This is a genomic window from Galbibacter sp., assembly GCF_048266365.1.
In the GTDB taxonomy this organism is placed as follows: Bacteria; Bacteroidota; Bacteroidia; order Flavobacteriales; family Flavobacteriaceae; genus Galbibacter.
The window spans coordinates 288357-346027 of record NZ_JBLWZP010000002.1 but is presented as its reverse complement, the minus strand read 5'-3'; the positions used below and the strand labels follow the sequence as shown (position 1 = coordinate 346027).

General features: G+C 38.1%; 48 protein-coding genes and 1 tRNA gene (1 of these 49 only partly in view). 20 read left to right on the top strand and 29 right to left on the bottom strand.

All coding sequences use genetic code 11. From position 1 onward, the window contains the following. Positions 1–141: 141 nt before the first annotated feature. From ACN0TV_RS04500 to ACN0TV_RS04485, 4 genes are all read right to left on the bottom strand, one after another. Positions 142–1035: a LysR substrate-binding domain-containing protein gene (locus ACN0TV_RS04500; RefSeq protein WP_417360543.1), complete on the bottom strand. Its 894-nt coding sequence runs from the start codon at positions 1033–1035 to the stop codon at positions 142–144. Between the two features lie 308 nt (positions 1036–1343). Further along, positions 1344–2102, bottom strand: a complete 759-nt coding sequence (locus ACN0TV_RS04495; protein ID WP_417360541.1) for an SDR family NAD(P)-dependent oxidoreductase — start codon at positions 2100–2102, stop codon at positions 1344–1346. A gap of 37 nt (positions 2103–2139) precedes the next feature. Beyond that, positions 2140–2907, bottom strand: a complete 768-nt coding sequence (locus tag ACN0TV_RS04490; RefSeq protein WP_417360539.1) for a glucose 1-dehydrogenase — start codon at positions 2905–2907, stop codon at positions 2140–2142. A 24-nt stretch (positions 2908–2931) separates the two neighbouring features. Next, the gene (locus ACN0TV_RS04485; RefSeq protein WP_417360537.1) at positions 2932–3522 is read right to left on the bottom strand and encodes an NADPH-dependent F420 reductase; all 591 of its coding nucleotides are present in this window, start codon (positions 3520–3522) and stop codon (positions 2932–2934) included. A gap of 128 nt (positions 3523–3650) precedes the next feature. Between ACN0TV_RS04485 and ACN0TV_RS04480 the strand changes: the two genes are divergently transcribed. Continuing rightward, entirely contained in the window at positions 3651–4034 is a 384-nt protein-coding gene (locus tag ACN0TV_RS04480; protein WP_417360535.1) for a winged helix-turn-helix transcriptional regulator, read from the top strand. A gap of 323 nt (positions 4035–4357) precedes the next feature. On the opposite strand, the gene ACN0TV_RS04475 is transcribed toward ACN0TV_RS04480, so the two are convergent. From ACN0TV_RS04475 to ACN0TV_RS04465, 3 genes are all read right to left on the bottom strand, one after another. Further along, positions 4358–5029, bottom strand: coding sequence for an ATP-binding cassette domain-containing protein (locus tag ACN0TV_RS04475; RefSeq protein ID WP_417360533.1), 672 nt, complete (start codon positions 5027–5029; stop codon positions 4358–4360). 538 nt (positions 5030–5567) lie between these two features. Continuing rightward, positions 5568–6293 (bottom strand): DoxX family protein, encoded by a 726-nt coding sequence (locus ACN0TV_RS04470; protein ID WP_417360531.1) that lies wholly within the window; start codon positions 6291–6293, stop codon positions 5568–5570. Between the two features lie 253 nt (positions 6294–6546). Continuing rightward, positions 6547–6634 (bottom strand) — tRNA-Ser (locus tag ACN0TV_RS04465). Positions 6635–6842: 208 nt separating this feature from the next. Here ACN0TV_RS04465 and ACN0TV_RS04460 point away from each other — a divergent pair. Next, entirely contained in the window at positions 6843–7478 is a 636-nt protein-coding gene (locus ACN0TV_RS04460) for an NAD(P)H-dependent oxidoreductase (RefSeq protein WP_417360529.1), read from the top strand. A 75-nt stretch (positions 7479–7553) separates the two neighbouring features. Then, the gene (locus ACN0TV_RS04455; RefSeq protein WP_417360527.1) at positions 7554–8762 is read left to right on the top strand and encodes a DegT/DnrJ/EryC1/StrS family aminotransferase; all 1209 of its coding nucleotides are present in this window, start codon (positions 7554–7556) and stop codon (positions 8760–8762) included. Between the two features lie 26 nt (positions 8763–8788). Here ACN0TV_RS04455 and ribB read toward each other — a convergent pair whose 3' ends face one another. From ribB to ACN0TV_RS04400, 11 genes are all read right to left on the bottom strand, one after another. Next, the gene (ribB, locus tag ACN0TV_RS04450) at positions 8789–9940 is read right to left on the bottom strand and encodes a 3,4-dihydroxy-2-butanone-4-phosphate synthase (RefSeq protein WP_417360525.1); all 1152 of its coding nucleotides are present in this window, start codon (positions 9938–9940) and stop codon (positions 8789–8791) included. Between the two features lie 23 nt (positions 9941–9963). After that, on the bottom strand, positions 9964–11415 hold the full coding sequence (locus tag ACN0TV_RS04445; RefSeq protein ID WP_417360523.1) for an LptF/LptG family permease: 1452 nt from the start codon (positions 11413–11415) through the stop codon (positions 9964–9966). Positions 11416–11487: 72 nt separating this feature from the next. Continuing rightward, entirely contained in the window at positions 11488–12135 is a 648-nt protein-coding gene (locus ACN0TV_RS04440; RefSeq protein ID WP_417360522.1) for a LolA family protein, read from the bottom strand. Positions 12136–12161: 26 nt separating this feature from the next. Then, the gene (locus ACN0TV_RS04435) at positions 12162–14594 is read right to left on the bottom strand and encodes a DNA translocase FtsK (protein WP_417360520.1); all 2433 of its coding nucleotides are present in this window, start codon (positions 14592–14594) and stop codon (positions 12162–12164) included. 61 nt (positions 14595–14655) lie between these two features. Then, positions 14656–15015, bottom strand: coding sequence for a diacylglycerol kinase (locus ACN0TV_RS04430; RefSeq protein ID WP_417360518.1), 360 nt, complete (start codon positions 15013–15015; stop codon positions 14656–14658). Further along, positions 15012–15515: a thiol peroxidase gene (gene tpx / locus ACN0TV_RS04425; protein ID WP_417360516.1), complete on the bottom strand. Its 504-nt coding sequence runs from the start codon at positions 15513–15515 to the stop codon at positions 15012–15014. The genes ACN0TV_RS04430 and tpx overlap by 4 nt, the downstream gene beginning before the upstream one ends. A 185-nt stretch (positions 15516–15700) precedes the next feature. Continuing rightward, positions 15701–15961 carry a DUF6952 family protein gene (locus ACN0TV_RS04420; RefSeq protein WP_417360514.1) on the bottom strand — a complete coding sequence of 87 codons (261 nt, stop codon included), beginning with the start codon at positions 15959–15961 and terminating at the stop codon, positions 15701–15703. Then, positions 15942–16256, bottom strand: coding sequence for a thioredoxin family protein (locus ACN0TV_RS04415; RefSeq protein ID WP_417360948.1), 315 nt, complete (start codon positions 16254–16256; stop codon positions 15942–15944). Before ACN0TV_RS04415 ends, ACN0TV_RS04420 begins: the two co-directional genes overlap by 20 nt. A 12-nt stretch (positions 16257–16268) precedes the next feature. Next, positions 16269–16907 (bottom strand): peroxiredoxin, encoded by a 639-nt coding sequence (locus ACN0TV_RS04410; RefSeq protein ID WP_417360512.1) that lies wholly within the window; start codon positions 16905–16907, stop codon positions 16269–16271. A gap of 207 nt (positions 16908–17114) precedes the next feature. Further along, positions 17115–18569: a Na+/H+ antiporter NhaC gene (nhaC, locus tag ACN0TV_RS04405; RefSeq protein WP_417360510.1), complete on the bottom strand. Its 1455-nt coding sequence runs from the start codon at positions 18567–18569 to the stop codon at positions 17115–17117. 269 nt (positions 18570–18838) lie between these two features. Continuing rightward, entirely contained in the window at positions 18839–20041 is a 1203-nt protein-coding gene (locus tag ACN0TV_RS04400) for a PLP-dependent transferase (protein WP_417360508.1), read from the bottom strand. Between the two features lie 146 nt (positions 20042–20187). On the opposite strand from ACN0TV_RS04400, the gene ACN0TV_RS04395 reads away from it, so the two are divergent. After that, the gene (locus ACN0TV_RS04395) at positions 20188–20658 is read left to right on the top strand and encodes an Lrp/AsnC family transcriptional regulator (protein WP_417360506.1); all 471 of its coding nucleotides are present in this window, start codon (positions 20188–20190) and stop codon (positions 20656–20658) included. Positions 20659–20676: 18 nt separating this feature from the next. On the opposite strand, the gene ACN0TV_RS04390 is transcribed toward ACN0TV_RS04395, so the two are convergent. Beyond that, the gene (locus tag ACN0TV_RS04390; RefSeq protein WP_417360504.1) at positions 20677–21396 is read right to left on the bottom strand and encodes a 16S rRNA (uracil(1498)-N(3))-methyltransferase; all 720 of its coding nucleotides are present in this window, start codon (positions 21394–21396) and stop codon (positions 20677–20679) included. A gap of 74 nt (positions 21397–21470) precedes the next feature. After that, positions 21471–22493, bottom strand: a complete 1023-nt coding sequence (tsaD, locus tag ACN0TV_RS04385) for a tRNA (adenosine(37)-N6)-threonylcarbamoyltransferase complex transferase subunit TsaD (protein ID WP_417360502.1) — start codon at positions 22491–22493, stop codon at positions 21471–21473. A gap of 97 nt (positions 22494–22590) precedes the next feature. On the opposite strand from tsaD, the gene ACN0TV_RS04380 reads away from it, so the two are divergent. The 4 genes from ACN0TV_RS04380 to ACN0TV_RS04365 all read left to right on the top strand — a co-directional run bounded on the left by ACN0TV_RS04380 (position 22591) and on the right by ACN0TV_RS04365 (position 30385). After that, positions 22591–27030, top strand: coding sequence for a translocation/assembly module TamB domain-containing protein (locus ACN0TV_RS04380; protein ID WP_417360500.1), 4440 nt, complete (start codon positions 22591–22593; stop codon positions 27028–27030). A 275-nt stretch (positions 27031–27305) separates the two neighbouring features. After that, positions 27306–28292, top strand: a complete 987-nt coding sequence (pfkA, locus tag ACN0TV_RS04375; protein WP_417360498.1) for a 6-phosphofructokinase — start codon at positions 27306–27308, stop codon at positions 28290–28292. A gap of 41 nt (positions 28293–28333) precedes the next feature. Next, positions 28334–29335, top strand: a complete 1002-nt coding sequence (gap, locus tag ACN0TV_RS04370; protein WP_417360496.1) for a type I glyceraldehyde-3-phosphate dehydrogenase — start codon at positions 28334–28336, stop codon at positions 29333–29335. 189 nt (positions 29336–29524) lie between these two features. Then, complete coding sequence (locus ACN0TV_RS04365) at positions 29525–30385, top strand: N-acetylglucosamine kinase (protein ID WP_417360494.1); 861 nt, start codon at positions 29525–29527, stop codon at positions 30383–30385. Positions 30386–30587: 202 nt separating this feature from the next. Here ACN0TV_RS04365 and ACN0TV_RS04360 read toward each other — a convergent pair whose 3' ends face one another. From ACN0TV_RS04360 to ACN0TV_RS04350, 3 genes are all read right to left on the bottom strand, one after another. Then, positions 30588–32144 carry a glycoside hydrolase family 10 protein gene (locus tag ACN0TV_RS04360; protein WP_417360492.1) on the bottom strand — a complete coding sequence of 519 codons (1557 nt, stop codon included), beginning with the start codon at positions 32142–32144 and terminating at the stop codon, positions 30588–30590. Between the two features lie 101 nt (positions 32145–32245). Beyond that, complete coding sequence (locus tag ACN0TV_RS04355) at positions 32246–33958, bottom strand: RagB/SusD family nutrient uptake outer membrane protein (RefSeq protein WP_417360490.1); 1713 nt, start codon at positions 33956–33958, stop codon at positions 32246–32248. Positions 33959–33968: 10 nt separating this feature from the next. Further along, positions 33969–37196 (bottom strand): SusC/RagA family TonB-linked outer membrane protein, encoded by a 3228-nt coding sequence (locus ACN0TV_RS04350; protein ID WP_417360488.1) that lies wholly within the window; start codon positions 37194–37196, stop codon positions 33969–33971. Positions 37197–37469: 273 nt separating this feature from the next. Here ACN0TV_RS04350 and ACN0TV_RS04345 point away from each other — a divergent pair, with 273 nt between their 5' ends. Further along, positions 37470–38219: a DeoR/GlpR family DNA-binding transcription regulator gene (locus ACN0TV_RS04345; protein WP_417360486.1), complete on the top strand. Its 750-nt coding sequence runs from the start codon at positions 37470–37472 to the stop codon at positions 38217–38219. An 83-nt stretch (positions 38220–38302) separates the two neighbouring features. On the opposite strand, the gene ACN0TV_RS04340 is transcribed toward ACN0TV_RS04345, so the two are convergent. Together ACN0TV_RS04340 and ACN0TV_RS04335 are read right to left on the bottom strand one after the other, a co-directional pair. Next, on the bottom strand, positions 38303–38683 hold the full coding sequence (locus ACN0TV_RS04340; protein WP_417360484.1) for a Rid family detoxifying hydrolase: 381 nt from the start codon (positions 38681–38683) through the stop codon (positions 38303–38305). A gap of 76 nt (positions 38684–38759) precedes the next feature. Beyond that, the gene (locus ACN0TV_RS04335) at positions 38760–41462 is read right to left on the bottom strand and encodes a putative LPS assembly protein LptD (RefSeq protein ID WP_417360482.1); all 2703 of its coding nucleotides are present in this window, start codon (positions 41460–41462) and stop codon (positions 38760–38762) included. Between the two features lie 136 nt (positions 41463–41598). On the opposite strand from ACN0TV_RS04335, the gene ACN0TV_RS04330 reads away from it, so the two are divergent. The 8 genes from ACN0TV_RS04330 to bshA all read left to right on the top strand — a co-directional run bounded on the left by ACN0TV_RS04330 (position 41599) and on the right by bshA (position 51244). Further along, positions 41599–42723, top strand: coding sequence for an N-acetylmuramoyl-L-alanine amidase family protein (locus ACN0TV_RS04330; RefSeq protein WP_417360480.1), 1125 nt, complete (start codon positions 41599–41601; stop codon positions 42721–42723). Positions 42724–42778: 55 nt separating this feature from the next. Then, complete coding sequence (locus ACN0TV_RS04325) at positions 42779–43744, top strand: MlaD family protein (protein WP_417360478.1); 966 nt, start codon at positions 42779–42781, stop codon at positions 43742–43744. A gap of 13 nt (positions 43745–43757) precedes the next feature. Beyond that, on the top strand, positions 43758–45083 hold the full coding sequence (locus ACN0TV_RS04320; protein WP_417360476.1) for a 4Fe-4S dicluster domain-containing protein: 1326 nt from the start codon (positions 43758–43760) through the stop codon (positions 45081–45083). 29 nt (positions 45084–45112) lie between these two features. Continuing rightward, positions 45113–45559 carry an HAD family acid phosphatase gene (locus ACN0TV_RS04315; RefSeq protein WP_417360474.1) on the top strand — a complete coding sequence of 149 codons (447 nt, stop codon included), beginning with the start codon at positions 45113–45115 and terminating at the stop codon, positions 45557–45559. A gap of 93 nt (positions 45560–45652) precedes the next feature. Beyond that, entirely contained in the window at positions 45653–46444 is a 792-nt protein-coding gene (locus tag ACN0TV_RS04310) for a (Fe-S)-binding protein (RefSeq protein WP_417360472.1), read from the top strand. Between the two features lie 47 nt (positions 46445–46491). Beyond that, positions 46492–46977: an ABC transporter ATPase gene (locus ACN0TV_RS04305; protein WP_417360470.1), complete on the top strand. Its 486-nt coding sequence runs from the start codon at positions 46492–46494 to the stop codon at positions 46975–46977. A 102-nt stretch (positions 46978–47079) separates the two neighbouring features. Next, a complete protein-coding gene (locus ACN0TV_RS04300; protein ID WP_417360468.1) occupies positions 47080–50007 on the top strand; it encodes a glycoside hydrolase family 3 N-terminal domain-containing protein in 2928 nt (975 codons plus the stop codon). Positions 50008–50101: 94 nt separating this feature from the next. Further along, positions 50102–51244 carry an N-acetyl-alpha-D-glucosaminyl L-malate synthase BshA gene (gene bshA, locus ACN0TV_RS04295; RefSeq protein ID WP_417360466.1) on the top strand — a complete coding sequence of 381 codons (1143 nt, stop codon included), beginning with the start codon at positions 50102–50104 and terminating at the stop codon, positions 51242–51244. Positions 51245–51279: 35 nt separating this feature from the next. On the opposite strand, the gene ACN0TV_RS04290 is transcribed toward bshA, so the two are convergent. Next, positions 51280–51984 (bottom strand): NUDIX hydrolase, encoded by a 705-nt coding sequence (locus tag ACN0TV_RS04290; RefSeq protein ID WP_417360464.1) that lies wholly within the window; start codon positions 51982–51984, stop codon positions 51280–51282. Positions 51985–52055: 71 nt separating this feature from the next. Between ACN0TV_RS04290 and galK the strand changes: the two genes are divergently transcribed. Further along, positions 52056–53225 carry a galactokinase gene (gene galK, locus ACN0TV_RS04285; protein ID WP_417360462.1) on the top strand — a complete coding sequence of 390 codons (1170 nt, stop codon included), beginning with the start codon at positions 52056–52058 and terminating at the stop codon, positions 53223–53225. A gap of 25 nt (positions 53226–53250) precedes the next feature. Further along, a complete protein-coding gene (locus ACN0TV_RS04280; protein WP_417360460.1) occupies positions 53251–54282 on the top strand; it encodes a UDP-glucose--hexose-1-phosphate uridylyltransferase in 1032 nt (343 codons plus the stop codon). A gap of 4 nt (positions 54283–54286) precedes the next feature. On the opposite strand, the gene ACN0TV_RS04275 is transcribed toward ACN0TV_RS04280, so the two are convergent. Next, positions 54287–54730 (bottom strand): hypothetical protein, encoded by a 444-nt coding sequence (locus tag ACN0TV_RS04275; protein ID WP_417360458.1) that lies wholly within the window; start codon positions 54728–54730, stop codon positions 54287–54289. Between the two features lie 209 nt (positions 54731–54939). On the opposite strand from ACN0TV_RS04275, the gene trxB reads away from it, so the two are divergent. Continuing rightward, positions 54940–55908, top strand: coding sequence for a thioredoxin-disulfide reductase (gene trxB / locus ACN0TV_RS04270; RefSeq protein WP_417360456.1), 969 nt, complete (start codon positions 54940–54942; stop codon positions 55906–55908). Between the two features lie 88 nt (positions 55909–55996). Here the strand turns inward: trxB and ACN0TV_RS04265 are convergent, their stop codons facing one another. Next, the gene (locus ACN0TV_RS04265; RefSeq protein ID WP_417360454.1) at positions 55997–56725 is read right to left on the bottom strand and encodes a head GIN domain-containing protein; all 729 of its coding nucleotides are present in this window, start codon (positions 56723–56725) and stop codon (positions 55997–55999) included. A gap of 24 nt (positions 56726–56749) precedes the next feature. After that, positions 56750–57671, bottom strand: partial view of a hypothetical protein gene (locus tag ACN0TV_RS04260; protein ID WP_417360453.1) — the 3' portion only. Its footprint extends 152 nt past the window's final position; only the last 922 of its 1074 coding nucleotides appear in the window; the start codon falls outside the window, past its right edge — the gene reads right to left on this strand; its stop codon occupies positions 56750–56752.

Sequence of the window (57671 nt, the reverse complement as noted above, 5' to 3'; positions counted from 1 at the left end):
CGAATCGCCAATAGCTATTTTTAATTTAGTATAACCTTAAGTTATAGGTATTTATGAAGTCTTGAGTGTTAAAATAATGTTTGAGTATTGATAATGAGGTGTCTAAAGAAATTATATTCCAATCCACCTCCTTGTGTATAATTAAATTTTATGATTACGAGTTAGAAATTGAATCAATAAATCAGGTAGACCTCCTAATGGACCAAGAGGGCTGATAAAGTAAAAATGACGTAGAAATTGTAATTCTTTGATCTCAATTATTTTAAGGGTATTGTTCTTTAGTTCCTCAAAGATGGCGTGCAAGGAGATAAAGGCCATGCAGTTGGAATGTTGAAGGTATAATTTGATAGCCTCCGTACTTCCTAATTGCATTTCTACTTGTAGGTCTGAGAGTCGAATACCTTTTTGTTTTAGGGTATCCGCGATGACCTCTAAAGTTCCTGAGCCAGGTTCTCTTAGCAGTAGTTGTATGTTTTTCAAGTCCTCAGGACTGATTTCATCATCTTTTACCAATTGATTTTTACTACTGCAGACAAGAACGATCTCATCTTTTAAAAATGGTGTGTAATGAATTTCGCGCCTTTTGGATTTACTTTCTATAATTCCAAGTTCGATATCCTTATTCATCAGTGCCTGTTCTATTTGTTCTGAATTACCATTGAGCAATTCTACTTTTACATCTTGATGCGTGCTGTGAAATTGTGCGAGTAATGGTGGTAGAATATACTGGGTGATAGAGGTACTAGAGCCCACATGTAATGTTCCTTTCTGAGTTTTGTTGAATTGGTTTAGATCAAACTCAATTTGACGGTATATCTCTTGTAATTGCTCCGTATGTTTAAGCAAGGTTTTTCCGGCAGGTGAAAGGAAGATCTTATTCCCTTTTCTGGTAAATAGGGCAAGATTGAACTGCTCTTCCAATTCCTTAATGTGTTTGGTTACTGCAGGTTGTGAGATGAATAATTCTTCAGCAGCCTTGGTAAAACTGAGCCTTTTTGCAACCGTGTAAAAAACTTGTAAACGAAAATTGAACATATACAATACTACGAATATTTTTAGAATGGGGATTCATTATTTTGTGATTTATCCTAGTGATAGAACGTTAGAATTGTTACAAAATCCATCGCGTTTTACCTCTGATAAGGACCAAATGAAATGTGTAAGATGAGTGATTTAAAATCTGGTTTTACAAAGTTAGAATTGGGTAGGTAAATGGCAGGTAATTTAAGCATAAAAAATCCCTACTTGTTTTAAGAAGCAGAGATTTGAAAAAATAAATTGGTATAGAAATTATTGTTTTAATTAGTAGTGATTGGGACTTTGGTTTCAATTATTTTTTCGGTTTAAAAACCATACATACCACCCGAGACTCCAATTTGCTCCCCTGTTATCCAGGCAGCATCATCGGAGGCTAGGAATACAGCGACTTTCGCAATATCTTCGGGTTGTCCTCTTCGTCCTAGTGGTGTGTTGGCAATAAATTGGGTTTCATATGCACTACCAGTGGTAACCCCAGCTGCCGTTGCACCCTCTGTTTCTGTGGCTCCTGGTAATATTGAGTTCACACGTATATTTTTTGAGCCTAGTTCTTTCGACATTGAAATAGTCACTGCGTCAAGGGCTGCTTTTGTTGCAGAATACAGCGAGGCTTGCGGAAGTGGAGTTTTACTCGATCCCGAGCTAATATTAATGATATTGCCACCTCTGTCACCAAAAAGCTCGGTAGATTTTTGAATCGTGTGTAATGCGCCTAATACATTGACATTAAAGTGTTTGTGAAAAGACTCGTCGGTGATCTGTTCCAAGGGTGTATATCCTTGATAGGCCGCGTTATTTACTAAAATGTCTAGTGGCCCGAATACCTCTTTTGCTTGTTCAAAAAGTCTTGTAACTTCTTCTCGTTTTGAAACATCAGCCTTTATTGAAATAGCAGTTCCTCCATTATCTGTTATGGATTTCACTACTTTATTCGCTGCCGCTTCACTTGAAGCATAATTTACGACTACTTTTGCACCTTCTTCTGCAAAGTGCTTCGCAATGGACGCACCAATACCTTTTGATGCTCCAGTGATTATGGCTACTTTATTTGCTAACTTACTCATGATTTTTAGTTTTTAATTGTTGTTGTTCCTATCGTAATTATTTAGGTTGTAAATAGGTCAAGCCGCCATCGACAAGAAGCTCAGCACCTAACATAAATGCTGAATCATCAGAGGCTAAAAACACTGCGGCTCTTCCGATTTCAGATGGTTGGCCAATTCTACCAATTGGCATTACGTCTGACCAGTATTTTTTTACAGCTTCAAGCTGCTCTTCTGGAACAAACTTGTCGAATACCGGTGTGTCAGTTGTACCCGGAGATATCACATTTACTCTGATTTTTCTACCTAAAAGGTCATTTGAGAATCCTTTTGCAAAATGAATTACCGCTGCTTTGGTAGCACCGTAAAGTGTAAAGGATGGGTACGCTCTATGCGCAGCATTGGATCCAAGGAGAACAATGGAGCCTCCGTCATTCATATAAGCTAGTCCTTTGTTGACAGTGAAATAAATACTTTTAAGGTTTAAGTCTATTGTCTTATCGAAGTCTGCTTCACCAACTTCTGCTACTGTGCCGAATGCTGCACCTGTAACGGCGCCGCCAGCATTGGCTACAATCACGTCTATTTTACCGAACTTCTCATACGTTGCTTTGAACACCCTTCCTAGGTCGTCAAGATTGGTGACATCAGCTTTTATGGCTATAAAATCATCACCAAGTTCCGCTACCGCTTTATCTAAAGTTTTCTGATTTCTGCCCACAATTGCTCCGACGGCACCTTCTTTTTTGAATTCTTTAGCGATACCAAAACCGATACCACTATTTCCGCCTGTTATTACTGCTACCTTTTTGTTTAATTTACTCATTATTTCTAGTTATTTATATGTTGATTATAATTTTATAAGGTTTAATGCTGGTAAAGATCCACCGGGGAATCGTTGTAATTTTCCACCTTCATGTAGACTACCTAAATCGACACCTGCGAATCCGATTCTATTTATGATACCTGACACCTGTGCTTTTGCATTACTGTCATTCCCAGAATAAAAAATAACTCTCTTTCCGCCGTCTTTTTGAGGATCTGCAGCTAAAACCTGGGCATATAAAGTATTAAAGGCTTTAACTACTTTGGTGCTTTTCGCGAAATCACCTATAACTTCACTGGATGTTTTTGATCCGGGTTTTGCTAGTACAAACTCCTCACCATCCCAATTGGTAGCGTCTATTATAATTTTATCTTCTAGTGAGATGTTTTTGATTGCATCGGCAACTTGCTCCCATCGTACAGATAGAAAAACTACGTCTGATTCTGCTGCATCTAGTACAGAACCAGCGGTGACCTTTCCTCCGATTTGTTTTGCTTTTTCTTCAAGTGTATCAGCCCCACGACTGTTGCTAATTACTAATTCGTAGCCTGCATCGGCTGCGTGTTTTGCGAATGCCGTGCCGATAGACCCGGCACCAATTACTCCTATTTTCATGTTTAAAGTTTTAATGTTGAACAATATTTATTACATTTGTTTCACAAAGATACTATCAATAGTTTCTTTATGAAACTGGCTAACAGTATTAGTAGTTACTTTGAGGTAACCAAAAAATCAAAAATATTATGAGAGATCAAAGATTTTATGCCGCCGAATGCCCTATGACTAGGGCGATGATATCATTGGGGAGTAAATGGAAACCCATAATCATTCACACCATTCATACGAGAAAATTACGATTTGGACAATTGGATGCTATTATTCCGTGTATTACAAGAAAAGTGCTAACACAGCAATTAAAAGAGTTGGTAGAAGACGGAATTATAAGTAGAGAGGAGTTTGCTGAAATCCCGCCACGTGTTGAATATGCACTTACTGAAAAAGGGCTTTCTTTATTGCCTATCTTAAAATCGGTATGTGAGTGGAACATGAAATATGAGAACACTACAGCCTGCGAATTAAAAAAAGCAGAGCAAAAAGAGAACAAAGCATTTAAGGAGACGGTTTAAGACTTTTCCCTTCCGGTCCTCTCGAACTTTTAAAGGATGTTTGGTTAAAAAAGTCTGTGATATCCGCAGCTAATAGGTTTGGTTGCTCCATCGCAGCGAAGTGCCCCCTACATTCATTTAGGTCCAATTTTGGATGTTAAAGCCTTTTTCAATATAAGATCGAGGGGGTGTAGGTATTTCCCTTGGGAACTTTGCATAACCAACAGGTACTTGAACAAAATCATCCTTTTTGAAAATATGTGGATTCTTACGTATTACGCATTGTAATTGAAGGAATATTAAATAGATATGAGGTGAATTGGTAGTGTGTTTGAAGAGTGATCTTAATCTTTAAACGCAGTTCTTGAAAAATACCCTAAATCAAATAATTCACGTTTATCCTTTAATTCCTTTAAATAGCCATCCCGTAAAAAAACAATGCTATCCGATATATTTAAAATCCTTTCGTGGTCATGATCTGTGATAATAATGCCTTTTGATGATTTGATCGTTTGAATGCATTCCGCAATGTAATCTCTCACAATGGGACTAACACCATTAAAGGGCTCGTCGAGTAAAATAAATTCCGCTTCAGAATTGATAAGTAATAAGATTTCAACAATTCTCCTTTCACCTGCGGACATATCTTGATTCATTTTACCCAGTAGCGGTTTTACATATTTGTTTTTAAGGAGCAATTCCCCGCTTTCTTTTGATAGAAATAGATGTATTAGCTTTTTAATTGAAATATTATTAGGCAAGTAATTGTCTTGGGGTAAATATTTAATCAAAGTTTGTCCAGTAGACAGATTATTTACCTTTTTGTTGTTTATCCTAACAAATTTATATTCAGCTGATTCTGATCCAAAAATAATTTTAAGTAGTGTAGATTTACCAGAACCATTACGACCAATTAAACCTTTTACTTCTCCTTTTCTACAAGAAATATAAACATCACTCAGTAGAACTTTTCCCTGGTATGATTTTGTAACGCTGTCCACATGGAGAATACTCATATTAGCATTAGAATTAGGAGGTTAATTATACCAACAAGAATTGTTGAACTCCAAAGTATGCGGTTATTTAAGCCCAAATTATAGTAATAGTAATACTGATCTTTGTTTTTAATTTCATAAAAGAAATAATGTGAAAAAGGTAAGATAATTAAAAAGCTTTTTCCGATTACCTTGGGATCTCCTCCAAATAGTATCCCAATTAGAATGGAAATTGCATATGATATAAAGAATATCTTGCTTTGAAATAAAAGTATGTTCTTTAATGTCTTCAAAATAAATATTTTAGGACTTCATTGATATAGATGCTAGAGAAGTCAATAATATGGATGCCTTTTGAGAGCTTAAATTCAAATTTATGGATTTTATTGAAATTGATACGGTAATTAAGATTTTAATCCATAGTTGAGAATTAAATAAATATGTTGACTGGAGAAGTGGGAGTGAAATCTTGTGAATTATCCATATACGCTACTGGACTAAGAGACTCCTTTGGGCTGCCCATCCAATAGTAATATGCCGACTTTACTCAATAACTTTGTCAATCATTGGCTTTTTTTGCTTTTTCAAATTCTGCTAAACATTCGTCTAATGGTTTCCCGTTAACATGAACACATTCACAAAATACGTTTCCAGCATCTTCTAATTCCGTTTTTGCATATTGTCTTTTACATTGAGACAATGAGTTTCTAGGCAGAATTTCTCGCCCGACAAAGAACATAATAATTACGAGCCCAAAAACAACAACCACACTTGTAAAAAATAGAAATGGAAATCTATTACTGTATTTTTCTGGTTGTTTTAAAATCCCGAAATCTGGCACCATTTTAAAAGGTAAAATGTATTTCAACTTGTCATAATTCCATACAAGAATATACAAGTTAGCAAAGAGCATTAACGGTGCAGAAATTGCGGAGCCTTCAAACCTTACTGCAAAAGAAAGGATACAAATATTGACTATTATGGGTAGATAGAGTAGGGCCCCTAAAGTTACTGTTCGCGGTATTAGCAATAGGATTGCAGCAAGGACTTGAGCAATCCCAATGAACGTATAATAATAGCCGGTATGATAAAGTGCAGTCAGGTATGTTCCCATTGGATGAATCTCGGATAAACCACTGGCGAATCGTTCGTCCATAATTTTAACCATTCCTGCAAGAACGAATCCTAAAGCTAAAGTCAGACGACAAAAGATAGAGAAATACCAATACCATCTGTTTCTTTTTATTTCTAAATAATACTTATCAAATTTGGTTAGATTATTCAAATGGTAATTAATTTTAAGATTAAGAATGACCGATGTGTCCGTGAGGTCTCCATTATATAAAAATAACAATTTCTCGATAGGTTTAAGTCCAATAAATTAAGTATTATTAAACTGTAATTTCCTAAAGATTATTTTACAATATGGTAGTGGATACTGATAGACCGCAATTAAAGGAGATCAATTGAAATAACATGGAATAAAAAAACCTGCAAATCTCAGATCTGCAGGTTTGTTAAGTCTTTTAAAGGACTTTTGGCGGAGAAAGAGGGATTCGAACCCCCGGAGGTGTGACCCTCAACAGTTTTCAAGACTGCCGCATTCGACCACTCTGCCATTTCTCCTTAGCGGGTGCAAATATAGAAAGCTTTTTTGAATACAAAAAGCAGAAAGCGTATTTTTTTTTGATCATAATTGTTATGTCTTGGTTTTGAGTAGGATATATTTTAATTATGTTTTAGAAGCAGTCTAAAGCTTTTGTAATTGCTTTGTAACTGTTGATGGGCGAGATTTGTCATTGAAATCTCGTATTTTTGTTTAAAAACCTAACCTATGGAAATTATTCATGCTTTAGAATGGCGTTATGCAGTTAAAAAATTTGATGCTAGTAAGTTCTTGAGCGATCAAAAGGTCGCTATGCTAAAAAAAGCATTCAACTTAACAGCCACCTCTTATGGTCTACAGCCTATAAAGTTGTTAGTTATCTCGGATAAGGAACTTCAAAAGAAACTTAGGGAATCGGCTTTTAACCAGGCTCAGATTGAGGATGCCTCTCATGTTTTGATTTTTTGCATAGAACGGGGGGTGGACGCAGAGTATATTAGAAACTACTTTAATCGTGTTAAGGAGATTAGAAATACACCGGAAAACATACTAGAACCCTTTCAAAATTTCTTAATAGAAGATTTTGAAAAGAAGTCAGAGGAAGATATTTATAATTGGGCCACAAACCAGGCCTATCTAGCTATGGGTAATATGTTGACAGTTTGTGCAATGGGTGGAATTGATGCCTGCCCCATGGAAGGCTTTTTAACGTCGGATTATGATAAGGTACTCGATTTGAAATCTAAAAATTTGCGCTCTGTTTTGATTATGCCTGTTGGCTATCGGGCGCAAGATGATTTTATGGCAGAATTAAAGAAAGTCCGCAAACCACTAAATGATAGTGTTATAGATTTTAATTCATGAGTTTGTGTTTTATTACTTTCGAATTGAGGCTTCTTTTAATAACTTTGTTGTATCAACTTTAAAAATGTAAACTATATGCCAGGATTTGAACTTTTTGGAGATTTAGAGAGAGCCGAAGTGAATGATGTATTGGAAAGCGGTGTACTAATGCGTTACGGCTTTGATGGTGCTCGTAATGGACACTGGAAGGCAGTTGAGTTGGAAAAAGCAATATCCAAGCGTATGGGTTCTAAATACGCCCAGTTGGTTAGTAGTGGAACTTCTGCTTTGACGGTAGCCTTGGCAAGTGCAAATGTTGGAGCAGGGGATGAAGTTATTATTCCTACTTTTACTTTTGTGGCAAGTTTTGAGTCGATCATTGCTCTTGGAGCAGTACCAATTCTCGTAGATATCGATGATACACTGACAATGGATCCTGTAAAAGTTGAACAAGCTATTACCTCACGAACAAAGGTGATTATGCCTGTGCATATGTGCGGTTCAATGGCGCGATTAAAAGAATTAAAAGCACTTTGCGACACACATAATCTTTTGCTTCTTGAAGATGCTTGTCAAGCCATTGGGGGAAGTTACGATGGAAAACCATTAGGAAGCTATGGTGATCTGGGGTGTTTTTCCTTTGATTATGTAAAAACCATAACATGCGGAGAAGGTGGTGCCTTGATCACTAATAACGATAAATACGCTAGGCATGCAGATCATTTTTCTGATCATGGGCACGACCATCTCGGAAAGGATAGAGGGGCGGACACTCACCCATTCTTGGGATATAACTATCGCATATCAGAACTCAATGCTGCAGTTGGTCTAGCTCAAATCAAACGTCTTGATGAGTTCTTAGCTATCCAAAAGAAAAACTATAGCGTTCTTCGGTCTTCAATAGAAAACTTGCCTGGGGTTCAAATTCGAACTGTACCTGATAAAGGGGTTGAAAATTACTCGTTTTTAAGCTTTTTTATGCCAGATGAGGACGCCGCTAGAGGAGTTCATAAGAAACTTGGAGAAAATGGTGTAGACGGATGTTTCTATTGGTTTGATAACAATTGGCACTACATTAAGAAATGGGACCATCTAAAGGATCTAAAAAGTCTTGGTAAATTACCTGAAGAACTCAGACGAGGCCTGCCGGATTATCACCAAATGGATACGAGCCAGTCAGATCATTGGTTAGGACGTACGATCTCTGTATTGATCAAACTCGGTTGGAGTGAACAAGAGGTAGAGGATCGTGCTAAAAGGATGGCTGATACTATTAAAAGTATAACTGCTGAACTTGCAAACTAATACTTAATTTAATTAGTAATCAAGTATTAATAATTTACATATTCCACGATTTCTAATCCGTAACCGATGATTCCAACTCTTTTAGTTTGTGACGAATTGGACATTAGGCGGATTTTAGAAATCCCCAGGTCATGAAGAATCTGAGCGCCAATACCAAAGTCCTTATTATCCATAGGCATTTTAGGTGCTCTTAATTCACCAGCTTTTTGTAAGTCTTTTAATGCGCCTAGTCTATTGAGTAGGTTTAGAGAATTGGTGTGTTTGTTTATAAACACAATAGCACCTTTTTCTTCTTGATTCAAAAGCTGGAACATATTATTTAACTTTTCGTCTATGCTACTGGTAAGGGTTCCTAGTATATCATTGTTGACCAAAGTCGAGTTGATCCGCGTTAGTACGGAGTCCTGCTTTGTCCAACTTCCTTTTGTCAATGCAATATGAACTTGATTGTTCGTGGTTTGTTTATAGGCTCTTAGTCGAAAGGTTCCAAATCTGGTTTGTATATCAAAGTCTTCTTTTTTCTCGATAAGACTATCATGTTGCATTCTATAAGCTACTAAGTCTTCGATGGATACAATTTTAAGATTGAACTGCTTGGCAACTCTACTGAGTTCAGGAAGTCTAGCCATAGTACCATCCTCATTCATAATCTCACAAATCACACCTGCAGGATTTAAGCCTGCTAATCGGGCAAAATCAATTGCAGCTTCGGTATGACCGGTTCTTCTTAATACACCGCCCTCTTTGGCTACCAAAGGAAATATATGTCCTGGTCTCGCCAATTCAAATTGCTTGGTGTTGGGGTCGATGAGTGCCTGAATTGTTTTGGCGCGATCCCCTGCAGATATACCTGTAGTAACCCCATTTCCACGTAGGTCCACAGAAACAGTAAATGCTGTCTCCATATGATCCGTGTTGTTAGTTACCATAGGGTGTAAGTCCAGTTCTTTACAACGCCTTTCGGTAAGCGGTGTACATATAAGTCCACGACCATGTCGTGCCATAAAGTTAACGACCTCCGGGGTCACCTTATCTCCAGCGGCTACAAAGTCTCCTTCATTCTCTCTATTTTCATCGTCAACTACGATTATAACTTTTCCCATTTTGATGTCAGCAATAGCTTCTTCTATGGTGTCAAGTCGAATCTCAGCATTAGAGGTGATAGTATCGGTACTCATTTTAATTTTTTTTTCAAAGATACTTAATTTGAAGCATCTGATTTCTTCTTTGGGTTTAATTTTCTAAAGAAGTCACCTATTACAGTGAGTAAACCACCAGAATCAAATAATGCTTTGTCTGCAGTTGCTCTTCTAGTTAGGAAAATCCCTAAAGGTAGCATAATTACCGTGGCAACCCAAGCTCCCAGGACAGGGGAAAGGCTCCCGTCTTCTGCGTAGTTTTTAGTGAAAATATTTATAAAATGGTAAATCAAAAACAAGCCGATTGCCAAGACCATTGGAAGTCCGAGTCCTCCTTTTCGGATGATAGCACCCAATGGCGCTCCTACAAAAAACAGGATGAAACAAGCAAATGCTAGTGCGTACTTTTGGTGTAGCGAAAGCACGTGATGATTGTAGAGTTTTATGCGACGGTTTAAGTCCCATTTTTTACCCTCTAGAGTTGATTTGGTGTTCTTAACCGTGTTAAGAGCCATATCGATCATTTGACTTTGTCTGTAGTCTTGATAAAGGGTAATGGTGCTATCAATATTTTTATGTAGCATCGTTCTTTTTTCTTCTTTTTCAGCTTCTGTTAATTCTTCATCACCTTTAGGAGTTTGTTCTTTAACTTTTTTGTCAATACGGGGTTTGGATTGAATGTTGGATGCTCCTGTTCTCTTATATATGTTCTCTCCGAAATTGGTGAATATTTTGTCATTGTCCCTTGCCAATGAATCTATTGCATAGTCTAACTCAGAGACATTGAGCATCTTAAAGGTATTTTTAACCTTTTCCTCCTCTAAATCTATATTATTAAGCTCGGAGAGATCCATAAATATGGTGTACGCCTCAAAGTGAGCCTTTGCAAAGGGGTAATTATCTCGTTTGTCCCTACTTTTAGCTTCCATGTCCTGGTAATAATTACCATCGAGAAGTTTGAGCTGTAGAATGTTTGAATTTTCGGAGCCGATAAGTTCACCCTCTACTGATTTGATGACCTTTCTATTTAATCCACCATTAGATAATTGATGAATAATAACATTTTTCAATAAGTTGTCGTTTGGCCCGTGTTTTTCGTCCACCTTCATACTGAAATCTTCACCGATGGTACTAAAAGAACCCTCGCTAATGGCCATAGCAGGCTTCATTTGAGCAATATTCCTTCTGAGGTTATAAGATTTGTACTCCGCAGCAGGAATGACATTATTGGCAAAGAAAAAGGTTCCGAAGCTAAGAAATGCGATAAAAACAATAAGACTACGCATGGCTCTAGAAAGGGATATGCCTGAGGCTTTCATGGCAGCGAATTCATAATTCTCTGCTAGGGCTCCAAAGGTCATAATGGAAGCCAAAAGTACCGTTAAAGGCAAAACATTAGGAACCAAGTTTGGAGAATAATAGAAGAGGAATTTACCCACGATTTCTAAATCGATATCCTTACCGGCAAATTCGTCTATAAAAAACCAAATGGCCTGGAAAATAAATATAAACATCAGTATGACAAAGGAACTGATGAAATTATATAAAAATCGTGATAATATATACCGGTCTAAAATTCTCAAAGTCTAGTTTCTAATAATGTAATACCCTAATCCTTCATATTTGTCTTCATCAAAGCTAAACATCGAATCCGGAAGGGGTTCGTTTGTTTTTAGACTGCTCACGGTAATGGTAGTTTTAGTACCGTTATCACCTACTTCAATTAGATTGTAAATGTGCTTTGTGCTAGCGTCCACACCCAAAAGTATTTCTTTGGTTCCTGAATTGCTATCTATAGGTAATAATTTAACATATTGTATTTGTCTTCCATTCACATTTTGAAGAATATCCATTTGATAGTTGTACCCCTCAGTGTAAAAGGTGAGCATGTCTGATGGTGTAATAGCACCTTCTTCTGCATTTTCATTGGATTCAATTACTACCTCTTCATTTTCCGGGATAATAGTATATGTCTTGGTGCCGTCAAATATTTTTGTAGCACCTAAATAGTTGAACACATAATTGTCACCTTTCAGGGTTACATCACCTTTAGTTTCTTGGTGAATGTTCTCTTTACTATTGTCTAATGCGTATTTGAAGGCAATATAGATGTTATCATAACTTTTTACCTTATTGTATACTTGATCCAATAATGTCTTGGCCTTCGGATCGTTTTGTGCATTAATGTTAAAACTAAAGCATAGTAGGGTAAAGGCTAAAATTAGATTTTTCATGTTTTGTCTTTAAAATTTTAATTTTTTCATTCGTTACTCAAGAGCATATCCAAGGCAACCATGTCTGGAACTAAGACTTGTCTGGCTTTACTTCCCTCAAATGGTCCCACAATCCCCGCTGCTTCCAATTGATCAATAATTCTACCAGCTCGGTTGTATCCAAGCTTTAGTTTACGTTGCAAAAGAGAAGCAGAACCCTGTTGTGCAATTACGATAACCTCTGCGGCTTCTCTAAACAAGGCATCTCTGTCAGATACATCAATATCAAGACTTGTGCCAGAATCCTCCCCGACATATTCTGGTAGTTCATATGCCGATGGGTAAGCTCTTTGGCTACCGATAAAATCGGTGATCTTTTCTACCTCGGGAGTATCCACAAAAGCACATTGAATTCTTGTGAGGTCATTCCCTTGAGTATATAGCATATCTCCGCGACCGATGAGTTGATCTGCACCTGGGGAGTCAAGAATAGTTCTCGAATCAATCTTTGAGGTAACTCTAAAGGCAACCCTGGCAGGGAAGTTAGCTTTAATAATCCCTGTAATTACATTTACAGAAGGACGCTGAGTGGCAATGATGAGATGTATTCCAATAGCTCGCGCTAATTGGGCTAGCCTTGCAATAGGAGTTTCAACTTCTTTTCCTGCAGTCATAATTAAATCTGCGAACTCATCGATCACCAAAACGATGTATGGTAAGAATTCATGGCCGTCATTCGGGTTTAATTTTCTAGCCTTGAATTTTGTATTGTATTCTTTAATATTCCTCACCATGGCGTTTTTTAAGCGCTCATAGCGGTTGTCCATTTCAATACACAATGAGTTTAAGGTGTTAATAACCTTGGTATTATCTGTAATGATCGCTTCTTCACTATCAGGTAGTTTAGCCAGATAATGGCGTTCTATTTTATTGAACAGTGTTAGCTCTACTTTTTTAGGGTCAACCAGTACAAACTTCACTTCTGCTGGATGCTTTTTGTACAATAATGAGGTCAAAATAGCATTAAGCCCTACAGACTTACCTTGTCCAGTTGCACCTGCCATAAGTAAGTGTGGCATTTTAGCTAAGTCTACGACAAAGGTTTCATTGCTAATATTTTTCCCAAAGGCGATCGGTAGTTCCATTTCCGCACTTTGAAACTTTTTGGAAGCGATCACCGAACGCATCGAAACAATGGTAGCATTTTTATTTGGGACCTCTATACCTATGGTTCCTCTACCTGGAATTGGAGCGATAATCCGAATTCCTAAAGCTGCGAGTGATAAGGCGATGTCGTCCTCAAGGTTTTTTATTTTGGAGATACGAACACCTGCTGCGGGAACAATTTCATATAAGGTAACTGTGGGGCCAATAGTCGCCTTAATTTGAGAAATTTCAATTTTGTAGTTCTTAAGGGTATCTACAATTTTATTTTTGTTTTCTTCAAGCTCTTCCTGATTGATAGTGATACTACCTGCCCCGTAATCATTGAGTAACTCTAGAGTAGGGAATTTGTAATTGCTCAGTGCTAACTTTGGATCGAACTCTCCGAAGTCTTTTACCAAGCGATCAGAAAGAATATCGATTTCTTCATTTTCCTCCTGGGTTGTTTCAACCTCTATTTGTAAACCGGGATCCTCGTCTTGCTCGGGCTGATGTGTAGTGGTAAAAGAAGTGTTTTTGGTCTTGCTGCTAGAGGGCGCAATAGTATCATCATCCGTGGCTAGTTTTACTTCGAATGAGTTTTCTATAGCAATGTCGTTTTGCTCATCTTTAGTTACAGCCTTTGGCGCAGGTTCTTTCTGAGATATTATGGACGGCTCCACTAAATCCGTAGCTGGGTTAGCCTCGGCTTTTTGTTTGTTTGAAGCAAAGGCGGCTTTAAATTCTTTTTGTGTGCTCTGAAACAGTGATTGTATTTTTTCGGGTGTTACTCCTAATCGATTTACCAAGTAGACAACTAGTGCAAAAAGCAATACTAATCCAATACCGATTTTTCCGATATAGGCTCTTAAGAAATCGTTCATTTCAAAACCGATAACCCCTCCTAAGATTGGTGCGGTCTCCGCAAAGAACCCGAAGAATATGGCGATCCAGATACTAGCTAAGATCCCCCAGAACCATCTGTTGTTTAATTTTTTTAATGGAAGTCCGACGAATAAAAATAAACCAGTCTGAAATATGAGTATAGGGAAAATAAATGCTGCAATTCCAAAACCTTTTCTTATGAAAAAGTCACTTACTGAAGCACCAAATTTATTCAACCAATTTTCTGCCTCCACTTGTTTGTCCCAAAATTCTTTTAATAGACTTTGATCTTGTTGCCAAGTAGCAAAATAAGAGATAAATGCAATGAGAAATGCAACACTCAATAGCATTAAAAGAGTTCCAAAAATAATTTTTTGTTGATTGGAAATCTGAAATTTAGGGCGTGTTTTAGCTGAAGTTGTATTGTTTTTTTTATTTCGTTTTCTGGCCATTGGCATTCCTCTGTTTATCGCAAAAGTACTAATTACAAACGTACAGTTTCTATTTATATTTTTAAAATATTTTCGGAAAGTAAATTATAGCGCCAATTACCATGGCTACAATAGCTACAATAAAGACAGCTCCTGCTGCAAGGTCTTTTATTTTGCCAATTCTTTGGTGATGTTCAGGGTGTATAAAATCTGCTATTTCTTCAATAGCAGTATTCATCCCTTCGGCCCCCATTACCGCAGCTATGGTGAGTAGTTGAATAGCCCATTCCGTTGAAGATATTTGAAAGTAAAATCCCGCTACCGTAATCAATACTGCAATAACAGCCTGGGTTTGTATACTGGCTTCATTTTTAAAAAGCAGATACGCCCCCTTAAAGGCGTATCCAATGCTTCTTATTCTATTTATTATAAAGCTTTTCAATCCTGTAGAGCCTCTAAGGCTGCTTTATAGTTAGGTTCTTCCGAGACTTCTGATACTTGCTCCGTGTAGCGTAGCTTTTGATTTTCATCAAGAACTACAACGGCACGACTTAACAATCCTTGTAGCGGGCCATCCACGAGTTCTACTCCATAATCTTTCCCAAAACTCTGATCTCTGAAATCAGATAAAGAAACGACATTGTTGAGTCCTTCCGCACCGCAAAATCTCGCTTGTGCAAATGGAAGGTCTCTAGAGATGCATAATACTTTAGTGTTTTCTAAAGCAGCAGCAGCTTCATTGAACTTCCTCACACTAGCAGCACAGGTGCCAGTATCTACACTTGGAAAGATGTTTAGAATTACTTTAGATCCTTTAAAATCATCAAGAGATACTGTAGCTAGGTCTCCGTTAACTAGGTTGAACCCAGGTGCCGTGCCGCCAACTTCAGGTAGATTTTTTAAAGTATTCATCTTGTTTCCATGTAATGTAATTGCGCTCATTTGTAATTTTTTTATATTAATTTTCCTTTTATCACTTGTAAATCGTCCGTGTTCTAGATGTATACGATTTAAACTAACCTAGAGTATAAAGATAGCAAATATTTAAAGGATTTAAAACACAAAAAGCTACCAATTTGGTAGCTTTTCATGATCTTTTCATAGCAATTTTTTCCCAGTAATGAGATCTACTTATCGATAGAGCCTAATACCCTTTTCATAAAAGTATTAATAGCTTCTTTTTGATTTAATCCTTCGTCCTTCATCAACTTTTGAACCTCAAGAGCTCCGTACATGTTCGATATTAATTCTCCGATAACATCGAGTTCCTCATCTTTAAGAGAAGAGACTTCAGTGATTGCTTCAAGAGTTTCAATAGCTTCATTAACGTAATCCTCATCGTTGGATTCGATAAAGCTTGATATTTGTCTAATTATAGGTAGCTTCATCAATAAAAGATTTTAATACATCAGTTTTATTGGTCTGAATCTGGTTTAAAACTTCACCTTTCTTGAAGGCTGCAAAGGTAGGTAAGTTGTCTACATTAGCGAGCTTTCTTGATTCAGGAAACTTTTCAGCATCTACAATCACAAAGGTTGCGTTTTCATTTTCCTGAGCAAATTTTTTAAATTTTGGTTTCATGATACGGCAATTCCCGCACCATCCGGCTGAGTACTGGACCAATACAGTGTCATTCTCAGCTACCAAATCCGATAAATTGTCTTTGTCTAATTCTACTATCATCATGAATACTTTTTAATTAGCACTTAAATAAGCAGCAACACCATTTCTGTCGGCGTTCATTGCTTCTTTACCTTCCTCCCAGTTGGCAGGACAAACTTCTCCATTCTTTTGAACGTGAGTGTATGCATCAATTAAGCGAATAAACTCACCTACATTTCTACCTACAGGCATGTGGTTTACACTCTCGTGGAAAACAGTTCCTTCTTCATCAATTAAAAATGTAGCTCTAAAGGTTACATTGTCTCCTTCATATACATAAGAATCAGTTTCTTCGTTGTAAGTTTCAGACGAAAGATCAAGTATACGAAGCATGTTTGCAAGGTTTCTGTTTGAATCCGCTAATATAGGATAGGTAACTCCTTCGATTCCTCCATTATCTTTATGAGTATTCAACCATGCAAAATGAACCTCAGCAGTATCACAAGACGCACCAATTACTAAGGTGTTTCTTTTTTCAAATTCTCCTAAAGCCGCTTGGAATGCGTGTAATTCAGTCGGGCAAACAAAAGTAAAGTCTTTTGGATACCAGAAAAGAATAACTTTTTTGTTGTTTTTAACTGCTTCATCCAAAACGTTGATTTTGAATGTGTCTCCCATTTCATTCATTGCGTCAACTGCAATACTTGGAAATTTTTTACCTACTAATGCCATAATTATACTAGTTTATATTTTTTCGTTTTATTGTACTGCAAAGCTACGAAGTAAAGGGAGCTATTTATCTCCTTTTAAATTGTATAAATTTATCTGTTAATAGGATTTATTAATCGCGACAGTAAAGTGGTGATTTCTTTGTGTTATAGCTAAGTTTAGCGCAAAAAAGATGCTGATTCAGCAAGTTCTTTGCCTATAAATTTAGAATTACTTTTTTTCAGTTAATTGCTTTATTTTAATTTGAAACGCTGCGAAGAGCAATGTTGTAAAAGGGCTCAGATAATTGAAGAAAGCATAGCCGAAATATGCAGTGGTATCGACCCCTAATACGCCACTTTGATATGCTCCACAGGTGTTCCATGGTACTAGTACAGAGGTGACCGTTCCTGAGTCCTCAAGTGTTCTACTGAGGTTTTGAGGTGCGAGGTTTTTATCCTTGTAGGCTTGTGCATACATTTTTCCTGGCACAACAATAGCCAAGTATTGGTCTGATGCGGTAAGGTTTAATGCTAGACAGCTAGCAACTGTACTGGCAAAAAGACCAAAGACTGAATCAAAAGCATTTAGTAGTGTTTTGCTAATTCTAGCTAAGGCCCCTATGGCATCCATGATACCCCCAAAGACCATAGCACAAAGTATAAGCCAGATGGTACCGAGCATTCCCGACATTCCGCCAGCGGTAAACAGGCCGTTTAGAATTTCATTGGAAGTTGTAATCTTAGTTTCAATAGTGATAGCATTCATCAGTCCTTGATAAGCATTTATAACATTAAGATCTTGAGACTGAGTAAGTCCTTTTACTACATCAGGTTGAAATATTAAAGCGAATAAAGCACCTAATAAAGTTCCTATCAGTAGTGCCATAAGGGGAGGAGCCTTCTTTAAGATTAAAAAGATAACCACTACGGGTACAATGAAAAGCCAAGGTGTTATCACAAAAGATTCCTCAATTGCCGATAATAAAGATGCGGTATCAGGTATAGTAGAAGTATCTAAGTTTAGTCCGATAATTGTGAACAATATCAATGTGACTATCATTGTTGGAACCGTTGTATAGGCCATGTATCGAATATGGGTAAATAAATCTGTTCCAGCCATGGCTGGAGCTAAATTTGTTGTGTCACTTAGAGGTGACATCTTATCGCCAAAATAAGCACCAGATATCACGGCTCCTGCGGTCATGCCTGGAGATATGCCCAAGGCGCCCCCAATACCTACTAAAGCAATACCCACGGTAGCAGAAGTGGTCCAGCTACTACCTGTTGCAACCGAAATGATTGCACAAATGATTACGCATGCAGCAAGAAAGTAGGTTGGACTAAGTATTTGAAGTCCGTAATAGATCATTGCCGGAATAACACCACTAATGAGCCAGGTACCCGCAAGTGCTCCAACAAAAAGTAATATTAGGATGGCACCAGAAGTCGATTTAATATTGTTGGCTACCTCTTCAATCATTCGTTCAAAGCTAACTTTATTACAAACACCTACTATGGCTGCAATGGCCCCTCCAATAAGTAATATAAATTGATTGGAACCGGAAAGGGCTTCATCCCCATAAACAAATACGTTGAATGCTAGAAGTGCAACTAAAAGAATAACTGGGAGCAGTGCTTCCCAAATAGAGAGTTCTCTATTTTGAATGATTTTTTCGTCTTCCATTAATCGAGTGGTACTAAAGTGATATTAAATATGCGGAAAAATACAAAGTTTTTATAGAATTGGAACTATGACTTAAGGAAAGTTGGATTTTAACTTGGGATTAAGCAGGTGTTTTTCTCCATTTTATCCAAGTAACTGTCTCGTATTGAGGCCGGAAATTGAATGGTGTGGTAGCAGGTGGCTTTTTTGAAAAAACCACCTTTACATTTAAAGTACTACCACGAACCCTATAGTATTTCTCACACCTGATTAAGGTGCTCGATGTATATTTATTTTAGGATTTCTAATTTTCGCATACAGTCCATCATATGCTCGTAACTTCTGTTGATGTCGTTATCTAAACCTATGGAGAATCGAATAAGCCCATCACTTAGGCCCATCTGACGTTGCTCTTCTTCTGGGATCTCGGAAGAGGTTGAGCTTCCGGAGGCGCTAAATAAAGTTTTGTAAAATCCTAAGCTTACAGCGAGGTATCCAAGGTTTTCTCTTTGCATCATTTCCATGAGTTGGTTAGCTTTTTCTAGATTACCGACATCTAAGGTTAATAATCCTCCAAAGCCGTATTCTGGATTCATCTGTGCCTTGAATGTCTGATGACCTGGATGAGAGCTTAAGCCTGGATAGACGACTTTAAGACCTGCTTTTTCAAAATTTTCTGCCAAGAATAATGCATTTTCACTATGCTTTTTAATTCTAATATGAAGTGTTCTTAAGTTTTTTAAAATGGAGGAAGCCCTGAGGCTGTCCAATGTACTCCCGAGTAACATACCCGCACCTTGATTAACATCTTTTAAACTCAGGCAAAAATCCGTAGTACCGCAAACCACACCACCCACCGCATCACTACTTCCATTGATAAACTTAGTGAGACTGTGAATTACAATATCGGCACCTAATATTGAAGGCGTGATGCTTAAGGGAGAAAAGGTGTTATCTACCACAAGTGGCAACTTGTATTTTTTTGCCAGTATAGATAAAGCCGCAATATCCGTGACTTCCAGCAAGGGGTTGCTGAGGCTTTCGCAATAGATCATTTTGGTCTGATCTGTAATGCTATCTTCGACCGCCTTAAGGTCTGTACTATCTACAAAACTGCATTGGATGTTAAATTTTGGCAGGAAGTTTTTCATGAAAGCATAAGTACCTCCGTAGATGGTTCTACTGGAAACAATGTGATCACCGGCATTACAAAGTTGTAAAATAGTAGCAGTAATGGCGCCCATTCCACTGGCTGTAACATTTGCGGTTTCACAGTTTTCCATTGCCGCCAATGCTTCCCCCAAATAAAGGTTAGACGGGGAGGAATGTCTACTATATAGATAACAACCTTCGGTATTGCCTTCGAAAGTGTCAAACATTGTTTTCGCCGACAGGAAGGTGTATGTAGAGGAGTCTGAAATGGAGGGGTTGACACCTCCGAACTCACCGAAATACTGTAAATCTTGGATATTATTTGCTGGTTTGTATTTCATTTTATTTATTATTTATATTCTATAAAGAAACGATTCTAATGTATTATTATCAATGTATTCATTAAATTTTAGATTTTTATTCTGAATTATTCTATATTATAGTATATTAGTCTAAATATGTTAATCTTTAATTTTATTTATAGAATATGAGTCAGATCGTAAAACTAGATCCCGTAGACAGAAAGCTGCTTGAACTATTGCAAAACGATGCAAAACAGACCACTAAAGCGCTGGCTTTGAAGTTGAATCTGTCAAAGACAGCGGTGTATGAACGTATTAGGAAGCTTGAAAAACAAGAAGTTATTCAAAAGTATACGGCCTTATTGGATCGTCGTAAAACTAACATGGCGTTTGTGGTTTTTTGTCATGTTAGACTGACCCAACACATAAAAGAACAACTTACGGGCTTTGAAGAGCAGGTTGTTCAGTTGCCGGAAGTCTTGGAATGTTATCACGTAAGTGGTGATTATGATTATATGCTAAAAATCAATGTAGCGGATATGGAGGCTTATAGGGAGTTTATGACCTCAAAATTGACCACCTTAAGTCATATCGGGAGTACCCACAGCGTATTTATGATTGAGGAAGTAAAAAGCACTACCGTTTTAAAACTATAATTTAACGCTTGATGTTATTTAGTGCTGATTTTTGAGAGCGAAAGTATGGCAGGCTACAATGGCTGCCGTCTCTGTTCTTAAGCGAGATTTACCAAGACTCACAGGGTTGAAATTATGAGCGAGGGCTGTATTGATTTCTGAAATTGAAAAGTCTCCTTCGGGTCCAATAAGTATAAGCGTATCCTGTTGTTTTATCACTGCATCTTGTAATAGGAGTTTCTCTTGATCCTCACAATGAGCGATAAACAGCTGTTGGTTTGATTGCTCTTTGGTAACATTGCTTATAAAATTAGTAAAGGATGCTTGTGGGTGAAGTAGAGGGAGGTATGGATTGAGTGATTGTTTTGCCGCTGATTGGATGATTTTTTCCAGCCGTTCTAATTTGATTACTTTTCGCTCCGAATGATCGCAGATAATAGGAGTAATTTCATCAATTCCAATTTCAGTTGCTTTTTCTAAGAACCATTCAAAACGATCATTCATTTTTGTAGGTGCAACTGCCATATGTAGGCGATAACTCCTTGGTTTACTGAATGTTGATCTCAGTATTTGAACACTGCAGTGTTTTGCATCAGAGGCAATAATTTTTGCTTCAAATACCCAGCCTTTTCCATTGGTGATTTGAAGAATATCTCCAAGTGTTTTACGAAGAACTTTGTGGATATGACGACTTTCTTCCTTATCAAATTGATATTCTTTGGATGTTTCGACTAAATCTGGTGCGTAAAATAGCTGCATATATGGTTTGATTTTTAGATGAATATTGGATGGTTTGACCCATCAGCTAGTGAACTACTGAATCTTTTGCTTTGTTATAACGAAAATCGGGCTTTGGCTGCAACTCCTTGATCCGTGAAATCCTTATCCAAATATTTGTAGTAACCTACAATACCAATCATAGCAGCATTGTCAGTGGTGTATTCAAATTTTGGTACATAAGTTTTCCATCTGTATTTTTTTTCACCATCCTTTAAGGCTTTGCGTATACCAGAATTTGCAGAGACGCCACCGCCTATGGCAATGTGCTTTATTCCTGTGATATTTGAGGCTTTTTTTAGTTTGTCCATTAAAATATTAATAATGGTGTATTGAATGGAAGCACAAATGTCTGCAAGATTTTCTTCAATAAAATTCGATTGAAATTTGGTTTGTTTCTGTACAAAGTAAAGCACTGCGGTTTTAAGTCCGCTGAAGCTGAAATTAAGATCCTGCACCTTAGGTTTTGGAAAAGGGAAGGCTTTAGGATTACCCTCTCGGGCTAACTTATCAACTAATGGTCCGCCAGGATAGGGGAGCCCAAGTATTTTTGCAGATTTATCAAAAGCTTCACCTACAGCATCATCCAGAGTTTCACCTAGGATTTCCATTTCAAAATAATTGCTAACTTTTACAATTTGAGTATGTCCGCCACTAATGGTTAGGGCGAGAAAAGGAAACTCAGGTTTGGGTGTGTCTTTTTCCTTTATAAAATGCGCCAAGATATGTGCCTGCATGTGATTAACCTCTATAAGTGGAATGTCAAGGGCAAGGGATAGTGATTTTGCAAAAGAGGTTCCGACTAATAATGAACCCATTAATCCAGGTCCACGAGTAAAAGCTATTGCAGATAATTGTTTTTTATCGATATTTGCCTTGCTTAACGCTTGATGAACTACTGGTACAATATTTTGTTGGTGCGCTCTGGAGGCAAGTTCGGGTACAACCCCTCCGTATTCTTCGTGAATTTTCTGGCTCGCAACAACATTGCTCAATACCTGGTCGTTTAACAGAACAGCCGCAGATGTATCATCACATGAAGATTCTATGGCAAGTATATAAACATCTTGGGTATTCATAATATCTTTGAAATATAAAAATTGGAGTAACAAAGGTAAAACATAAAAAACTATCAAAAAACTAAGGAAAATATTAATTCGATCGCTCCTTACATTGTTGCTTATACTATTTTTGGTAAGTTTTTTTCTGTCCCTACCTGTCGTTCAAACGCATCTCGCCAAACGAGCGACAAATTTCTTAAATCAAACCTATAGTACCAACATAAACATTGATGAAATCCAATTTATCCCATTTTGGGGTGATGTTCACATTAAGGGTGTTTATGTGGAAGACTATAAGAAGGATACCTTAATTTACATCGATAAACTGAATACTTCGATTGTGAATATAAGAAGGTTGGTCTCCGGTGATTTAGAGTTTGGACCTATTGAGGTTGATCAGCTGTTGTTCAATATGAAAACTTATAAAGGAGAATCGGATACCAATTTAAACGTTTTTGTAGAAAAGCTTGATGAAGGGGAAGGGGATCCTGAAAATCCTTTCTTAATGACCTCTACACATATAAGCGTCAAGGATAGCGAGTATAGACTAATAGATGAAAATAAGGAGAACCCCGTTATTTTAGGCCTAGAAAATTTAAATATAGAATCAGATGATTTTTTGATTCTAGGTCCCGAAGTTAGTTTGAAGGTGAGGGATCTTAACTTCACTTCGAAAAAAGGTGTTGTTGTCAATCATCTGGAGAGCGAGTTTTCCTATGCCAAATCTCAAATGCGTTTAGATAGCCTACATATCGAAACTCCTGGATCGAATATTCAAGGCCAGGCCGTTTTTGACTATGAGTTAGGAGATTTTAAAGACTTTTTGAACAAGGTCAAAATCAGTGGTAACTTTAGAGAATCGAGTGTGGCTCTCGATGAGATAAACTTGTATTTTGATGAGTTTGGAAAACAGAAGCAAATAGAACTTTCAGCTGATTTCAGCGGCTACTTGAATCAATTGAAAATGGATAATCTTTACATGACCTCTGGACATACACTCATTGATGGTGATTTTGTGTTCCACAATATGTTTGAGCAGGATAAAGAGTTTAGTATTGATGTGCATGCGAGAAATGTGTCTTCAAATTACAGTCAACTAATCGGACTATTGCCAGGGATTCTTGGGAAAGCTTTGCCAAATTCCTTTAGTCGATTTGGGCAGCTTTCTATATTCGGAAATATGAGAATTACGGAGGAATCCGTATATGCTAAGGTGAATTTAATCTCGGATATCGGAAAAGGATTTTCGGATTTGACCTTAACAAATATCAATCATTCCGACGATGCTGCTTATAAGGGTACCTTGTCGTTACAGGATTTTGATTTGGGGGTGTTTTTGGAAAATGACTTACTGGGAGAGACTAGTCTAGATGTCAGTGTCGATGGGTATGGATTTGAACAAGAAACACTTAATACAGAAGTTATAGGAGAGTTGTATTCAATTGTATATAATGGATATGAGTATAATGGAATTAAGGTATCAGGGATTGTAAAAGAACAGCTTTTCGATGGTTCAATAACCTCGGTGGATGAGAATTTTGATATTGCTTTTAAAGGATTGGCAGATTTATCGGGAGCTACCAATGAATTTAAATTCGTAGCCTCGGTTCGCAACGTAGACCTTAATAAATTAAACTTTGTAAGTCGTGATAGCATCTCGGTTTTTAAAGGAAATATTACCGCGGATATGTCCGGAAATTCCTTGTATGATCTAGCAGGGGAGATCAGTTTCCGTAAAACAAATTACACCAATCAAAACGATAGTTATTACTTTGATGACTTTACAGTTACTTCGGAATTTATTGGTGAAGAACGCATTATCGCAATTAATTCGCCGGATATAATTACAGGCTCATTACGTGGAAAATACAGGGTTAGAGAACTAGGGCATATCATCAAAAACTCCATTGGAAGTATATATACCAATTATAATCCGGAACCCGTAACTCCTGGACAATACGTAGATTTTGACTTTAAAATCTACAATAAAATTGTCGGAGTATTCTTTCCGGAGCTCGAATTTGGAAGTAACACCTCTATCAAGGGATCAGTTGTGGCGGATCAGGAAGATTTTAAATTGAAATTTATTTCACCGAAAATCCGTGCTTCTGGAAATGAATTTGATCAGATACAGATCGAAATAGACAATAAGAATCCGCTTTACAATACTTATGTAGATGTAAAAGAAATCGAATCGAATATTTATGATGTCAGTGATTTTAGGTTAATTAATACTAAGATCGATGACACCCTATTTTTTAGAACGGAATTCAAGGGAGGGAAACAGTTTAACGATATCTACAATCTTAACTTCTACCATACCTTTAATGACAAACAAGAGTCTGTGATAGGGCTTAAGCGCTCTAAATTAGGTTTTAAAGGGCGTGATTGGATTATCAACGCTAATAATAATACGGATAATAAGGTTAGTTTTAGCAAGACTTTAGATACCGTTAATATCAGCCAAGTGGTGATGAATTACCAAGAGGAACAAATTCGCCTTGAGGGTATGTTGATCGACAGTACTTACAAGGACGTTGACCTCGAATTTGAAAATGTGAATTTGGAGAAGATACTCCCGGATATAGATAGTTTGAAATTGGGTGGTACGGTTGATGGGTATCTCAATGTTTTACAGCGAAACAAAATTTATACGCCTTCTTCGAATGTGAAGATTTCTGACTTTGAAGTGAATGATTTGCCATTGGGAAATCTATTTTTGTCAATTCTTGGAAATCAGGATCTTACGCAGTACGGTGTCAATGCCAAAATTGTTAATGACTCAAAAGAGTCCTTAAATATATTAGGAAATATAAATGCCGATCCAACAGGTACTCGTATCGATCTCAACGGCCACCTGGACAATCTAAATTTAAAGATACTCAGTCCACTGGGAGCGGAAGTCATTTCCAATATTAGAGGATTTGCCTCGGGTGACTTTAAATTATTTGGAGCCGTAGAGAATCCTGAAATGAGTGGTGACTTACAAATCCAAGATGGAGGCTTGAAGATCCCTTACTTAAATGTGGATATGAATATGCCAAAGCTGGCAAACGTAAAGCTGGAGGGAAGGTCATTTGTTTTGGAGGATCTTATTTTTACCGATACCCAATACAATACAAAAATGAGCCTGAGTGGTTCAATAACTTATGACCATTTTAGGGATTGGTACTTAGATCTTTATATTGATACTAAAGGGGATCGCTTCTTGGTGTTAAACACCAAAGCTTCCGTGGATGCACTGTATTATGGTACGGGCTTTATTAGTGGGAAGGCACAACTCTATGGCCTAACGAGTGAAATCTTAAATATCGATGTAAATGCGCGTACTGAAAAAGGAACGAGTTTTGTGATCCCTTTAAGTGATGTTACTGAAATTGGAGACACCTCCTTTATCAATTTTATTGATAAGAATGAAACAGATGCCGAAGGGGCTCAAAGAAAGATTGCTGATGTACAAGGTATTGAGATGCAGTTTGATTTGGACGTAACGCCACAAGCAGAAATTGAAATCGTGGTGGATCCAAAGACAAGGAGCACCCTTAAGGGAACTGGAGCGGGAAACCTCCTGATCGAAATAAACACCAACGGCAAGTTTAATATGTATGGTGACTTTATAACCTATACAGGTGAGTATCTATTTAAATATGGTGGATTTATCAACAAGCGATTTGTGGTACAACCAGGAGGAACTATCATTTGGGAAGGTGATCCAGTCGATGATGCGGATATGAATATCGCGGCTAAGTATTCGTTGTATGCGAATCCTGCGGTCTTGATGGATAATGCTCAAATCACCAGGAAGATTGCCACCGATGTGACCATTCGACTGGAAGGACAACTGATGCAGCCTACTCTGGATTATGAAATAACTTTCCCTAATACCAACGCTGTGGTGACCTCTGAACTGCAATACCATTTGGATGATAATGCTAAGCGGGAGTTACAGGCATTCTCACTATTGTCCCAGGGTGTTTTTCTCGATGAGTTGAGCATCAACCAGACTGCAGTGACTGGCAATCTTGTACAAACGGCTTCAAGCTTGTTTAATCAGGTGTTGAATGCTGGTGAAGGGAAGTTTGATGTAGGTGTTTCATATGAAATTGGTGAGCGTAATCCAGAATTGGATTATGTGTCCGAGGATCGACTAGGGGTAACGGTTTCAACTCAAATAAGTGAACGCATTTTAATCAACGGAAAAATAGGAGTGCCCGTTGGAGGGGTAACTGAGACAGTGGTTGCTGGTGATGTGGAAATACAAATACTACTCAATCATGATGGAAGTCTCATCGCCAGAATCTTTAATAGAGAGAGTGAAATTCAACAATTCTTTGCACAACAACAGGGGTATACCCAAGGAGTTGGCTTGTCTTATCAAGTTGAGTTTGATACCTTCCGTGAGCTGGTTAAACGAATATTAGAAGGCAGAACCGAGAGTTATTCGCAAGGCTTTGGGCTAGAACAACCAGAGGAAGAAGAGGTGAGTGAGGAGGAAGAATCGATGGGCAATGGTCTGGTGAATTTTCGTACTAAAAAATCTAAGGAAAAAGACTAAAACAAATCTTAGATTTTTCATCTTTGACCGTACTTAATTGATTTTTAAACCTACTGGATTTCAAACAATATATTTTTTTATAGACCTCAGAAAATCAAGCAAAATGATGAATATATCGCTTCTAAATGAAGATATTCTTTAAAATAAATTAGCACTTTTGTTAATAATTTGCTAACGAAAACGATTGAATCGTTTAATAATTGATTTTTAATGAAAACTATAAGACAAAATTGAAAATTCTTTGGTAGTTTTACGTACCAAAATAATACAATTTAATGTCTACAAACATCAAGAAAATAGGAGTATTGACCTCCGGTGGTGATGCTCCGGGAATGAATGCGGCGATTCGTGCAGTAGCGAGGACTTGTGCTTATCATCATATAAAATGTGTTGGTATCTATAGAGGGTATCAAGGCCTTATTGAAGGTGATTTTGAAGATCTTAGTGCTAGAAGCGTTCGAAATATCATTAATAGAGGAGGTACTTTCTTAAAATCTGCTCGTTCTCAAGAATTCAAAACTAAAGAGGGCAGGGCAAAAGCCCATGCTCAATTGATAAAGAATGATATCGATGCCTTGGTTCTTATCGGTGGTGATGGAACCTTTACCGGTGGTATGCTTTTTAATGAGGAGTACAACTTCCCGATACTGGGAATACCTGGTACTATCGACAATGATATTGACGGTACAATGTATACCCTAGGATATGATACGGCATTAAACACAGTAGTTGACGCTATTGATAGGATTCGTGATACCGCGAGCTCCCACGATCGATTGTTCTTTATCGAGGTAATGGGAAGAGATTGCGGTCACATCGCTTTAAACGCTGGTCTTGGTGCAGGTGCTGAGGAAATACTTATTCCAGAAGCAAATCGTGGTCTAGAGCAACTCTTAGAGTCTTTGGAACGCAGTAGAAAAACAGGGAAGTCTTCAAGTATCGTTGTGGTCGCAGAAGGTGACAAAACAGGTAAGAGTGTATTTGAGCTTGCCGAATATGTTGAGGAGAATTTACCCAACTATGATATTCGAGTTTCAGTGCTCGGCCATATGCAAAGAGGAGGAGCGCCAACTTGTTTCGATCGCGTACTAGCTAGTAGAATGGGAGTAAGAGCGGTGGAATCTCTAATGGAGGGCAAATCAAATTACATGGTAGGAATGATTAAAGACGAGATTGTTATCACCCCGATTATAGATGCTATAAAAGGTAAGTCTTCTGTCGATGCAGAACTTATGAGGGTTTGTGAAATAATGTCGACCTAAAAATAATATTAACATAAAAATTAATTAAAATTTAGAATAAAATGTCAACAGTTAAAATTGGAATAAACGGATTTGGACGTATAGGAAGATTGGTCTTTAGAGCAACTTTGAAAAGATCAAATGTTGAAGTAGTTGCGATCAATGACTTATTGGATGTAGAACATTTGGCTTATCTATTGGAGTATGATTCTGTTCACGGCAGGTTTGATGGAACTATTGAGGTAAAAAACGGAAATCTAGTTGTAGATGGTAAGACCGTAAGAATTACTGCAGAAAGAGATCCTAAAAACTTGAAATGGGATGAGGTAGATGCTGATATCGTTGCTGAATGTACTGGTATATTTACAACCTTGGATACTGCACAATACCATTTGGATGCTGGCGCTAAGAAAGTAGTTATTTCTGCACCTTCTAAAGATGCTCCAATGTTTGTAATGGGAGTTAATCACAAAGACGTTAAAGCTTCTGATAAAATTGTTTCAAACGCATCTTGTACTACAAACTGTTTAGCGCCACTTGCTAAAGTTTTGAACGATAACTTCGGTATTGAAGAAGCGTTAATGACTACAGTGCATGCTACTACAGCGACTCAATTAACTGTAGATGGTCCTTCTAGAAAAGATTATAGAGGTGGACGTAGTGCACTATTAAATATCATTCCTGCGGCTACTGGAGCTGCAAAAGCAGTAACTAAAGTTATTCCATCATTGGAAGGTAAACTTACAGGTATGGCATTCAGAGTACCTACTGCGGATGTTTCTGTAGTGGATTTGACTGTGCGTTTGGAGAAAGAAACTTCTTACGAAGAAATTAAGAAAGCGATGAAATACGCTTCTGAGAATGAATTAAAAGGAGTCTTAGGTTATACTGATGAGGCTGTTGTGTCTCAAGATTTTGTTGGAGAGACTGATACTAGTGTTTTTGATGCTGGTGCTGGAATCGAGTTGAATTCTAAATTTTTCAAAGTCGTTTCATGGTATGATAACGAAACTGGATATTCTAACAAATTGGTTGATCTAGCTACGTATATTACTGCGTTATAATTCAATCATAGTATTCCGTAATTGGATACTTGTATTGCGCTAAATACTAAACTAAACTAATTTTGTGTTTCACCTTTATGGGGAATAATTTGAGGATTGCTAACACTTCAAATTATTCCCTGGTGATATACTACTTTCTAAATTATTTTTAGAATAAGCACTTAAGCTAGCTAATAACTCAGAACAAGTATGATTTTAATCGTAGATAGTGGGGCGACTAAAGCCGATTGGATTGCTTTGGACGATGAAGGGAATAAGCTTTTTGTTACCAAAACACTAGGGTTGAGTCCGGAGGTGTTGACCAAGGAGATTATCCGAGAGCGTTTGACCAATAATTTTGAACTCTACAAGCACCGCAAGGAAGTTACCCAATTGTTTTTTTACGGCGCAGGTTGTGGAACCGAGCGTATGCGTAAATTCTTAGGAGATATTTTTAAAGACTACTTCAGCAATGCGCGAATTAAAGTAAAGGAAGATACCTACGCTGCGATATACGCAACTGTAGAGCCGGACCAACAAGCTATTGTATGTATCTTGGGAACAGGATCGAACTGTAGTTATTGGGATGGTAAAGAGCTCTTCCAAAAAGTTACATCTTTAGGATATATATTAATGGATGATTGTAGTGGGAACTACTTTGGCCGTCAACTCCTAAGGGATTATTATTATCATAAAATACCTGAAAGGCTGGCTAGCAAGTTTAGCGACGAGTATGACCTTGATGAGGACAGTATAAAGAACAGTCTTTATAAAGAACCAAATCCAAATACTTATTTGGCCACATTTGCGCGCTTTTTAATTCAAAATAAAGACGAAGAGTACAGTCAAGTATTGATTCGAAAAGGAATGCAGTTATTTATCGATAACGCCATTTCCCAATATGAACAAGCTAAAGAAGTGCCAATTCACTTTATTGGAAGTATCGCTTATTACTTGCAAGATGAATTACAACAAGCCTTCAAGGACAATGGATTAAATCTTGGAAAAGTATTACGACGTCCAATTGATGGACTTGTAGATTATCACAAATCCATATTATTTGAGGAGTAGGTTATCGGAAGATTCACTTTTTTGAAAGTACATAAAACTATAAGCCTTTGAGAATTCCTGAAGTTCACAAAGGTTTTTTTTTTGGGTAAATTTTTGCTTTATAACGATCTGAGTTTGGCACTATAAACCGCTATTCTGGAGTATAAAAAACCACCATGAATACTTCTCATAGTGGCTTGTTATTGCATTATAGGTTTATTTGTTAGAGTTCTTTTTGCTGGAATAAACTCTGATTCCAACTGCGATCTACTGCGGTTAGTCCAATACGTAGAAGCGCCCTATCAGTTTGCGGTTGAATTAATGGGATTTCTGCACTAAGATCGTTTTTAGTAAGTATTTTATAGTCCCATTTTTGACTCTGATATTGGTAATACAATACATAGTGGTATACATCATTAGCCACCTTTGGATTCCAATGTATTTTAGCTGAACCATTTATTTGTTGAACTTGAAGTTCTGGCTCGGCAGGTGGGGTGTTGTCAAGCCATGGACTTGCCGGGATTAAACTTTTCTTCTTATATGGCCCTTCTAGAATTTTACTGGATAAAGAGTCATATTTCATAAGCGGTCCAATACTCCAGTGTACTGTTCCCTTGCTCTTTGGTACCATCCCTCTAGTAATCATAATTTGACCTATGGTTTCCTGGGCGTTCAGGTCATCCCCACCGTAGTCTACACGAATTCCCGGCCATAGATGTCTTTGCGCTGTGTTTTGGCTTTGCCACCAGCCTAATAATTCTGGGAAGCTTTGTCCTATTTTACCTGTTTTCCAATATAGTTGGGGTGTAAAATAATCGACCCATCCTTTATTTATCCACAGCTTGGCATCCGCGTAGAGTTTGTTATATTGATCGAAGCCTACAACTGATTCGGGATATCCAGGCCTCCAGATACCAAATGGACTGATGCCCAATTTTACATATGGTTTTTCAGACTTAATTAAACTGTATACACGTTTTATAAAGTCGTTAACATTGTCTCGCCGCCAATCCGCGCGATTCCTTTTGCCGCCTGACTTTAGATAGGCATCCCAGCTCTTTTGGTCGGGAAAATCTTCCCCATCATTATAGGATTCGTATGGATAAAAATAATCATCAAAATGAATCCCATCCAAATTATAGCGTTTTACCAAATCTTCTACAACCGCCAAAGAATGTTTTTTGGTTGCTTCCAAGGCTGGATCCATCCACCACATTCCATTTGCGAGTTCAACTACCAATTCTGGGTGCTTTCTTACAATAGAAGTTTCTGTTAGCTCTTTAGCCGCCGAATGGTGAGCACGGTATGGGTTGAGCCATGCGTGGAACTCAAGTCCTCGATTGTGTGCCTCTTCTATCCAGAATTTTAAAGGATCATACCAAGGGGAAGGAGCAAGTCCTTGTTCTCCTGTTAAATAATAAGACCAAGGCTCTAATTCGCTTTGGTATAAGGCATCGCATTGTGGACGTACTTGGAGTATGACTGTATTGTAATTATGGCTTGATAAATAATCCAATAATTTCAGTGCTTCTTCTTTCTGCTGCTGGGTTGAAAGACCGGGTTTACTCGGCCAGCTAATGTTGGCCACAGATGCAACCCATGCGGCTCGAAATTCTTTCAGGACATAAGGAGCTTTTGCATCCCATGCCTTGTCACTATCATGTGCAAAATCGATCCCGTCTGCTTTGTTAGAGTAGGTCGTTGAGGAACTGGATTTACATCCAACCATTAGGAAAATATAGAATAGGAGGGAGATTGTTTTTATGAGATTCTTTGCCATGGAATGTGTATTAGGAATTATGGTATAAAGTTCAGTGAAGGTAAAAAGTTCCCTGGACTTTGCCCAGGGAACTTCTCATAAAATTGGTTGGTTAATTTATCTTACCATCCAGGGTTTTGCGCTAATTCTACACCTTGATCACTGTAGAGTTTGATTTGATCTAAAGGAATCGGATATAGATATACCTTAGGATCATCAAAGGTCCTCCAAGATTCTTGTGCATAGGCTGGAATGATGTAACCAGTGGTGCCATCAGTAAGCCTAATACTTTCTAGTTCGGTATCAGGATAATCAGCCTTGTCAATCCAGGCACCTTGATTGATTTCTGGATGCATTGTCATATCTGTATAAGCCAATTTTTTCCACCTTCTCAAATCGTCCAATCTAAATCCTTCCATCATTAACTCCACTCTGCGTTCTCTTCGAATTTCCCATAAAATTGGTGTAACATCAGCATCCCTATCGGGGTCGTCGTAAACAGTCCCATTTACAGCTACAGCATCTCCTGAAACTTCCAAATGTGGAAGTCCTATCCCTGGTCTGTCTCTTAAAACATTGATCGATTGGTCGAGGTCACTTTGCGTGAAAGCGGGACCACCGACTGTGGCGAGCTCCGCAGCAGCTTCTGCATAGTTCATAAGGACCTCACCATACCGAATAACAGGTGCGTCTGTCGGATTCAGGTTTGAACTCCCGATAGGATCGTCCTTTATTTCCTCATTTAAAAATTTATGAACTGCATAACCAGTGGTTGAATAATTGTTTTCAATTCCGTTGAGTCGTAAAGTTTCTCTGACAAAGGTTTCATATATTCTCGGGTCCCGACTTTCCATAACGTTTTCAATACCGTGATCTCCTTGATAATTGGCAGAAACCTCTATAGGTAATCCATCGTTCATCAAATAGGTCTCGATGGCATTTTTTGACGCCCCTGTTTGAGCCTCCATATTATTATAACTATTCAAAGCGTGGGTTAGGATGCCCGACTCGTATTCTCTATATAAAATAACCTCAGGATTGTTGGCTAAGCTTAATGAGTTAAACACTTCTCTGTAGTCACCTAGTTCATATGTTCCACTACTAATTATCTCATTAGCTGCCCATTTGGCTGCTTGAAGATATTCGGCTGCTTTGGCGTTATTTTGCTGGTGATATTTTTGCCAAGTACCCTCAAAGAGAAATACTCTGGACATAAATGCTAATACAACTGCACGATTAACTTCCAAACCAGGGCTTTCCACTTGAGCCCTTACATTATCAGCGGCAAATTGAAAATCTGCCAACACCTTATCCATCACTACGGCTCTATCCTCTCTAGGCCTGTACAATTCTTCGTTTTCCACCTCACTAAGTTCGTGATCATAGTAGGGGACATCGCCAAATCGATTCACCAAATCATGATATTCTAAAGCTCTAAAGAATCGTCCGATACCCGTCCAATGATCAATAGCCTCTTGTTCCATTGGAACCTCTTGAATCCTATGGATAAATATATTTGCTTTTCGTACCCAAGAAAATGTCCATCCACCACCACTGGTAGGGACTTGTTGGGTGAACATCGAGGGATTGGAAGGTGCAAAATCATCGTTTAGTGATTGTCCTGAAAAGTAGTCTCCCCAGGTGTACCCAGATCCATATCCTGTAAAGTAAGCACTGTAGAAACCAAAGGCAAAGGTGCGTACATTTCCCTCATTTGACCAATAAGTTTCATCCACAAGCTGGTCCTGTGGTGGTACCTCAAGGTAATCTTTTTCGCAGCTCGTAATTAATGCCAAGCAAAATAGCGTTACAAGTATTTTATTTATGGTTTTCATTGTTTTTGATTTAGAAGGTTAATTGAAGTCCAAATGAAAATGATCTTCTAAAAGGATACACCCGACCAAAGGTTGAGGTGTCATTTAATCCCGCAGTGGTATAATCAACCTCTGGATCCACTGGAACTTGGATTCCAGTAAATTCAAATAGGTTTTCTCCACTGAAATACACTCGAAAACGATCAAGGTGAAACTTCGATGAAATCGCCTGTGGAATAGTATATCCAAAGGATATATTTTTCATTCTCAGATAGGACATATCCAATAGGTACTTACTCTGGGGTAAGAAATTCATCGCATTGTTCGATTGACCTTGATCATTCGGTCTTGGGTAGTATGCCGTTGGATTTTCAGGAGTCCAATAATTTAAATGATGATCATACCAGCCTTCGCCATATCGATATCCAGGAATAAAAACAGGTCCGTTGGCCCAAAAATCTCTCTTACCAACGCCTTGAAAAAACATACTAAGGTCGAAACCTTTCCAATCCGCATTGAGTTGAAATCCATATTGATATCTCGGTGTTGTATTTCCGATTACTTTCATATCTCCAGAATCACCTACAGTTCTTGTTCCGTAGTCAATTACGCCATCTCCATTTAAATCTTTGTATTTGATATCACCAGGGCCATAGAAAAACCAACCATTGGTCTCAAACAATTCTTGGGTAGGTACGCCTTGGGCATAACTACCATCGGCATTAAAATCATCTGCTGTAAAGAAGCGATCTGTTTCGTACCCCCAAATCTCTCCTACATTTTTACCTTGGTAATAAGAGTTAATCCCTTTGGTTTGGTTTTCATACTTGGTGATCTCTTCTGTGAAATCACTCAAAGAGGCCATCACGCTTAAATTAAGACCGTTTTTAAATTGATGTCTAAAATCCACTGCGAGTTCCCAACCTGTGGTTTGCAGTTCTCCAAAGTTTCTAGTAGGAGATGATGTGCCAAAAGAATTTGGGAGCGTAACCCCCGGACTATGCATATCGCTTACGGTTCGGCGATACCAATCAAAAGTAACTCCCATTTTGTTATCGAATAATTTAGCATCCAGACCTAGGTCTAGTGTAGTAACCGTTTCCCAGGTTAAGGAAGCGGGTAATGCACCTGGAGTGCCTACAGTGACCTTTTCTTGCCCGTCAATAATCCAGTTGGAACCGTATGCCGACATCACTCTATATATATTGGATAAAAAAGTGTTTTGATTTCCAACAGATCCATACGAACCTCTGAGTTTTAAAAAGGATAGTGTCGGGCTTAAGGCACCCATAAATTCCTCTTCCGTTAGAATGTATCCTAAAGAAACAGAAGGGAAGTATCCCCATTCTTGGTCAGGCGATAAACGAGAAGAACCGTCATATCGGGCATTGACTTCTAAGAGAATTTTGTCTTTAAACGAATAATTCACTCTGGCAAAAAATCCAAGGGTCGACCACTTGTTTCGATCTCCACTTACGAATTGATCTCCAGTACCTAATGCTAATTCTCCTTGATCCGGGTTTAAAAGATCACGATATTGTGAAGAGTGAAACCAGTATTCGTATTTTTCCATATCACTACCGGCAGTAATGTCGAACTTGTGTATATCGTCAAAACTTTTGGTGTAGACTCCATAGATTTTGGCTGTATTTCTTCGACTCCATGATGAATTATATTGTACGCGATCATATGACGAACTACTATAAGGAACATAAGAAAAATCAGCTCCTTGTGACCAAAAGTTATACGCCCATAAAGTGCCTCCGACTTGTTTTTCATGATCTTCAATGCGATCGTGGGTATAATCAAAGTTTAACGTAAAATTATCCGAAGGAGTAAGTGTAACTCCTAGGTTCATTCGAGACAACGAATTATCAATCTCATTCATATTTGCTTGTTCAACTTCCGAAATATGACTTCTAAAGGGTTTTCCATCCACAGTCCCATATGGATAATACGCTTGCCAACGCGTGGTGTAATACCAAGCGTCATAAGTGGCGGTACCAAATTTAAATGGTTCTGTGGTAGTGGAATTCGTATTTAGGATCTTTGCCCTAATCTCAAGCCAGTCAGTGACTGAAGTGTTTATACTTAAGTTGACATTATAACGTTCGTACTCATCGGGATTTGTTTTGTATACACCTCCTTGATTAAGATATCCCAGGCCTAAATAGTAGTTCGTTTTTTCACTACCTCCGGATACAGAAATATCGTGTTTTTGTTGAAGAGCCCATTTTTTGATAAATAACTTTCGAGGATCCCACGATCTGTAAAAAAACAACCGTCCATCACGGATCTCGTAATCTCTTCCTTCAACCATTTCCAAGCCTAGATCCTGACCGCCATATTGTTCTTCCCATTCTCTCATTTTCTGAATAGCGATTTGATCTACATACATCCCTACCGTACCAAATGCATCCAAGGAAGGGATTCTTCTGTTTACCGCTTTAAATGCCATCTCGGCGCCCTCTGCCGCCGGTGCAACCTTAGGTGTTTCAGTAGGAGTGGCCCACGAAAAGTTGTTGGAATACCGTATTGATGGTGCTTGTTGTCGTTTTCCATCCTTGGTGGTGATCAAAATTACACCCCATGCACCTCTGGAACCATAGATGGAAGTAGAGGCAGCATCTTTTAAAACGGAGATATCTTTAACGTCTTCCGGGTTGATGAATTGAAGACTTTGAATTTCAACGTTATCTACTAATATTAAGGGTTGCGCTCCACCAGGAGTTCCCAATGTACCTGCTGATCCTCTTAACTTAATGATTGGATCCTGTCCAATTTGACCAGTAGAGGAGAGTACGGTTAAACCCGGAGAGGCACCTTGAAGACCACGCCCTATATCAGTAATAGGACGGGATTCTAACACTGCTGCATCTATGGTAGCGATGGCACCAGTCACATTTCTTTTTTTCTGACTCCCATATCCAACAACAACAACTTCTTCCAAACCGGTAATGTCAGTTTGCAGTGTTATGCTGATTATTGTCTGATTTTGTAATGGAAACTCTTTACTTGTAAACCCAATGGAAGAGAACACCAATATGTTTTCAGCGTTGATAGGGACTTCTATGGAGAATTCTCCGTCAAAATTTGTTACTACCCCTTTAGTGGTGTTCTTTAGTAGTACGTTAACTCCAGGTACTGGAACACCTTGAGGGTCAAAGACAACACCCGTGATTTCATTGGTTTGCCCCCATGCTGCAAGACAACAGAAGAGGGATAAAAACCAAAATGAAGCTTTAAGTTTTCTTTTCATGATTAGAGTTTTTAGTTTGATTTAAATAGCTATACCAACACCCAAAGAGGATGTTTCTTGGTTGTTTTTGTAAATATTAATTGCTTTTTTGTTAGATTTTTTGCCAACTAATAAGCTAAAAGTATGTAATTTAATGCAAATTCATGCAGTTTTATGCCATAATTTTACATTATTTTCGAATTTTCGCGTGCATACAGTCAAGAAATTCGAGTAGTATGCTTGAATTATCAATATTTTACGGTATTTTGCTTCGCCTAACATTCTAATTCAATTATGCTGAAAGCCGAGCGAAAAAGATTTATTCTAAATGAAGTAAGAATTCATAACAGAGTACTGCTGACTGATATCGCTGAGACGCTCAATGTGTCAGTGGATACAATTCGAAGAGATATTACAGAGTTGCACAAAGAGAAAATGCTAAAAAAGGTTCACGGTGGCGCTATTTCTTTGGGCTTTGATACCATTCATATTGGGAGAACTGATATTTATGCACTTGAATTAAAGACTAGAATTGCACAGAAAGGGATTAGCTTGCTTAAAATGGGACAAGTCATTCTTTTAAGTGGAGGAACCACCAATATGGAATTCGCTAGGCTGATCCCTGTAGAATTACAGATTACTTGTTTCACACCTAGTTTGCCTGTTGCAAATCAATTAATGACCAAGCCTAATGTCGATTTAATCTTTATAGGAGGGAAAATGGCCAAGAGTTCTCAGATCGCCATTGGAGGTGATGCTATTAATATGTTGTCAGATATACGGGTGGATATGTGTTTTTTAGGGACAAACTCAATAGATGTTCAACATGGTTTGACTGAGTTTGATTGGGAAATTGTTCAACTTAAGAAGGCCATGGTCAAGGCTTCAAAAAAGATTGTTTGTCCGGTGATCTCAGAGAAACTCAACTCAGTTCAACGTTATAAGGTATGTGATATAGATAGGGTAGATATACTGCTTACAGAGCTCAACCCAAAGGATTCAAGACTTAATCCATTTCGGGATAAAAATATCGATGTGCTGTAGTGTTAAAAAATAATACACTACTGCAGGTTATGGATTCCGTGAATAACAGTAGTGTATAGTTTAATTTTAACAATCAACTGTGCTTATCGTACTGCGATCATTGAGATTTCTACATTGACATGTTTTGGCAAGGTCTGCACAGCGACAGTTTCTCTTGCTGGTGCCGTCTGCTCATTAAAATAGGAACCGTAAATGGTGTTGATTTTTGCAAAATCCGCCATATCATTTAGAAAGATACTGCTCTTTACTACATTCTCAAAAGTCATTGAAGCTGCCGTTAGTACAGCTTTTAAGTTTTCCATTACCAATTTTGCTTCATCTTCAACACCTGTTGTGATAAGTTCATTAGTTGTGGGATTAATAGCGATTTGGCCTGAGATATAAAGAGTATCTCCTGCTAATACTGCCTGATTGTATGGTCCTAGTGGAGCAGGTGCTTTGTCTGTGTTGATGATCTGTTTCATGATTGTATGTTTTTAGGTTCAATCTTTATTAATGGATCGATAACATCCTAAAGTAATCTATTCTAGATGCATAGATCTATAGTCGTCGATCCGGTTCACTGCGTTTTTCCCACTTAAGATCACTAAGCATTGAGGACTTGATTCCGATGAAGAAGAACCATGATGCCCTGCTACTAAAAGGAACCCAGTTGAAGTTTAATCTAAAACTTTTGAGGTCTCTTGCAAATCGTAATTGGGTATATGTAAAGCCTTTTTGTTTAAAATCATAACCGGAAGAAATACCAACTTTCCATTGTGGTGAAAGGTCAATATTACCCGAGAACATCAGTGAGTTATTTGTGATCTCACTCTCCCGATTCCGATTCGAATAGGTTAGCGAGTAGGCGAGTCGTAAGTCCCATGGTAATTTGGCGGCATAAGCTTCGGCCGGGAGTTCTTCTTCGTCACTGTCCTGTTCATCATCCATAAAGGTGCGTTCGTCACTAAAGTCTTGTGCACGCCCGAATAAATCATCATTACGGCCCCCGCTCTGTGTGTTATCATCTTTAGAGTCATCTTTTTCTTTGCCGCTAAACGACTTACTGTTTAAGGAGTAGCTGACATTTACGTTGGCCTGAGTAAGTCTAAAAAGACTACCTCCGTTTTCATAATTGAATACATCGATACGGGTGCCATTGTTGTCGATAGCATATGGATCTAGAGTTGCTCCAAAATTTACGCTCATTTTGTTTTGAAAGAATTGTGTTCCTCCACTCATCCTAACGGGACTCCAAGGCAAGGAGTCTGCTACAATATTATAGGCGGTGCTAAAGTTTAAGTTGTTTAGCAACATGATTTTTTTAGGCTCCGTAGCTGTGGTATCTCTATCTCGTACCTTGGCTTCAACAACGTTACTAAGTGAAAGTCCAATACTGTTGGAGTTGTGTAACCCAGGTACGCCGTACATACCATTTTCAAATGGAGAGTATTGTTGAACCTCACCATTTTGATCAATGTATTCATCGTAATATTGTTCAAACGAAGGGGTGTAGCCATAGCTTAACGATGGTCGAACAGTATGTCGTATAGCCTGTATTTTACTGCCTTCTTTAAAATTAAAGGTACCATACAGCGTCGTTCCTAAACTTGCATTAAAATTATAGGTTCCATAACGACTAAAACCATTAAGTGTATCGATAGTAGATTTCTCTATCAGTGGATCGTAGTCGTTTCTGTTAATGGTTTTAAGTTGCCACACTTCATTGTAATTTGCACCTGTCGAAACACTGAAGTGTTTAAACAATTTAAAGTTAGTGCTAATTGGGATCGAATGCTGGAAACCGACCTTAGCATTGTCAAACATTTCTTTTTTGAACAATAGAGTGTCAATAGTTGTCAACCTGTTTTCTGCCCTAAAATTGTACTGAAAATTAATATTTTGAATAATCCCTTTCTTGGCCCCGTCACGTTTGGCAAATGGGAAAATACGCTCCATACTTGCCTGTAAGGTAGGTAGAGTCATGTTGACCGATTGGTCTCTAGTGTTTTGTTGTATAGAAGTGGTGGCGTTTAAATTCACCATTGGATAACCAGGAAAGGTTTTGTTATACGAGATCGATGATTGCAGGGTGTTGTTTAGGAAATTAGGGGTGTTGAATTGATTCAATGAGTTCCTATAATACTGGCTACTACCAAAGTTTACTGATGCAGAAAGCCTTGAGTTTGGACTTGCTTTGGCGTCCTGACTATGGTTCCATTGGATGTTGTAAATTGTTCCTCTGGAGTAGTCGGGAAATCCTTTTTGGCTCTCAATATTGTTTTCATAACGCACTCGCAATCCTCCTCTAAATTTATAGCGCTTTGCATAATTGGACTCTGCTCTGACACCGTAACTGCCATTGGTATAATAGTCTCCCATCATTGCTAAGTCGAAATAATCACTGATCGCAAAGTAATATCCTCCATTTTGAAGGGAATATCCACGACGGTTAGTTTGGCCAGGGGTAGGCATAATCACCCCAGAATTTCGTCTATCTTGTGACATCGGGAAATAAGCAAAAGGAACCGCAATAGGTGTTGGAACATCAGCAATGTACATATTGCTAAAGCCTGCAATAATTTTTTTGTTAGGAACAAATTTTCCTTTTCGAACTCTAATGTAATAATCTGGATTATCTACATCTTCCGCAGTGGTGATTTTTCCCTCTCTTAAAAAGTATACGGAGTCGTTTTCTTTTTTTACGGTTTCAGCAAAAACGTTCATGCTTTCACCCATTGATTGCTCCGTTCTCGAATTAAATATCAGCGCCTTTTTACTGTCGAAATTAAAACGAATGGAATCCGGTTCTACGATGTTGTTGCCTTGTTTAAAATAAGGAGGTTGTACCAAGGCATTTGCACTGTCTTTTATTCGGCCGGCGTCAACTTCATTAGTGGTATAATCAATGACAATAATACCAGACTTTAGCTCGTAGTCCTGATAGATAACTTCTGCTTCATTGTACAAGTATATCTTTTTTTCAGTACGACTCATCTTCATATAGTCCTTTGCCTTATAGCTGATGATGCCCTGTATATAGCCAGGTTTAGTAGAATCTTGTGCGATACTGTCACGCTGCGTTGTATCAACGGCTGCTTGACTTAAAAGTATTTCATCAGCAGAGACATGAATACTGTCTAAAGTTTGAGTTTCTGCTGGAATATTAAGTGCTTGGACCTTAGGTCTTTCTTGTCCATATGTATGACACCCTATTATTAAGGTGAAAAGCGATAAAAGTATGTTGAGTTTCTTTGCTTGCAAAGCTTTTAATACTATTTTTGTACTGACTGTGGCTCGGTTTTTGACCTGCCAAACTTACGTATATTTTTTGTTCTCTTTGGTATAGATCAAAAAATTTTAAACAAAATAAATAACAGTAATAAATCGTTATTGCTCCATGAACAAATATATAGTTTCACTTTTACTTTTTGCTAATTTACTATTTACTCAATTTAGTTTTTCCTCAGAATTGAATATTTATCAGAATAAGCCATTTACTGTAGTTTTGGATGCTGGTCACGGTGGACACGACCCTGGAAACCTAGGTGGAGGATTCAAAGAAAAGGAAATTGCTTTGGATATTGTCCTTAGAGTTGGCGAGATCCTAGAGAAAACACCAAATGTCAAGGTGGTTTACACTAGGGAGGATGACAGCTTTGTGGATCTATATGTCAGAGGTAAAATAGCTAATGATGCCCAGGCTGATTTATTTGTTTCTGTGCATTGTAACGCTCACAATTCCAGTGCTCATGGTACTGAAACTTTTGTATTGGGATTGCATGCGAATAACCGTAATTTTGAGGTAGCAAAAAAAGAAAACTCAGTGATTTATTTGGAGGAAGATTATGAGGTAAACTATGCAGCATATAATATCAATTCACCTGAATCCTTTATAGGTCTTACTATGATGCAGGAGGAGTTTTTGGATCAAAGTATATTTTTGGCTAAGGCCATTCAGGATAATTTTACAGGTAAACTCAATAGAGTTAATAGGGGTGTTAAGCAAGCTGGGTTTATAGTGCTTCACCAAACCTTTATGCCAAGTGTGCTTATTGAGACTGGATTTTTAACCTATAGGCCGGAAGGATCCTATTTGAATTCTAAAAAAGGGAAGACGGATATGGCGGAATCCATTGCCAGTGCCGTGAAAAAGTATAAAACTCATCTTGAAGAAAACGTGGGGGTAGACTTCTCTTTTGAAGTAAAGGATCATGGACAGCCTGAACATTCAAATGCATCTACAACTGTGGTTGAGCAAGGGGTTAGTTTTAAAGTTCAGATTGCTGCAGGTTCCAAGGCTATTGACACCAAATCCTATAATTTCAAAGGTTTAGATCCTATTAGTCGTGAGAAGGAAGGATCGGTGTATCGTTATTATTTCGGAGAAACTTCTAGTTACGAACAAGTGAAAGTGATGCAGCAAGAAGCTATTTCTAAAGGTTATAAAAGTAGTTTTATTGTAGCCTTTAAAAACGGGGAAAAAGTTAAAGTCAAGTCTGTTCTGAATTCCAACTCAAATTAAAGCCGTTCTAAAAAAATAATTCCTAATTTTGTTGTTTACTCTAAAGAAATAAAGTTTGAAACTTACCAGAGAACTTAAGACCGGAATTATTGTTGTTGGCGGAATCGTCCTTTTTATTTTGGGCTTTACTTTTTTAAAGGCCACAAATCTATTTAGTTCAAGTAGAACATTTTATGCAGTATACGAAAAAGTCAATGGGCTTACCCCTGGTACTTCCGTTAGTATAAACGGGCTTAAGGTAGGGACCATTCAGGACATTCGGTTTATAGATACCAAAGGACGTTTACTTGTTAGTTTCACTATCGATAATGATTTTAAGTTTTCAAAAAATAGTACAGCAGAGATCTACGATACAGGGATTATAGCAGGAAAAGGCCTTAGGGTTGTTCCACTTTATGATCAAGCAGAACTTTCTAAAGACGGAGATACCCTTCGCAGTTCTATAGATCCTGGATTAACCGAATTAGTGAATCAAAAGTTAGCACCCCTACAGAGAAGTTTAGATGCAATATTGCAAAATGCAGATTCTGTGATGGTTGGTGTGGACGAGATATTAGATCCAAAGAGTCGTCAACATATCAAAAACACCCTCGAAAACCTTGATGGAGTCACTCGTAATTTTAATGAGGCTGGTCAAACTTTGAATACAATGCTCTCTGATAATAAAGGAAAATTAGATCGAACATTGACCAATGTGGATCAGTTATCTGAGAATCTAGCAGACCTTAGTGATACCCTTGTCAATGCTGATCTAGGACTTGCGTTGAACAGTTTGAAAAATAGCATGCTCAAACTGAATCAGGTCATGGGTAAAATAGAACAAGGTGAAGGTTCTATTGGTAAATTAATGAATGACGATGAGTTATATACAAACCTCTCAGATGCTAGTCTTGAGTTAGAATTACTTTTAGAGGACATGCGACTAAATCCAAAACGTTATGTACACTTTTCACTTTTTGGAAAAAAAGCAAAACCCTATGAACCTCAAGACCAAGCTAACGATACAGTACTGGAGAAATAAACTAAGGTAGCATATGAATTACGTATCTCAAATAGTATTTGCTCTGATCCTTTTCGCCGGAATAGGTTATTTTGCTTCTAACACCAAGCGGTTAATTAGAAATATTAGACTTGGTAGATCCATTGATCGGACTGATCGTAAACCAGAACGTTGGAAAACCATGATTCGAATTGCCTTAGGGCAACAAAAAATGGTGGTTCGCCCAATTGCAGGAATATTGCATATTTTGGTTTACGTAGGTTTTGTGATTATCAACATTGAAGTTGTTGAAATTATTATAGACGGGCTTTTTGGTACGCATAGAGTTCTTAGTTTTTTAGGCGGGTTCTATGATTTTTTAATTGGAAGTTTTGAAGTTCTAGCCCTTCTGGTAATTGTAGCAGTGGTGATATTTTGGATTCGAAGGAATATGATTAAACTTAGGCGCTTCCTCAATCCAGAAATGAAGGGTTGGCCAAAATCCGATGCCAATATTATATTGTACTTCGAGCTGGTATTGATGGTGTTATTTTTAACCATGAACGCTGCGGATTACAGTTTACAGCAGCTAGGTAGTGCCCAGTATTTTGAGGCTGGTGCTTTTCCAATTAGTCAGTTTCTATCCTCTCTTTTAATGCCGCTGGGTGAATCTAGTTTAATTATAATTGAACGTAGTGCATGGTGGCTACATATAGTGGGAATATTAATTTTCCTGAACTATTTGTATTATTCAAAACACCTTCATATTTTGCTGGCTTTTCCTAATACGTGGTACGCTGACTTAAACCCTCAAGGGCAGATGGACAACATGGAGTCAGTGACAAATGAGGTGAAATTGATGATGGATCCTGATGCTGATCCTTATGCCGCAACTGGTGGTGATGAGGAGGAGGAAGTGGTGAAATTTGGAGCCTCTGATGTTAGTGATCTACATTGGGTTCAACTTATGAACGCATATAGCTGTACGGAATGTGGGCGTTGTACCAGTGAATGTCCAGCAAATCAAACCGGAAAGAAACTCTCTCCCCGTAAGATTATGATGGACACCCGGGATCGTTTAGAGGAGGTTGGCAAGAATATTGATACTAATAAGGGTGTTTTTAAGGATGATGGAAAACAGCTGTTGGATGATTACATCAGTAGAGAAGAACTGTGGGCGTGTACCACGTGCAATGCATGTGTAGAAGCCTGTCCAGTTAATATTAGTCCAATGTCCATTATAGTGGATATGCGAAGATATTTAGTAATGGAGCAATCTGCGGCACCAATGGAATTGAATAATATGATGACCAATATTGAAAATAATGCCGCTCCATGGCCGTATAATCAAATGGATCGTCTGAATTGGAGGAATGAATAAATAGTGAACCAGAAATAAAAATTGAAAAAATGAACAAAGAAGAAGTGGAAAAATTACTTAGTGAAAAACTGCAGGATGGAGAACATATCAGTCCAGTTTTACCAAAAGGAATTAAAAATTATTTAATTGATATCGACGGTACCGTTTGTGATGACATCCCAAATGAGGAACCAGAACGAATGGCTACAGCCAAGGTTTACCCTGATGCTTTAAAAACCTTGAATAGATGGCATGAACAAGGTCACATCATTTTCTTTTTTACCTCAAGAACTGAAGAACACAGAGCCGTAACTGAGAAGTGGTTGAACGACCACGGATTTAAATATCACGGAATGGTCATGGGTAAACCACGTGGTGGAAACTACCACTGGATAGATAATCATTTGGTTAAGGCTACGCGTTACAACGGGAAATTTACAGATCTTGTTGATAAGGAAGTGACCATACAAGTATTCGACGACGGAGCGCACGATTAGTCGAATACATATGATAAAATGCTGTACTTTCACCAAAAGTGCGGCAATCGTACAGTGGTGTTAAAGTAGTGAATACACAAATTTAAAGTACAGATGAGTAATTCTATAAAGGTGCCAACTATGGCAGAGTTGACCGCGGAAGGGAAATTTCCTGATGTATTGTTTTGGGTAGGTTGTGCCGGTAGTTTTGACGATCGCGCAAAACGTATAACCAAAGCATTTGTCAAGTTACTCAATAAGGCAGGAGTTAATTTTGCTGTGTTGGGTACCGAAGAAGGATGTACTGGTGACCCAGCCAAACGTGCTGGAAACGAAATGCTTTTTCAAATGCAGGCTATGAGCAATATTGAAGTTCTCAATAGTTATGAGATTAAAAAGATCGTAACGAGTTGTCCTCACTGCTTTAACACCATTAAAAATGAATATCCTTCCTTAGGAGGGCAATATCAGGTGGTACACCATACCCAGTTTTTACGCTCCTTATTAGAGGAGGGAAAACTAACCATCGAAGGAGGAAAGTACAAGGGTAAACGTATTACCTTTCACGACCCTTGTTATCTAGGAAGAGGAAATAATGTTTATGAAGCTCCTCGTCAATTGATCGAAAAATTGGACGCCGAATTGGTAGAAATGAAGAGCTGTAAAAGCAGAGGTCTTTGTTGTGGAGCTGGTGGCGCACAAATGTTTAAAGAATCTGAAAAGGGGGATCAGGAAATCAATGTCGCCCGAACCGAACAAGCCATGGATGTGAAAGCCGATATTATTGCTGCGGGTTGCCCTTTCTGTAACACCATGCTTACCGATGGTGTAAAAGTTAAGGAAAAAGGGACAGCGATAAAAGTGATGGATGTTGCAGAGCTATTGGCCGATGCCGAAGATTTGTAGCAGAGCGATTAGGCTTGAATTAGGAATAATTTAAATTGAAAAAGAAAATGTTTGTTGAATTTAATGAACTTTCCGATACTGCCAGAGTGTGGATTTATCAAGCCAACAGGAGTTTTACGGAAGAAGAAATCGAACAAATCAAAAATAAATCAGAAGACTTTATAACACAATGGACTGCCCATGGTGCAAACCTTAAAGCTTCCTATGAGGTCCGCTATAAGCGATTTTTAGTCATTGCTTTGGATCAGGAATTTAATGTGCCAAGCGGTTGCTCTATTGATGCTTCTGTGCGTTTTATACAACTATTAGAAAAACAATACAATGTTGATTTACTGGATAAGATGAATGTATCTTACCGCCAAGGAGATTTCATTGCATACAAGCCCCTTTTTGACTTTAAAAAAATGGCCAAGCAAAAGGCCGTTTCTCAAAACACTATTGTTTTTAACAATTTGGTAACCAATAAGGAAGAATACCAGAATTACTGGGAAGTTCCCGCAAGGGACAGTTGGCATGCCAGGTTTATGAACTAAACAGCTTTTGCACGGGATTAAATTAATAGCACCGCTGTGCTGATGCCTTATTGTCTTTCATAGGGTACTGGTTGTAGGCGGATAATAAACTCTTGCATAAAAATGAATAACATTTTTCTTATTACCTTACTGTTCTTTGGAGCAACAATATCCTACGGACAACAAATAGATCCACTAGCGACTCAAGATTCCCTTGAACAACAACAGTGGGTAGACAGTGTCTATAGTAGTCTGAGTCTTAAAGAAAAGATTGGGCAATTGTACATGATTAGAGCCTTTACTGATAAAGGTGAAGCACATTTGGATAAGGTACGAGAATTAGTGACCGATTATCATGTTGGAGGGGTGATCTTTTCAACAGGTGGACCTTATCGACAAGCCGCCTTTAACAATGAAATCCAAGAATTGTCAAAGCTAAAGATGTTGATGGCAATGGATGCTGAATGGGGACTGTCCATGCGGTTGGATTCCACATTTGCTTTTCCGTATAATATGGTTTTGGGGGCTGTTAAAGATAATTCTTTAATCGAGAAGGTTGGAAAACATATTGGCGAACATTGCAAACGTCTCGGAATGCACATTAATTTCGCACCCGATGTGGATATCAATACCAATCCTAAGAATCCCATTATAGGAAATAGATCTTTTGGTGAAAATAGAGATAATGTAACGGAAAAAGCACTTGCGTTTATGAAAGGAATGCAGGGCGCAGGAGTATTGGCAAATGCCAAACACTTTCCGGGTCACGGAGATACCTCTCAAGATTCTCACAAAACCTTGCCTACGGTAGATTTTAGCAAACAACGTATTGATAGTGTTGAATTGTATCCATATAAAAAATTAATTCCAGAAGGCTTAGCTAGTGTAATGGTGGCACATTTGAATGTACCAAGTTTGGAAAGTCGACCTGGATTTCCATCTTCATTATCGAAAGCAATCATAGATGGCCTACTTAAAGAAAAACTACAATTCAACGGCCTTATTTTTACCGATGCCCTTGAGATGAAAGGTGTAGCTAATTATGCCGAAAGCGGGAATGTAGATCTATCTGCATTTTTAGCTGGAAATGATGTCCTATTGATATCGGCCGATGTTCCAAAAGGAGTGGAAACACTTCAAAAAGCTTATCAGAACGGTGTGATCACGGAGCAAAGACTTGCGCATTCTGTTAAAAAGATTTTGAAAGCAAAGTACAAAGTAGGACTGCAGCATTATCACCCCGTTTCTACTAAGAACTTAGCAAAGGATCTCAATCGAACTTCAGATCAATTATTGTACGAAGAAGTTATGGAAAACGCCATAACAGTGGCACAGAACAATGATCAATTGGTTCCTGTTAGAAATCTGGATAAACAAAAGATTGCCTATGTGCCAATGGGGGATGGAAATCATCATAGTTTCTATGATGCACTAAAGAAGTATACTGATGTTACCCTAGTACAATCCAATGAACTAGGAGACTTGATTAATGCTCTTGAGCCTTTTAACCTCGTTATAGTCGGACATCACAGATCTACTGAGACGCCATGGAAAGCTGCAGACTTTACGGATAAAGAAAAGACATGGCTCTACGAAATAGCAAGGGAGAAACGAGTTATTCTTGATGTATTTGTCAAACCTTATGCCTTATTAGGTTTACAAAGTATTGACAACATAGAGACTATTATTGTAAGTTATTTGAACGATCCTATTACCCAGGAAACCTCTGCAGAAGTCATCTTTGGGGCCCTGGCCGCTAAAGGAAGTCTACCAGTGACAGCACATGCTAAATTACCGGAAAACAGAGGCTTTATCACCAATAGTCTATCGCGATTGGGATATTCCATACCTGAGCGAGTTGGACTGAGTTCTAAGGCGCTTAAAAGGGTGGATTCATTAATGAATATTGCGATAAAGTCAGGAATGACACCTGGAGGACAAATATTGGTTGCTCGGGATGGTAAGGTCGTTTACAACAAAAATTTTGGAAAGACGACTTACGGTGAAAGCGGGGATAAAGTTCAAAGTGATCACATTTATGATCTTGCATCCCTGACCAAGATTACCGCAACGCTACCTTTATTAATCCAATTATCAGAAAAGGGTGAAATTTATTTTGATTCCACTCTAGGTGAATTGTTACCGGAGTTACGTAATAGCAATAAAAGTGATTTAAAATATTTAGATGTATTGACGCATTATGCGCGTTTAACACCCTGGATACCTTTTTATAAAAAAACCGTAGGTGAGGGGACGAATTTACCACTAGATAAATATTATAAAAAGCAGCCTAGCCGTAAATTCAGTGTCCAGGTAGCAGATAATCTTTATATGCGCGAAGATTATAAGGACAGCATATTTAAGATCATTAAAGAGAGTGAATTGTTACCAAGATTAGAGTATAGATACAGTGATCTAGCTTTTCTGCTCATGCAGCGCTATCTTGAGAATTATTATAATGAACCTTTAGATAAGGTTGCAAACGAACATTTTTATGCCTCTTTAGGGATGAATCATACAAGTTTCAATCCATTGGAGAAGTATAGAAAAGGAATGATCGTGCCTTCTGAGGTGGACGATTATTTTAGACAACAAACTATTCAAGGCTATGTTCACGATATGGGAGCGGCCATGTTAGGTGGTGTTGCTGGGCATGCGGGACTTTTTAGCAATGCAAACGATGTTGCGAAAATCATGCAAATGTATCTTCAAAAAGGGTATTACGGTGGTTTGCGCTATTTTAGTGAAGCCACTTTGTTAAGTTATAATAGTTGTTATTATTGCGAGGAAAATAACAGAAGGGGAGTAGGTTTTGATAAACCTCAACTTGGTGAAATAGGTCCTACTTGTGGTTGTGTTTCCACAATGAGTTATGGACATAGTGGTTTCACTGGCACATTCGCATGGGTAGATCCGGTGTATAATTTGGTTTATGTGTTTTTGTCTAACAGAACCTATCCTACAATGAATAATAGAAAATTAATTACTGAAGAAATACGAAGTAATATACAGGGCTATATATACGATGCCATGCGTAGTGACGAATCTTAAAAGTGTTTTCTTCGGGTAGCATTTAAATAATTTTGTCATGAATTGAAACGTGTTGCGACTCACTTACAAAATTTTGACTTAAAAGAAATCATTTATGCGAATAGGAATTGTTTGTTACCCAACTTTTGGTGGGAGTGGAGTAGTGGCTACAGAGCTTGGAATGGCATTGGCAAATCTCGGCCATGAAATTCATTTTATAACCTACAAACAGCCTGTCCGACTGGCGCTTTTGAGCGGGAAAATTCACTTCCACGAGGTAAATGTTCCGGAGTATCCACTGTTTCATTACCAGCCTTATGAACTCGCACTGTCGAGTAAATTGGTCGATATGGTGAAGCTGTATAAAATAGAGATCCTTCATGTTCACTATGCGATTCCGCATGCATATGCCGCTTATATGGCTAAGGAGATGCTCAAAACACAAGGGGTGCACATTCCAATTGTTACCACCTTACACGGAACTGATATTACCTTGGTTGGAAATCATCCATTTTACAAACCAGCCGTTACCTTTAGTATCAATAAATCTGATGTGGTAACCTCTGTGTCAAAGAGTTTAAAAGATGATACAAATCGCCTTTTTGATATTGAGAAAAATATTCATGTGATTCCAAACTTTATCGATTTAAGCAAGTATAAAAAACAGTTTACGGATTGTGGTCGTAGCATCATGGCCGCTGATCACGAACGGATTATTACCCATATCAGTAACTTTAGGAAAGTGAAACGCATAGACGATGTCATAAAGGTGTTTTACGGGATCCAAAAAGTATTGCCTGCTCGACTTATCATGGTCGGTGAAGGGCCGGAAAAAGAGAAAGCAGAGGAAATGTGCCAAGAATTGGGGATTTCTGACAAAGTAGCTTTTCTAGGGAACAGCAACGAGGTAGATAAAATTTTATGTTATTCCGATCTCTTCCTCTTACCTTCGGAAACCGAGAGTTTTGGGTTGGCTGCTTTAGAGGCCATGGTCAACGAGGTTCCTGTAATTTCTAGTAACACAGGAGGTATTCCAGAGGTAAATAAACATGGTGTAAGTGGATTTTTGAGCCCAGTCGGTGCGGTAGATGAGATGATTGAAAACGCGCTCTATATCCTGAGTGATGATCAGCGTCTCGAGCAATTTAAACTTCAAGCCCGTAATCAGGCCAGTATTTTTGATATCAATTACGTTGTTCCACTTTATGAGGAAATCTATGAAATCGCCTATAACAAATTAATCAAAGGACAACTGTAGTATAGGACTTAGTTCGGCTCCTGGCAATATGCAGGCTATAAAAACTCAAAGTTGTATCCTGATTTAAGTAATTTCTCATAGTTTTCGTGATCAAAAGTATAATAGAAGGCTCCGCGTTTAGAGGAACTACGATCTTTTTCGTTAAGCCTTTTTAATATTTTGAAGGACAATACTTTTTTTCTGAAATTCCCAGGATCTAATTTTCGTAAAAAGATGGCCTCATAAAGGCTTTGCAATTGGGGTATGGTAAATTTCGCTGGCAGAAGTTCAAAACCAATTGGTTGGTGTTTGGCCTTTCTTCTTAAGATGTCTAAGGCATCTATGACCATTTGATGGTGGTCCAGTACCAACTCAGGTAATTCCTCTAGGCGATACCAGAAAGCGCCGTGCTTCTCTGTGAGCTCTTCATCGTACTCATCAATTCTGATAAGGGCAAACTGTGCCACTGAGATACAACGCGCCCCCATATCACGAGATGCCTGTCCATAGGTTTTCGACTGCTCAAAAAATACATTGTCGAGACCTGTAATGTCATGTAATACCCTTCGGGCGGCATGAGCGACATCTTCATTTAATTTTACAAAACTTCCAATTAGTGACCAGGCACCTTTATGGGGTTCAACTCTTCTGTTAAAAATTAGTAATTTTAGTTCTTCTTGATGAAAGCCAAAAACAATGCAATCGGTGGCTACATGCATTTTGTCAACATCTGTGTAGTAGGATTCTCGGTTATTTGTCATAAAAAATTTAAAAAAGCAATAAAAGTGGAATATACTTTTATTATATTTGTTTGGTTAAATATATATTTAAATTGAAAAATACAACTCAATCTCAAAATAGACAAGCAATACCACTTAATTTAGAGAATTTTGTGCAGGAATTGATTGTCGAATCTCCTGGAAGAATCAATTTGATCGGAGAACATATTGATTATAACGGGGGACATGTCCTTCCTGCAGCAATCGACAAGAAAATTAAATTTTATTTCAGAAAAAATGGTACTAGACTATGTAATATTTGGTCTAAGAATTTTGAGAATGGATTTTCGTTCTCAATAGATGCCGTTGCAATGAGTGAAGTAGAGTGGGAAAATTATATTTTGGGAGTGGTGCATTATATTCATGAAATATCTCCAGGTTCTATCCAAGGATTTGATTGTATTGTTGAAAGCGAATTACCCATGGGCTCAGGGTTGAGCTCGTCAGCTGCCTTAGAATGCGGAATGGCAACTGGTTTAAATGGATTGTTTTCCATTGGCCTTAGCAAGGATCAAATCATTCATCTTTCAAGAGATGCGGAACATGATTTTGTGGGTACCAAATGCGGTATCATGGATCAGTTCACCGTGGTTAGAGGAAAAAAGGATCAATTGATTCTTCTTAATTGTCAAAATTTGGAGTATCGAATGATCAATGCAGATATAGAGCCTTACCATCTGGTTTTACTAAATTCAAATGTGTCTCATAATTTAGCCAGCAGTGAATACAATAATCGAAGAGCGGATTGTGAGGCTACCTTGTCTATTATACAAAAAAAACATCCTGAATATCAATATCTCGTTGATGTCCCAGAAGAGGTGTTATTGTCTTTCAAGGATCAGCTCTCCCCAACCATGTTTGAAAGGGCCGACTATGTTATCCAAGAGAACAAACGTACTTTGATGGCTGCTGATGCCCTAGAGGACGAACTTTTTGAGGTGTTTGGGAAGTTATTATTTCAGTCCCACCATGGATTGCGTCACAACTATCAGGTGAGTTGCGAAGAATTGGATTTCATGGTTGATTTTGCCAAAACACAAGCTGGGGTCCTAGGTGCTAGAATGATGGGAGGAGGATTTGGTGGTTGCACGATTAATATTGTGCACAAAGATGTCGCCGCCAACTATATTGATGCGATTTCAAAAGCCTACCGGGAGCAATTCAACATTGAATTAACACCAATAGAAGTCAGTCTTAGTGACGGGGCAGAAATACTTAAGTAAAACGAATTTTTGAATAGATACGATCATGTTAAACGATAAACCACATAGACGCTTTAATATACTTACCGGAGAATGGGTATTAGTTTCTCCTCACAGAACCAAACGACCATGGCAAGGGAAGGAGGATGCTAAAAGCACAATTGAAATAAAAGCCTATGATTCAAACTGTTATTTGTGTCCTACAAATACTAGGGCAAGTGGTGATGTCAATCCGGATTATAAGGGAACCTATAGTTTTCCAAATGATTTTGCAGCCTTAATACCTGAGGTCAGCACAGAGGATTATCAAGAAGGGTTGTTGCAGGCTAAAACTGAAAGTGGCATTTGCAAGGTGATCTGTTTCTCTCCTAATCACGCTTTAACCTTGCCATTGATGACCGTTGACCAAATCACTGAGGTCGTTCAGCTTTGGAAAAAAGAATACTTGGAATTGGGGGCTAAAGAAGGAATTAATCATGTGCAGATATTCGAAAACAAAGGTGCCATTATGGGATGTAGTAATCCACATCCACACGGTCAAATCTGGTCCCAATCTTCAATTCCTGAAGAGGTTTTGAAAAAACAAAGCCAACAACTTGACTACTGGAATAAAAACTCCAAAAGTCTCTTACAGAGCTATCTGGAACAGGAACTCGAACTAGATCAGCGTATATTGATCACAAATGATCACTTTGTAGCTTTAATACCGTATTGGGCAGTATGGCCCTATGAGACTATGATCATTCCGCGTAAACATTTTCAGGATATCGGTCAATTAAATCAAGAAGAAGAAACAGCCTTTGCTGCTATCATAAAAGAACTTACCACGCTATACGATAACTTATTCGAAACGTCATTTCCATATTCCTCAGGTATTCATCAAAGACCAACTGATGGAGATCCACATCAAGAATGGCATTTTCACATGTCTTTCTATCCGCCGCTGCTACGTTCTGCGGAGGTTAAGAAATTTATGGTAGGTTATGAAATGTTCGCAAACCCACAACGAGATATCACTGCAGAATCTGCAGCTGAAAACCTGAGGAATTTGCCAAGGGTACATTACAGTCAAAGTTAGGGAATTACTCTAACCTTTTATAGTTTTCAGAAAACATTGGATTGCCTTCGTTATCCAAGGTGATTTGGCTATAGGTATTTTGGTCTATAACCAATTTAAATTGGAATTTTCTCATGGTGTCTATAATTTTTAGCATGGAACTAGAGCCATATTCTAAGACCTCTACCAATGAACTATCATGGGTGAAATAGGATCCATAACCAAACCATTCCACCGAATCAAGAGGAACAAAGCGTGTCCACATGACCTTTTCATTACTATACATTTTTATTTGACGATAGCCATTGGTATTTTCGATGGTATCTATAACATGATTGCCATCATAGGTATAACGATCTACGAGTTCCCAAACGCCTTGAATGGAACTTTTTTGAGTGTCGTTATTCGGAATTGCTGAAAGTAAAATCAATCCGAACACGATAACGATAGGATATATTATTTTTCTCATAATAACGAATTGTTTAATAAATTAACAATTAAACCTATGTTAATTTACGAATAATTGTTTAAAATATAGTGTGTTGTGTGAATTTTTTAAATCGATTTTTTTCATCATAAATACTTTCTATTAGGTGATAATAAGTTTTCATTAATTAGCTGTAAGCTTTTTGGCAAAAAGGCTACTTTTGTTATAGTGAATCAATAGAAATTAAAGTTATGGCTGATAAAGTTGAAAGAATTAAGTGTTTGATTATTGGATCTGGTCCTGCTGGGTATACTGCAGCAATTTATGCGGCAAGAGCTGATATGAAACCTGTGATGTATACAGGTATGGAACCTGGGGGACAGTTGACCACCACTACTGAGGTTGATAATTTCCCTGGATACCCTGAGGGCATTGATGGCCCTACAATGATGATTCAACTTCAACAACAAGCGGAACGTTTCGGTACTGAAGTACGTATAGGAATGGTGACTTCCGTAGCGCTTAGTAATACCCACGGTGGTATCCATAAGGTAGTGATTGATAATGGATCAACATTGGAAGCAGAGTCTATTATAATTGCAACTGGTGCAACGGCTAAATATTTGGGACTACCCAGCGAACAGCGCCTAAGGGGTGGTGGGGTATCGGCTTGTGCAGTATGTGATGGTTTTTTCTATAAAGGACAAGAAGTGGCAATTGTAGGCGGAGGAGATACAGCAGCAGAGGAGAGTACTTATTTAGCAAATATCTGTAGTAAAGTAACGCTTTTGGTGCGTAAAGGCGAGATGCGCGCATCGAAAGCCATGCAACATCGCGTTGCAAATACACCTAATTTGGAAGTGAAATATTTCACAGAGATCGAAGAGGTGATAGGGGATCAGGTTGTTGAAGGTCTTCGTTTGGTGAACAACCAAACTGGTGAAAAAGAAGAAATTAAAGTTACAGGATTATTCATTGCTATTGGACATACGCCCAATACAAATATCTTTAAAGGTCAATTGGATATGGATGAAACTGGTTATATCATAACCAAAGGTAAATCTACTAAAACAAATTGTCCAGGCGTATTTGCTAGTGGTGATGTACAAGATAAAGAGTATAGACAAGCTATTACAGCGGCAGGTACCGGGTGTATGGCAGCATTAGATGCGGAACGTTATCTAGCTGCCGTAGAAAGTAAAGAAGAGGTTGAGGCTTAAAACAAGCCCTTAAACATAGTTTAAAATACAATACACCCCTGATAAACACTATGCTTATCAGGGGTGTATTATTTAACTTAAAATACGCTTATCCTTTGGAAACATCTCCGGAACCTGAGATTTTACTATCTTCTTGGCTTGGATTGCCAATGTAAGTGACATCTCCTGAACCTGATATTCTAACTTTTAAGGATCCACTGCAATAGAGGTCGATATCACCTGAACCAGTAATATCTGCCTGTGAATCAACTGCTTTTAGGTCGAAAGCTTCGATATCTCCAGAGCCTGTTAGTTGATGAACTACCTTTTGTGCACTCCCTTGAAGTTCTATGTCTCCAGAGCCTGTTAGCGTGGTTTCAGCGATTTCTACATCAAGACTGAGGCGTATATCCCCAGAACCCGTGAGTTTTGTTTTAAACGCTGTACTTTTTATGACATTTTGTGAGCTAATGTCTCCTGAACCTGATAGACTTACTTGGTTCAAACTTTCAAAAGGAACTAGAACTAAAATACCAGTCCTTTTGCTGGGCTGTAAGTTATAACCTCTTTCAGTTTTGATAACGAGATGATTTCCATTTACCTCTGTAATAATATGAGGTATTAGATTTTCTTCTCCTGTTATGGTAATCGACCCTTCTGTTCCACTTACGAGTTGGACTTCGAAAAATCCTTGTAATTCGATATGGTCATAACTTGTCGTGTTGCGATTCTCTTGTATTACATTTCCGTTACCTTTAATTTTATTTTGTCCGAACCACTGTGCGTTGGACCATTGACATAGAAGAACTGCACAGCTCAATAGGATAATTTTTTTCATTTTTTGATTGATTTTGAGTTAAAATTAACGTTTATTTATTTGTACTTCACCGTATTCAATATTCAACTTTACAGTGTTTTTTCCTTGACTACCGTGATAGCCCTCATAGTAACTCGATGAAGGCTTTTCTCTTTTAATGCTGAATTGAATATCGTTGTTGCTGCGCAATTGCGCATATTCAAGCTTTGCCATAAGGTCAAAATGGTACCCACTGTTATAACCGATCGCTACATTGGTGTAATCACCATCAATTATTAAATTTTCTGCCTCTGGAGTCATTTCCTCAATGGTGATGTCTCCATAGTCACTGTTGAGACTAATGCTGCCGGCAGCATTACCTATTTTGGTTCTAAGATAATCCCCTTGGCCCATGACATTGATCGCATTTTTAATGGTGACCTCTCCGTAATCACATGAGAAATTAATATTATCCACCTTGTTGATTTTTGATTTGGTATAATCAGCCTCCAAATCAATTTGTCCGGCATTTTGAACGTGGAAACTTGAATAGTCGGCATCAATTTTAGCGCTTGTGATATAATCGAAAGTAACATCTGAGGAGTAATCAAATGAAATATCGTTGGAGGATGAATTAAGTCTACCTATTTCCATACTTCCGTAATCGCATTGTATGGATGTTGAGCCATTGATCTCATTGAGGAAAATAGATCCATAATCATTACTCAGATCGAGTTTGTTGTCTTTGGGAACCTTTACGGTATAGTTCACCTTGATGCTCACATTTTTGCTACTCCATCCCCAACCACTGTCATCGAATATTGTTTTGGCCAGTACCATGGAACTGGATCCCTCGAAATCAATACTGATTTCATCGAGTTTCTCTTGGGCCTTCTTTTCACTATCACTGCTGGTTTGTATCACAACCTCAATAGTGGTAGTGTTTTGATCCCAAGAAGTGATGTAGAGATTGCCATAGCTGTTTTCT

What these genes read in the sequence shown, in the direction of transcription:
- gap (WP_417360496.1), top strand. Translation starts at nt 28,334, where the DNA reads ATGTCAACAGTTAAAATTGGAATAAACGGATTTGGACGTATAGGAAGA.
- ACN0TV_RS04310 (WP_417360472.1), top strand. Translation starts at nt 45,653, where the DNA reads ATGAGTAATTCTATAAAGGTGCCAACTATGGCAGAGTTGACCGCGGAA.
- ACN0TV_RS04445 (WP_417360523.1), bottom strand. Translation starts at nt 11,415, where the DNA reads ATGTTTATATTTATTTTCCAGGCCATTTGGTTTTTTATAGACGAATTT.
- ACN0TV_RS04460 (WP_417360529.1), top strand. Translation starts at nt 6,843, where the DNA reads ATGGAAATTATTCATGCTTTAGAATGGCGTTATGCAGTTAAAAAATTT.
- ACN0TV_RS04320 (WP_417360476.1), top strand. Translation starts at nt 43,758, where the DNA reads ATGAATTACGTATCTCAAATAGTATTTGCTCTGATCCTTTTCGCCGGA.
- bshA (WP_417360466.1), top strand. Translation starts at nt 50,102, where the DNA reads ATGCGAATAGGAATTGTTTGTTACCCAACTTTTGGTGGGAGTGGAGTA.
- ACN0TV_RS04415 (WP_417360948.1), bottom strand. Translation starts at nt 16,256, where the DNA reads ATGATAGTAGAATTAGACAAAGACAATTTATCGGATTTGGTAGCTGAG.
- ribB (WP_417360525.1), bottom strand. Translation starts at nt 9,940, where the DNA reads ATGAGTACCGATACTATCACCTCTAATGCTGAGATTCGACTTGACACC.
- ACN0TV_RS04275 (WP_417360458.1), bottom strand. Translation starts at nt 54,730, where the DNA reads ATGAGAAAAATAATATATCCTATCGTTATCGTGTTCGGATTGATTTTA.
- ACN0TV_RS04265 (WP_417360454.1), bottom strand. Translation starts at nt 56,725, where the DNA reads ATGAAAAAAATTATCCTATTGAGCTGTGCAGTTCTTCTATGTCAATGG.
- ACN0TV_RS04280 (WP_417360460.1), top strand. Translation starts at nt 53,251, where the DNA reads ATGTTAAACGATAAACCACATAGACGCTTTAATATACTTACCGGAGAA.
- ACN0TV_RS04440 (WP_417360522.1), bottom strand. Translation starts at nt 12,135, where the DNA reads ATGAAAAATCTAATTTTAGCCTTTACCCTACTATGCTTTAGTTTTAAC.
- ACN0TV_RS04290 (WP_417360464.1), bottom strand. Translation starts at nt 51,984, where the DNA reads ATGACAAATAACCGAGAATCCTACTACACAGATGTTGACAAAATGCAT.
- ACN0TV_RS04420 (WP_417360514.1), bottom strand. Translation starts at nt 15,961, where the DNA reads ATGAAGCTACCTATAATTAGACAAATATCAAGCTTTATCGAATCCAAC.
- ACN0TV_RS04300 (WP_417360468.1), top strand. Translation starts at nt 47,080, where the DNA reads ATGAATAACATTTTTCTTATTACCTTACTGTTCTTTGGAGCAACAATA.
- ACN0TV_RS04305 (WP_417360470.1), top strand. Translation starts at nt 46,492, where the DNA reads ATGTTTGTTGAATTTAATGAACTTTCCGATACTGCCAGAGTGTGGATT.
- ACN0TV_RS04355 (WP_417360490.1), bottom strand. Translation starts at nt 33,958, where the DNA reads ATGAAAACCATAAATAAAATACTTGTAACGCTATTTTGCTTGGCATTA.
- ACN0TV_RS04360 (WP_417360492.1), bottom strand. Translation starts at nt 32,144, where the DNA reads ATGGCAAAGAATCTCATAAAAACAATCTCCCTCCTATTCTATATTTTC.
- ACN0TV_RS04315 (WP_417360474.1), top strand. Translation starts at nt 45,113, where the DNA reads ATGAACAAAGAAGAAGTGGAAAAATTACTTAGTGAAAAACTGCAGGAT.
- ACN0TV_RS04435 (WP_417360520.1), bottom strand. Translation starts at nt 14,594, where the DNA reads ATGGCCAGAAAACGAAATAAAAAAAACAATACAACTTCAGCTAAAACA.
- tsaD (WP_417360502.1), bottom strand. Translation starts at nt 22,493, where the DNA reads ATGAATACCCAAGATGTTTATATACTTGCCATAGAATCTTCATGTGAT.
- ACN0TV_RS04485 (WP_417360537.1), bottom strand. Translation starts at nt 3,522, where the DNA reads ATGAAAATAGGAGTAATTGGTGCCGGGTCTATCGGCACGGCATTCGCA.
- ACN0TV_RS04480 (WP_417360535.1), top strand. Translation starts at nt 3,651, where the DNA reads ATGAGAGATCAAAGATTTTATGCCGCCGAATGCCCTATGACTAGGGCG.
- tpx (WP_417360516.1), bottom strand. Translation starts at nt 15,515, where the DNA reads ATGAGCGCAATTACATTACATGGAAACAAGATGAATACTTTAAAAAAT.
- ACN0TV_RS04500 (WP_417360543.1), bottom strand. Translation starts at nt 1,035, where the DNA reads ATGTTCAATTTTCGTTTACAAGTTTTTTACACGGTTGCAAAAAGGCTC.
- pfkA (WP_417360498.1), top strand. Translation starts at nt 27,306, where the DNA reads ATGTCTACAAACATCAAGAAAATAGGAGTATTGACCTCCGGTGGTGAT.
- ACN0TV_RS04365 (WP_417360494.1), top strand. Translation starts at nt 29,525, where the DNA reads ATGATTTTAATCGTAGATAGTGGGGCGACTAAAGCCGATTGGATTGCT.
- ACN0TV_RS04400 (WP_417360508.1), bottom strand. Translation starts at nt 20,041, where the DNA reads ATGAAATACAAACCAGCAAATAATATCCAAGATTTACAGTATTTCGGT.
- ACN0TV_RS04475 (WP_417360533.1), bottom strand. Translation starts at nt 5,029, where the DNA reads ATGAGTATTCTCCATGTGGACAGCGTTACAAAATCATACCAGGGAAAA.
- nhaC (WP_417360510.1), bottom strand. Translation starts at nt 18,569, where the DNA reads ATGGAAGACGAAAAAATCATTCAAAATAGAGAACTCTCTATTTGGGAA.
- ACN0TV_RS04455 (WP_417360527.1), top strand. Translation starts at nt 7,554, where the DNA reads ATGCCAGGATTTGAACTTTTTGGAGATTTAGAGAGAGCCGAAGTGAAT.
- ACN0TV_RS04340 (WP_417360484.1), bottom strand. Translation starts at nt 38,683, where the DNA reads ATGAAACAGATCATCAACACAGACAAAGCACCTGCTCCACTAGGACCA.
- ACN0TV_RS04350 (WP_417360488.1), bottom strand. Translation starts at nt 37,196, where the DNA reads ATGAAAAGAAAACTTAAAGCTTCATTTTGGTTTTTATCCCTCTTCTGT.
- ACN0TV_RS04345 (WP_417360486.1), top strand. Translation starts at nt 37,470, where the DNA reads ATGCTGAAAGCCGAGCGAAAAAGATTTATTCTAAATGAAGTAAGAATT.
- ACN0TV_RS04395 (WP_417360506.1), top strand. Translation starts at nt 20,188, where the DNA reads ATGAGTCAGATCGTAAAACTAGATCCCGTAGACAGAAAGCTGCTTGAA.
- ACN0TV_RS04495 (WP_417360541.1), bottom strand. Translation starts at nt 2,102, where the DNA reads ATGAGTAAGTTAGCAAATAAAGTAGCCATAATCACTGGAGCATCAAAA.
- ACN0TV_RS04330 (WP_417360480.1), top strand. Translation starts at nt 41,599, where the DNA reads ATGAACAAATATATAGTTTCACTTTTACTTTTTGCTAATTTACTATTT.
- ACN0TV_RS04410 (WP_417360512.1), bottom strand. Translation starts at nt 16,907, where the DNA reads ATGGCATTAGTAGGTAAAAAATTTCCAAGTATTGCAGTTGACGCAATG.
- trxB (WP_417360456.1), top strand. Translation starts at nt 54,940, where the DNA reads ATGGCTGATAAAGTTGAAAGAATTAAGTGTTTGATTATTGGATCTGGT.
- ACN0TV_RS04490 (WP_417360539.1), bottom strand. Translation starts at nt 2,907, where the DNA reads ATGAGTAAATTAAACAAAAAGGTAGCAGTAATAACAGGCGGAAATAGT.
- ACN0TV_RS04390 (WP_417360504.1), bottom strand. Translation starts at nt 21,396, where the DNA reads ATGCAGCTATTTTACGCACCAGATTTAGTCGAAACATCCAAAGAATAT.